The sequence below is a fragment of the Caballeronia sp. LZ028 genome, from assembly GCF_031451415.1.
Lineage (GTDB): Bacteria > Pseudomonadota > Gammaproteobacteria > Burkholderiales > Burkholderiaceae > Caballeronia > Caballeronia zhejiangensis.
The window spans coordinates 2,786,089-2,834,305 of record NZ_JARUXN010000001.1; the positions used below are offsets into that span (position 1 = coordinate 2,786,089).

35 protein-coding genes and 4 pseudogenes are annotated in these 48,217 nt (G+C 57.0%); 22 read left to right on the forward strand and 17 right to left on the reverse strand.

The window, feature by feature from the left end; genetic code table 11:
• Positions 1-45: 45 nt before the first annotated feature.
• From QCE58_RS13210 to QCE58_RS13225, 4 genes are all read left to right on the forward strand, one after another.
• Positions 46-345, forward strand: a complete 300-nt coding sequence (locus QCE58_RS13210) for an EAL domain-containing protein (RefSeq protein ID WP_309779634.1) — start codon at positions 46-48, stop codon at positions 343-345.
• Between the two features lie 1,225 nt (positions 346-1,570).
• Complete coding sequence (locus QCE58_RS13215) at positions 1,571-1,774, forward strand: cold-shock protein (RefSeq protein ID WP_008345092.1); 204 nt, start codon at positions 1,571-1,573, stop codon at positions 1,772-1,774.
• A 738-nt stretch (positions 1,775-2,512) separates the two neighbouring features.
• Positions 2,513-2,668 carry a hypothetical protein gene (locus tag QCE58_RS13220; protein WP_160297420.1) on the forward strand — a complete coding sequence of 52 codons (156 nt, stop codon included), beginning with the start codon at positions 2,513-2,515 and terminating at the stop codon, positions 2,666-2,668.
• A gap of 197 nt (positions 2,669-2,865) precedes the next feature.
• The gene (locus QCE58_RS13225; RefSeq protein ID WP_033537232.1) at positions 2,866-3,063 is read left to right on the forward strand and encodes a hypothetical protein; all 198 of its coding nucleotides are present in this window, start codon (positions 2,866-2,868) and stop codon (positions 3,061-3,063) included.
• A 623-nt stretch (positions 3,064-3,686) separates the two neighbouring features.
• On the opposite strand, the gene QCE58_RS13230 is transcribed toward QCE58_RS13225, so the two are convergent.
• Both QCE58_RS13230 and QCE58_RS13235 read right to left on the reverse strand, forming a co-directional pair.
• Entirely contained in the window at positions 3,687-4,691 is a 1,005-nt protein-coding gene (locus QCE58_RS13230; RefSeq protein ID WP_008345086.1) for a trypsin-like peptidase domain-containing protein, read from the reverse strand.
• A 182-nt stretch (positions 4,692-4,873) separates the two neighbouring features.
• Positions 4,874-5,044: a hypothetical protein gene (locus QCE58_RS13235; RefSeq protein ID WP_008345084.1), complete on the reverse strand. Its 171-nt coding sequence runs from the start codon at positions 5,042-5,044 to the stop codon at positions 4,874-4,876.
• A gap of 323 nt (positions 5,045-5,367) precedes the next feature.
• Here QCE58_RS13235 and QCE58_RS13240 point away from each other — a divergent pair, with 323 nt between their 5' ends.
• From QCE58_RS13240 to QCE58_RS13265, 6 genes are all read left to right on the forward strand, one after another.
• Positions 5,368-5,778: a hypothetical protein gene (locus QCE58_RS13240; RefSeq protein WP_250456976.1), complete on the forward strand. Its 411-nt coding sequence runs from the start codon at positions 5,368-5,370 to the stop codon at positions 5,776-5,778.
• Positions 5,747-5,962 carry a hypothetical protein gene (locus tag QCE58_RS13245; protein WP_035970473.1) on the forward strand — a complete coding sequence of 72 codons (216 nt, stop codon included), beginning with the start codon at positions 5,747-5,749 and terminating at the stop codon, positions 5,960-5,962. The genes QCE58_RS13240 and QCE58_RS13245 overlap by 32 nt, the downstream gene beginning before the upstream one ends.
• A gap of 282 nt (positions 5,963-6,244) precedes the next feature.
• Complete coding sequence (locus QCE58_RS13250; protein WP_250456975.1) at positions 6,245-6,484, forward strand: hypothetical protein; 240 nt, start codon at positions 6,245-6,247, stop codon at positions 6,482-6,484.
• A gap of 309 nt (positions 6,485-6,793) precedes the next feature.
• Positions 6,794-7,597 (forward strand): transglutaminase family protein, encoded by an 804-nt coding sequence (locus QCE58_RS13255; protein ID WP_008345076.1) that lies wholly within the window; start codon positions 6,794-6,796, stop codon positions 7,595-7,597.
• A 301-nt stretch (positions 7,598-7,898) separates the two neighbouring features.
• Positions 7,899-8,525 (forward strand): tyrosine-type recombinase/integrase, encoded by a 627-nt coding sequence (locus tag QCE58_RS13260; protein ID WP_250456973.1) that lies wholly within the window; start codon positions 7,899-7,901, stop codon positions 8,523-8,525.
• A gap of 666 nt (positions 8,526-9,191) precedes the next feature.
• Positions 9,192-9,488 carry a hypothetical protein gene (locus QCE58_RS13265; protein ID WP_008345065.1) on the forward strand — a complete coding sequence of 99 codons (297 nt, stop codon included), beginning with the start codon at positions 9,192-9,194 and terminating at the stop codon, positions 9,486-9,488.
• 309 nt (positions 9,489-9,797) lie between these two features.
• Here the strand turns inward: QCE58_RS13265 and QCE58_RS13270 are convergent, their stop codons facing one another.
• The 4 genes from QCE58_RS13270 to QCE58_RS13285 form a co-directional block, all read right to left on the reverse strand.
• Positions 9,798-10,163 carry a response regulator transcription factor gene (locus tag QCE58_RS13270; RefSeq protein WP_250522558.1) on the reverse strand — a complete coding sequence of 122 codons (366 nt, stop codon included), beginning with the start codon at positions 10,161-10,163 and terminating at the stop codon, positions 9,798-9,800.
• Between the two features lie 50 nt (positions 10,164-10,213).
• Positions 10,214-10,882, reverse strand: coding sequence for a response regulator transcription factor (locus tag QCE58_RS13275; RefSeq protein WP_250522559.1), 669 nt, complete (start codon positions 10,880-10,882; stop codon positions 10,214-10,216).
• Positions 10,883-11,029: 147 nt separating this feature from the next.
• The gene (locus tag QCE58_RS13280; protein WP_250522560.1) at positions 11,030-11,794 is read right to left on the reverse strand and encodes a hypothetical protein; all 765 of its coding nucleotides are present in this window, start codon (positions 11,792-11,794) and stop codon (positions 11,030-11,032) included.
• A 35-nt stretch (positions 11,795-11,829) separates the two neighbouring features.
• Positions 11,830-13,035 carry a hypothetical protein gene (locus QCE58_RS13285; RefSeq protein WP_250522561.1) on the reverse strand — a complete coding sequence of 402 codons (1,206 nt, stop codon included), beginning with the start codon at positions 13,033-13,035 and terminating at the stop codon, positions 11,830-11,832.
• A 220-nt stretch (positions 13,036-13,255) separates the two neighbouring features.
• Here QCE58_RS13285 and QCE58_RS13290 point away from each other — a divergent pair, with 220 nt between their 5' ends.
• Positions 13,256-15,223, forward strand: a complete 1,968-nt coding sequence (locus QCE58_RS13290; protein WP_250522562.1) for an alkyl/aryl-sulfatase — start codon at positions 13,256-13,258, stop codon at positions 15,221-15,223.
• 30 nt (positions 15,224-15,253) lie between these two features.
• Here QCE58_RS13290 and QCE58_RS13295 read toward each other — a convergent pair whose 3' ends face one another.
• The 4 genes from QCE58_RS13295 to QCE58_RS13310 form a co-directional block, all read right to left on the reverse strand.
• Positions 15,254-17,194 carry an ATP-binding protein gene (locus tag QCE58_RS13295; protein ID WP_250522563.1) on the reverse strand — a complete coding sequence of 647 codons (1,941 nt, stop codon included), beginning with the start codon at positions 17,192-17,194 and terminating at the stop codon, positions 15,254-15,256.
• A gap of 718 nt (positions 17,195-17,912) precedes the next feature.
• Positions 17,913-20,216: an NADP-dependent malic enzyme gene (locus tag QCE58_RS13300; protein ID WP_250522564.1), complete on the reverse strand. Its 2,304-nt coding sequence runs from the start codon at positions 20,214-20,216 to the stop codon at positions 17,913-17,915.
• 77 nt (positions 20,217-20,293) lie between these two features.
• Positions 20,294-21,652, reverse strand: a complete 1,359-nt coding sequence (gene dctA / locus QCE58_RS13305; protein WP_250522565.1) for a C4-dicarboxylate transporter DctA — start codon at positions 21,650-21,652, stop codon at positions 20,294-20,296.
• A gap of 148 nt (positions 21,653-21,800) precedes the next feature.
• The gene (locus QCE58_RS13310) at positions 21,801-22,967 is read right to left on the reverse strand and encodes a mandelate racemase/muconate lactonizing enzyme family protein (protein ID WP_250522566.1); all 1,167 of its coding nucleotides are present in this window, start codon (positions 22,965-22,967) and stop codon (positions 21,801-21,803) included.
• Positions 22,968-23,086: 119 nt separating this feature from the next.
• On the opposite strand from QCE58_RS13310, the gene QCE58_RS13315 reads away from it, so the two are divergent.
• The 3 genes and pseudogenes from QCE58_RS13315 (at position 23,087) to QCE58_RS13325 (ending at position 26,441) form a co-directional block, all read left to right on the forward strand.
• Positions 23,087-24,046, forward strand: coding sequence for a LysR family transcriptional regulator (locus QCE58_RS13315; protein WP_250522578.1), 960 nt, complete (start codon positions 23,087-23,089; stop codon positions 24,044-24,046).
• Between the two features lie 696 nt (positions 24,047-24,742).
• Positions 24,743-25,394 (forward strand): annotated as a pseudogene (locus QCE58_RS13320) (hypothetical protein).
• Positions 25,395-25,961: 567 nt separating this feature from the next.
• Complete coding sequence (locus QCE58_RS13325; protein WP_250522579.1) at positions 25,962-26,441, forward strand: lipase family protein; 480 nt, start codon at positions 25,962-25,964, stop codon at positions 26,439-26,441.
• Positions 26,442-26,826: 385 nt separating this feature from the next.
• Here QCE58_RS13325 and QCE58_RS13330 read toward each other — a convergent pair whose 3' ends face one another.
• A complete protein-coding gene (locus QCE58_RS13330; RefSeq protein ID WP_250522567.1) occupies positions 26,827-27,642 on the reverse strand; it encodes an H-NS family nucleoid-associated regulatory protein in 816 nt (271 codons plus the stop codon).
• A gap of 218 nt (positions 27,643-27,860) precedes the next feature.
• Positions 27,861-28,868, reverse strand: a pseudogene (locus tag QCE58_RS13335) (tyrosine-type recombinase/integrase); the annotation flags it as partial.
• A gap of 388 nt (positions 28,869-29,256) precedes the next feature.
• Here QCE58_RS13335 and QCE58_RS13340 point away from each other — a divergent pair.
• The 6 genes from QCE58_RS13340 (at position 29,257) to QCE58_RS13365 (ending at position 37,032) form a co-directional block, all read left to right on the forward strand.
• The gene (locus QCE58_RS13340; protein WP_250522568.1) at positions 29,257-30,072 is read left to right on the forward strand and encodes a class I SAM-dependent methyltransferase; all 816 of its coding nucleotides are present in this window, start codon (positions 29,257-29,259) and stop codon (positions 30,070-30,072) included.
• 6 nt (positions 30,073-30,078) lie between these two features.
• Entirely contained in the window at positions 30,079-31,170 is a 1,092-nt protein-coding gene (locus QCE58_RS13345; RefSeq protein WP_250522569.1) for an AAA family ATPase, read from the forward strand.
• A 224-nt stretch (positions 31,171-31,394) separates the two neighbouring features.
• Entirely contained in the window at positions 31,395-33,422 is a 2,028-nt protein-coding gene (locus tag QCE58_RS13350; RefSeq protein ID WP_250522570.1) for an alpha-ketoglutarate-dependent dioxygenase AlkB, read from the forward strand.
• Between the two features lie 100 nt (positions 33,423-33,522).
• Positions 33,523-35,274, forward strand: coding sequence for a Shedu anti-phage system protein SduA domain-containing protein (locus tag QCE58_RS13355; RefSeq protein WP_250522571.1), 1,752 nt, complete (start codon positions 33,523-33,525; stop codon positions 35,272-35,274).
• Between the two features lie 241 nt (positions 35,275-35,515).
• Positions 35,516-35,938 (forward strand): DUF3010 family protein, encoded by a 423-nt coding sequence (locus tag QCE58_RS13360; protein ID WP_250522572.1) that lies wholly within the window; start codon positions 35,516-35,518, stop codon positions 35,936-35,938.
• Positions 35,939-35,943: 5 nt separating this feature from the next.
• A complete protein-coding gene (locus QCE58_RS13365) occupies positions 35,944-37,032 on the forward strand; it encodes a protein kinase domain-containing protein (RefSeq protein ID WP_250522573.1) in 1,089 nt (362 codons plus the stop codon).
• Positions 37,033-38,103: 1,071 nt separating this feature from the next.
• Here QCE58_RS13365 and QCE58_RS13370 read toward each other — a convergent pair.
• The 3 genes from QCE58_RS13370 to QCE58_RS13380 all read right to left on the reverse strand — a co-directional run bounded on the left by QCE58_RS13370 (position 38,104) and on the right by QCE58_RS13380 (position 42,963).
• Positions 38,104-40,143, reverse strand: a complete 2,040-nt coding sequence (locus QCE58_RS13370) for a GH25 family lysozyme (protein ID WP_250522574.1) — start codon at positions 40,141-40,143, stop codon at positions 38,104-38,106.
• Positions 40,140-41,174, reverse strand: a complete 1,035-nt coding sequence (locus QCE58_RS13375; RefSeq protein ID WP_250522575.1) for a GH25 family lysozyme — start codon at positions 41,172-41,174, stop codon at positions 40,140-40,142. The genes QCE58_RS13370 and QCE58_RS13375 overlap by 4 nt, the downstream gene beginning before the upstream one ends.
• Before the next feature lie 151 nt (positions 41,175-41,325).
• Positions 41,326-42,963, reverse strand: a complete 1,638-nt coding sequence (locus tag QCE58_RS13380; protein ID WP_250522576.1) for a hypothetical protein — start codon at positions 42,961-42,963, stop codon at positions 41,326-41,328.
• A 1,177-nt stretch (positions 42,964-44,140) separates the two neighbouring features.
• Here QCE58_RS13380 and QCE58_RS13385 point away from each other — a divergent pair.
• Positions 44,141-44,404 carry a hypothetical protein gene (locus QCE58_RS13385; protein ID WP_250522577.1) on the forward strand — a complete coding sequence of 88 codons (264 nt, stop codon included), beginning with the start codon at positions 44,141-44,143 and terminating at the stop codon, positions 44,402-44,404.
• Between the two features lie 691 nt (positions 44,405-45,095).
• Complete coding sequence (locus QCE58_RS13390) at positions 45,096-46,181, forward strand: DUF3616 domain-containing protein (RefSeq protein WP_250522580.1); 1,086 nt, start codon at positions 45,096-45,098, stop codon at positions 46,179-46,181.
• Between the two features lie 459 nt (positions 46,182-46,640).
• Here QCE58_RS13390 and QCE58_RS13395 read toward each other — a convergent pair.
• Positions 46,641-46,804: pseudogene (locus QCE58_RS13395) on the reverse strand (transposase); the annotation flags it as partial.
• Between the two features lie 144 nt (positions 46,805-46,948).
• A pseudogene (locus tag QCE58_RS13400) lies at positions 46,949-48,081 on the reverse strand (IS3 family transposase).
• Positions 48,082-48,217: the final 136 nt, after the last annotated feature.

The following is a 48,217-nucleotide window of genomic DNA, read 5'->3' on the forward strand; positions in this document are numbered from 1 at the left end:
TGAATTCGCCCGGCAATACAGCCTCCGGCCCACGGCCGAAGGCTCATGAAAGACCGAACACTAACGCTCGGCACTGTCCAAGAAATCCAAGCGGTTCAGGAGACCCGTCGCCAAGCATGCGCAATGGTCGAAGCGATGGTGGCGCTTGCGCGCGCGTTAGGGATGAGAACGGTCGCGGAAGGCATCGAGAACGAAGCGCAATTCGTCCTCGGCAAAGAAATCGGTTGTGACGCCGTCCATGGATGTTTCATTGGCAAGCCGGGCTCGGCAGCGCGCATCGATCCTTTCGCCGAGACCCGGTTTGGCCCGACTGGAGCTTTCTTACACGACTCGGGATATCAATGACGACGCCACGCGGTGGCTCGCCAAGGCGACGAAGCGCGTGGCGCCTTCTGACCCGCCGTGACAGGCGTCGTCTCGGACATTGCCGCAATAATCCCGCGCCCCTCGTACCGGGGGCGCATAATGAGCTATGTGTATGCTCAAGGATGTTTGATGAACGCGAATGAAAAAGGTCCCGTGCACCGTGGGCTTCGAGGCTTTACGCACTTGATCGAAGAAATGGGCGCTAATCGCTCGAAGGAAAAATCGCGCGAAACGGTGCGGACGCTTCGAACCGTCGCCGGTGTCAAAGGGTTCGTGAGGGGAGCAATAAAATAAGTACGCTACCGCCGAGCGCCTAGGCGATGACCAGCCTAGCGGACTGTGACGTTTCGCACTACCGCGGCATCGAGCGTGTTCTGTTCAAGGAGCGGCGGCGAGAAGCATTAGGCGCCATCTAAATGTTCGTGTGGGACACGACCGACGTGGACTTGCGTGCCGCAGTCGCCGTCCTAGCGGTCCTATTGTCTAAATGCGAGCCATCTGCCTGGCTTTGTGGAATGGCACCGAAACAAGCGAGACTAAAGCTGCGGACGGGCATTGGTAGGTGCCTCGCGTCATGTTTTGACTTGGCGTTGCTGAGAGGCCTGCTGGTGGCATGGCTCTCAGCGTGTGGGAGTGCGACGCCGGCGCGGCAACTACTGAAAGGTGCATCGATGATAGTGATGACGGTTATTGTGTTGGTCCTTGGTGGATGGCTCGTCTTGTATCTCGCTAACGAGAACAGCAACGACAGCATTCGGCGGGAAACATGGGAACGCGAACTTAGAGATTTGCATGAAGACCGCTAGAAGACGCCTAAACGGCCCAAAGTGTTGAGCGGTCAACTCGTCAACCGTCCGAGTTTGAAACCATCATGCGTTCGGGAGGACGATTGCCGCGCCGGCACGTGCGTGCGCGTTTCGGCTTGGGGCTGCAACGGCTCACGGCCGGTTTCCGCATGTCAAGGGCCGATCGGTAATCGCTTCGTCATTAGGGCGCAATTACCCCGCCGCAGTTCAACTGGGAGCCGGCCCGAAAAGCTTTGACAAAGCCACGCCAGCACTATATTGTGAACAACGAAATATTCAAGAAGCTCGATTGCTGATCACCATTACTCGCGTCGTCGGCGCGGTACTCGCTGTCCTCTCTTCTTCCTTGAAGTTTTTGTCGCTCCGCTCGCGAGCTCTTATTTTTTCAAGGAATTCTCATGGATACCGGTACAGTTAAGTGGTTCAACGATAGCAAGGGCTTTGGTTTCATCACCCCTGATGCTGGTGGGGACGATCTCTTTGCGCACTTCTCGGAAGTTCAAGGCGACGGCTTCAAGACGCTCGCAGAAAATCAGAAAGTAAGCTACGAGACAAAGCGCGGCCCGAAAGGCATGCAAGCCGCGAATATCTCGCCGCTGTAACGCAGTTCAAGGGCCGGTTTACCGGCCCTTTTGCTGTCGGTACAGTCGACACCCGCGCTGCGCGACGGGCCGCGATCACATCGGCGCGATCTAACGGCACATCTATGTCCCATGCGTCAGACAATATAGTCAGCTCGTCCTGCCAGTCATTTTTTCCCGAAAACACGGGGTCGACTACCGGTGAATCGAGTGTCCGATCATAGCTGTTAGACGGCAAGGTGACGCGCTGTGCTACGGCGGTCTGCTCTAAGTCGATATAGGCAACCGTTTCAGCGGCTGAACAGAGCCGGCGAGAACCCACATGTCATCGCCAGCGGTCAAGGAAGCGTGGCGATGAGCGGGTCCGCGGCAGTCTGCGACCTCATCAACGATTGCCTTTCGGCCTTCGCAACGGAGTAAAGCAGAGCGACTCCTGCAAAGCGGGCAATATCGTCGCGTTGAAAAAGTCTGAACTCCTGGCGACTGCATGATCGGTATATCCGCCGTTGCAACGCGCTGGATGATCCCCACCCTATCGCAGGCACACGCCCTGGAGGGCAAATGTATCCTCTACTGGAGTTTCTTTCGACACTTCCGCAGTTCCACGCAGATCGTGCTCGGAGCGAAGTGGTCCACATTGGCACCGGGTGCACTTTGTCGCGTAGGGACAGCTGCGGGCCCGAGGTCGATTCAGTACTTCTCGCTCGGTGGCCGGGGCAACCGCTAGGCGATGCCAGCATCATTGACGGACTCGATGCCGTGAACTTCTATATGCGTGAAGCGCGTAGCATGGGCGCCGAGATCGGCCTGCTCAACCGAGCGATCGGTGTACTCGATCGATCGATGGGCGGTGAGACGCTTTTTTCGAAGTCAATCTACGTTTCGCCGGCGCGTGCGACCCAGGACGGCAGTTGACGGCCGGCGAAATCGACGTCATGTGCGTCGCTCGGGCTCGCGCCCCGTGGCAGTCGTCGCAACCGGACTGCATCCGTGATAGGCCGTGCAGCAGATCCTGTAACGAAGGCGTGCGAGAAGTGCGCGCGGACAGTCCAGTATATTTCAAGCAACTCGCGGCTATGCTTGTCGAGTGGGGACCCACCCTGGGGATTGACATGGCGACAGAAGAAAACGTACTTGCTACCTTTGAGCAGTTCAACGTTGAGGGAAGAGACTACGTCACGTTGAATGACGCGTGCAACGGACTGGCGCAGTGGCTGGCGTCGGCCTGGGATCGTCTAGAGGAAGGCGACGCCCAAATTTTGGTGGCCGTCGGTGCCACGTTGTGGCGAGAGGGCTATTCCCAGAGATAGTTTCCGTCGTCGTTTGACAGTTGCCGACGTCGGCTGGCGGCACCGCTTAAGAAAGGAAGGAGGCTCGGGCTGCGGCATGCCATCTCGACGGGGCGCACGTCCGTTTCACCCTCCGTTTGCGTTCAGACAGGGTGAGTTCCGTCAACGAATGGAGACCGTAGAACAACATTCACTATGCCGGAAGCTCATAAGAAAATCGATCGAGGTTGGCGGATAGCCGGGCGGTTCGGGATCTTTCAGACGAACGTGGTCGTCGATTAACGACAGCATTTTGCCAAGCGGAATCGCCTAGATCGTATCCTTGTCGATCGCAACCGATTCGGTGATGTGCCCAATTGATAAGCAGGCAATTTGCCGAGTACGTCGGGCGCCTGGCATGGTTTGATCCGGTGACAGCTGAAGGACCACCGCGAATGTAAGCCCTGGCGCGCGGATGCCGACATGGTGAACCCGTGCCCATTCCGCAAGCCTCTGACGGCGCTATCTCGGCCCCCCTGCAGCTTTTCGAAGCGGCGCCGCCTCGGAAGGGCGGTGAGTTTTTTGCGTCCGTCGTGATGGCGAGCCGAACCGCTCGAGCAGCTTATGTTGGAAGGTAGCTATCGGCGCCGGAAGAAACGATTGCCTCAATGTTCCGTGAGCGTCATCAGAATGTCCGCGTACCATGCGCTGTTGAGGCCGAGCGTCTCGTCGACCTGGAGGTCTCGATCGCCCATGTCAATGGTGGATGAGTGAACGCCAAGAAGCGTCCATGGCAATCTCTCACCCGTCGCCGACTGTTCCCTCAACTGCTTGCTCATCACCACAGGTGCGCCGCTTGTCCCTCGATGCGTTCGCGCATCCGTAATGAAGCATCCCTTACCCTGAAAGCGGAGACCGAAAGCCGATGCAACGACGCCTTGTCTCACGACGGGCAGATGGTGGAGCGAGTCGTGAAAGCCGAGCGGGAATCCTACAATGAGAACCGAGGCGCCTATCGGCATGACATCCCCTGACTTCGGCAGATGTTCAGGCGTGAAAGCTTCGAAGACGGCACTTGATGGCAGCCTTGCTTTGTGCATTTCCAGCACCGCGACATCGATCGTGCCGCCGTCGTCCGAGCCTTCACGCCACATTGCGAGGCCTTCCGAAAACAATGGCATCGAAAACCACGTCGACGCGCCTAGGTTGTTTAGATCGACGTGAAGCTCGATTTCGAGGCGATCGGGAAAGTGCTTGCTAGGTTCGTCGTTGACTACATGACGGCTTGTGACGAGAAAGAGGCGCTGGTCACGGGCAAAGAAGAAGCCGCTTGCATTGGTGAGATGCTGTGCGCTGGCGAAGGTTCTCACACGGGCCGCCGTGAGAAGCAAGTTATCCGCAGTCGGTCGATGCAGTGCGGGAACTACCGGTACAGTTGAGCCGGCGCTTACGAGCGGCAAGACAAGTCGGCTGATCAGTCGAAGCAGCGCATCTTGCTGCGGCGTTGCGTCGTCGGCGGAAAGAAAGGCCGAGAGGGACAAATCTGATGAGCGCCCCCCTGAAGCGGTGCTGGGAACGTGCCGAACGACGAGATGATCGTCGGCTGCGGCAACCAACAGCCACCTATCGCCATTCGGGCTTACGTACAGTTCGACAAGGTTAGCGTTCATTGAGAGGTCTATGCAACGTATGAAGATCCGAGGGCGAAATCGTCGCGATAATTGGATGCATGACCAAGAGGATCGAGGGGCGACGGTAATGCCCATGCAAAGCCGGCTTGTCAAGCCTCGTGCTGCGCATCGAGAAACGTATCGACTGCCGCCTGCCCGGCGCTCTCTGCATTGAAATAAGCTCAGCGATGAGTAAAGGGACCGTTATGAATCTGAATGCTGCGGCCGGCGCGACCAAGCACGCCAAGATTGGAGCCGCCTTTGAGCTGAAACGTGACGTCATACGGATCTTCGGCTGACATCGCCAGGCTGACGTGGATCTCGAAGCCGCGGAATGGAATGATGCGGTACATAGGCGCTCCATTGGTAGAGACAGGCGTCTCTTCGGACTTACGGAGAATGCTTAAGTATAGCCCGTCAATTGCTAGCAGAGCGCGCTTCCTTCTGACATCAGCCCAGGTTGCGCCTTTCAAAGTTAGCTGTACAAAGTCTCCGAAGCGGGTAGCATGGGACGTGCCGACTGGACAGCGATGCCACTTTGGCTTCCAGCAGTGCTTCGACTATCTTACCGAAGTCCGTCATTCGGGACCGTGCAACGCGGTCGATCTGTCAGTACTACCGAAACTACTTCTCACACAGTCATATTTTGGCGCCTGAACGGCGCGAGGGCTCACTCATGGCAGTCAATTTTCGCTTATATCGGGGGCTGGAAATCTATCCGCTCGTTTTTCCACGCCAACCGACCTTGTGCGGTCACGGTCACAACTATGAGGACGGTTTCGATGCCGCCGTGCGCATCAAAGAGCCGGAAGCGGAAACCGGTCAGTCGCGCAGTTGCGTGTTCAGGCTGCCCGCACAAAGCGGGTATCAGAGCTCGGGCGATGCACGGCGCGCCTGCACGGCGTATGCAGAGGAAGTGATCGACACTTGCCCAAGAAGCCGCGCATTCTTCGGCAAGCAGACGAACCATCGCGTGCGGGAAGCAGCGACCCAGCAGAATGCAACGGCCCAAGCGCGGCCGCCTTTCGAACCGGTCCATAGAACAGTTGAAGATCATGCAAACGAGTCCGACGAGCTTTCGCATTGACCCGACGCCCCGAAGGGCAGACGGCGAGTACATGGCGCACGCACGCATCAGCGGTCACGCCGCGGATGGCAGCCCGACCGACGTGTTTATTAGCGGTGACCTCGGGGGCTTCGACCTTCGCGCAGATGCCGTCGAATTTGCGACCAAGTGGGCGCAAGAGTGGCTTGCAACACGCTTCAGATGATGCGAGCGGCCCGCGCCCCGCTTACGGCACACTGCGCCATGCCGTCGGTCTGCACTGGTTGCCGGCCGTTCCTCGACGGCTTCGAGGTCCTTCAACAAATGCGCTAACGCACCGGTATAGGACTAGAAGCATTCACGAAATCGGTCGTTGCGGTCCTGAAGGTTCCGGTACGTACATATTTGATTACCCGTGGTGGCGCATGCATGAGAACCTATCCCAAAGGTTGCGTAGACCGTCCGATGCTGACTCATGTTAGTCTCCGAAGACGAAAGGGAGGCTTTCATGCACCGAACGATCGCATACCGCGGCTTCGAGATTCAGATCGAACTGACTTCGGCTGCCGACGAGAACACCTTTGATGTGACCTTTCAGATAAGGGGCGCCACGAACCTCGAAGTGCTCGGTGCGCGGGGAGGCCGCATCCCGTTGCGCAACGGACCTTTTACTGAGCGTTGGGCCTATCTGGTGGCCGAAATTTCCGGCCAAGCAGCAATCGACGTGTTACTCGGTCCCGCCGATTGACTGCATGTCTGTTTCCCGACCCACTACACTCAGTAAGTGTTTATGGACGGCCCCTAGCCGGTTTCGGGGGTAAGGTCAGGTTGACGATCACCCGCGTACGGAAATGAACATCGGTCGGCCCCGATTTTGAACCGGCAAGAAAGCGCCCTTTCAAGATTCCGTTCAGCAACGACAGTAGGCAACTATCTTTTGCCGAGAGCATGAGCCCGGTAGTGGGAAGCATCCCTTGTTGCCTTGTGCCGCATTGCATCTCTGAATACCAGGCCCAACGGCACCTGCAATCAGCGAACTACGGAGGATCCGGGATCCATGAGACTTCGCGTCGGATACGAACTGTGGTACGAGTGCCTGCAGCCCACGCCGATGATGCTGATGCTGAACACGCATTTTTCGCACGCCAAAGATGTCGTTGTGGCGGATGTCCTCGTCACCGATCCGCCGCTGCCGATAAGGCAATATCGCGATTTGTTCGGCAACCTATGCAGTCGGATCGTGGCACCTGTCGGACGTGTGGCATTGAGCACCACAGCGCTGCTGAATGTGTCAGATTCCATGGAGACGCGGCCCATCGAGGGGTGGGCGCATCCGGTCGAGCAGTTGCCCGACGATACGCTGACTTTTCTATTGGGCAGCCGCTATTGCGAGACCGATCTACTGGTCGAGATCGCGTGGCAAATTTTCGGTCAGTGCACGCCGGGTCGCGACACTGTTCTGGCAATCTGCGACTACGTGCACCAACACATCGAATTTGATTATGGGCATGCGCGACCGACTAAAACTGCGTGGGACGTGTACCGCGAACGCAAGGGCGTCTGCCGTGATTTCGCCCACCTGGGCGTCACCCTATGCCGGGCGATGAATATTCCGGCGCGCTATTGTACGGGCTATATCAGCGATGTCGGCTTGCCGCCCGTTACCGCGCCGATGGATTTTGCGGGATGGTTTGAAGCTTACGTGGGCGGTAGCTGGCAGACGTTCGATCCGCGAAACAACGCGCCGCGTATTGGACGTGTTTTGATGGCATACGGGCGCGATGCCGCCGATGTCGCAATCAGCAATGCATTCGGGGCCGCCGTGCTAACGCACTTCAAGGTGCACTGCGACCAGGAATGACCGGGCCACGCCCCTCCGACACTAAGCCGGCGCGGTAATATACGGATAAGATGCGTCGCGCTGCAATGTGCAGTTTGAAGCGAACGGTCTGTTGCGTGGTGCTGAGCGTTGTGGCGCGACGCGTGAGACTGTCCAAAGCATTGAGGTCTTTCCAGCGGCCGCTTTGGAGAAGGCTGAGTGCCCGTTGCGGGTCGGAAATCCAACTCACTGACTGCAATCTGCTGACCGGCCGATCTGGGACGCACCTTGACTATTTCCGAAAGCGCAGAATCGATCTCCCTTCATTGAAGAGGAGGTTATCATGGAAACGCTTAATTCCTCCAACGCACACTGGGTGCCTTGGAACAAGGGAAGGCTGACCGGTCAGAAGCCGCCATTGAAGCTCCGTGAGATCTGGGCGATTCGGACGAGGCTCCAGATGTCGTCCAACACTCGCGAGTTGGCGCTGTTCAACTTGGCAATCGACAGCAAGCTTCGAGCGTGCGATCTGACGCGACTGCAAGTGCAGGACGTCTTCGTCGGAGGTCATGTCCTAGCTCGCGCGACTTTCATGCAGCAAAAGACGCATAGACCAGTGCAGTTTGAGATCACGGAGCAGACTCGTCAAAGCGTCTCTGCCTGGATATCAACGCGGGGATTGAAGCCTGCCGATTATTTGTTTCCGAGTCGGCTGCATGCTTCGGCACATGTATCGACGCGCCAGTATGCGCGCATCGTTCATCGTTGGATCGCGTCGATCGGACTCGATGACAGTGCTTATGGTACGCACACCATGCGTCGTACGAAAGCGTCGTTGATCTATCGACGCACCAAGAATCTGCGCGCTGTCCAATTGCTTTTGGGCCACACAAAAATTGAGAGCACCGTGCGATACCTCGGGATCGAAGTGGACGATGCGCTCGAGATGGCTGAACAGACGGAGGTTTGATAGCCGGCCGGCGAGCGTGCGCTTGTCGGGCCAGGAGGCGACGCTCGCCAGGAGATATCAGCGGACGAGCGCCAGTCTGAATAACCTCTTCGAAGTTCGCCAATTCTCGGTCGCTGAGAATCGAAATGTCTCCTTGTCACGGTTTCTCCCCACCGCTTCGCTGTCCGAATGTCTAATTATCGGCATAGTCGGGCCGGAAAGCCGCCATGCACGTGCTCGCGAGTCGTTTTCGCTCACATGTGCCTATTTACCAGTCATTCGACGTCGACAGAGCAGCGGGCTTCTTAAACTGTCTTTTCGTGGCCCAGAAAGTGCGCACAATGATTACCTCGTTGTGTTTCGCTACCGATGGAATTCGCCATGTCGCGCTTGATTAAGGTTGGAAATCATGAGTACCACGTCGTGGTACACCCGCTGGTTGCTGGCGGCTTCGCCTTCACCGTTGTCGACATAGACCTGACAGGACCCAAAATCACCGAGGCTCGCCACGACAGCGCAGTTATGTTCCCTACCGAAGAAGACGCGTACAGCCGCGGTTCAGCCTACGCACGTCGGCGCGCTCGGCTCTATAGACGTTGACTTGTCGCAGCAGCGGTGCGGCGCATACCAGTGAACCTCGCGGGTAAGTGCTTCAGTAGTTCGCATGGCTATAAAGGACGTTCCTTCATGACTGCACCACCTCAACTACCTGTGCTGCGCTTGGATGGAGATATCTTCTTCAAGCAGCGAATTGTCAACAAGACGTTTCGAATTCAAGTCACACACGAGTGCTTGATCGACATTTTTGGTTCGGATGGCTCAGTAGAAGGGGACAACAAAGCGTTGCACGTCAATCACCAAAGGATCGTTTCGATCGCAACCCGGAAGGTGATGACAGGCACAATTTCGCCGGTTAAAGTCCTCCGTGACGACTTCAGGACGTTCTCTACGGTCGGCGGCGATAGAGGCCATCGACCGAGGTAGGCGTTGCCCTTTTGAAGAGCTTCGCGTTCTGTCTAGCGACAGCGTCGCGGTTCGGTGCGAGTGGCATTGTCGCGGGCGACCGTTCAAGCCTCGGAAGCAGCCGTTCAAATGGCTACGGTCCAGCGGCTGCAACGGGTCGGCTAGAGCCGACCGCATCGGGCGGCACGCGGCCCATCAGCGGCCTTTCGGGCACGTGTGTATGTTCCTTTTTGAAGGGCCCCTGAGCGTTCGCAATCAGTTGTTCGACCGTGGGGCCCGACCGCATAGGATTCAATGCAACGGACGGCTGCAGGACAACGCTTGTTTCGCTTATTGCGCTCCCAATATCGCTATTAGTTTGAGCAAGTCTGTTCCCGCGAAGGGCTTGATCAGAAAGTGCACACCGCCCGCGTTCGCTACCGCCAAGCGCGTCGTCTCATTGTCGTGCGATGTGATGAAGACGGCTGGAGGACGCGGTTCGCCGAGTTGTGCGTAGAGAGTCGGCCCTGACGCGCCGGGAAGCTGGACGTCCAGCACAAGGCACAAAGCGCGCTCTATACCGCTTGCGGCGTTGAGTGCCTCGGCGCTCTCGTATGCAAGCGTGTTGTATCCCGCCAGTGTTAGCAGGCGTTGTAACGCACGCCGCATGCCATCGTCGTCCTCGACAATGACGATCGTCTGTTTGAAATCGCTCATGGCCGGCCACGGGGAGATACCTCAAGTGTGGTACCGGGCGAGTTGCTTGACTATCGGGATGAAGGGCAACGACCTTGCCCTTGGGGGCAAGCGAGGTTCCCCCGCGCATCCGCCGCGCGGGTAATCGATCCGGCGCGTCGAATGAGGTCTGCAAGTGAGTGTGCGTCAAACTTGCGCATGAGTTCGGCTCGACACGATTTGATTGTTCGTTCGCTTAGATCGAGTTCCGCGGCAATCTGTTTATTCAACTTTCCGGCGATGATGCCGCGTAACACGACTTGCTCGCGCTCGCTCAGCGCAGCATCACGAGACAACGGAAACGCATGCTCCACCGCGGTGCCCTCGGCTGCGGCGAGCGCACTCTCGATAGCCGCGAGCAGCGCTTGCGAGTCGATGGGTTTCAGTAGAAAGTCGCTGGCACCGGCTTTTATGGCAAGAACCGTTTTCGGAATGTCTTGATAGGCGCTGATGAAAACGATCGGAATCGCGTGCTCCCTGCGTTGCAGCGCGTGCTGCAGTTCGAGGCCGCTGGGACCAGGAAGTTCCAAGTCCAAGAGTAGGCAGCCCGAAGGTGAATTGGGTTCTGCGACGAGGAAATCGCCGGCGCTCGCATAGGCTTGCACCGAATAGCCCGCGTTCGTCAAGAGCCGTGACAGGGCGGTACGCATGGATTCGTCGTCGTCCACGATGTGGACGACCGCTTCAGCATGATCGATCAACTCTCGTGTCCTCGCTTTGGCTCCGTTTTCGTAGCATGTCAGATCACAATCGGAATCACCGATTCGGCACACGGCGTGTAGTTGCGTCATCTCACACTCACACAGATATCACAAGTGCGGGTGAAGCTGTGCGCACCGTGGATATCGCTACGGGCTGGGAATTGAAGCCGCCGTCGCTATCAAGTTTTGCGGTTTCACCCGGATGAGGCCGTTCCGCGGACTATCAATGTCCGCGATGAGTGTGAACGAAATCGAAACGATCAACGGCATGATCATGAGGAAGCGTCTCCCCGGCCTTGAACTTCGCGTGCCGTATCCGATCAGGACATTGCAGAAGAACCCGATGATGACCATGAGCGCCCATGCCGAGGCCGGGATATGGTTCCACCAGGCGGCTTGTGTATAACCCTGCGTATTGATGACATCATTCATTCCGGCGATCGCGAGTGCGGTGAGCGGACTTGGTTGCGCGGTCGCGCCGGAGCGCGCGGCCGTCCAAAGGTTCGATTGCAACTGAGCCGTCCTGGTGTTGATTTGGTGCAGTTCATCGCCATCAACGGTCTGATAAAACTTGATTCGCTGAACGAGGTACTGTCCCAGAAGCGTACGGATCTCGGAACCCTGGGCTGCCGGGAGGAGTTCTGCACGCAGCAACTCCGTCCCGATCGCATTCGCTTCCTCTTCTTCGAGGTTTTTGCGCTGATCGTAGCGTCCCACCGCCATCGAAAGGCTGAAACCAATGACCAGAGCGAGAAGGGTCAGAGCCGCCGACTGCACAACTCCGAAGTCCTCACGCATGTCGTCTGCCATCGGTCGCGCTCGGCGTAATAGCGAGCCGAGGTAGGCGGCTACGGACATCAGGAACAAAGCCAGCACTAGGAAGGTAATTGGATGGCTAACCAGCTTTGGCACGTTTGCCTCCTTCCGGGGTCTGTGGCAGTTAGCGCTCAGAGAAGCGCCTTCACAATCTTTCCCATCACGGCGGGAAGGGGTAGCCGCATGGCGGCTATGAAGAGCATAGGTGCCGAGGCAGGCACTATCATCGCCAGCACCCCGAGCTTGGTAAATGGAAAGGGCTTGATGCGACGGACTGCCTGATAGATGCTTTGCACGTCGGCGACGGGGCCGAGCTCCGGCGCGTCGAGGATCTCTGGCGACCCAATATCCTCGCCGGTGATCCAGCGCCGGTGTACAAGCCGACCATGCCGTCCGACCAAGGACCCGTACTCGAGCATCGCCCGACGTTTCAGCCGCGTGAGCGTGAGCACAAGCGGCGCGAACGGAAGCAAAAGGGCGAGCGAGACCAGGACGGCGGCGCCAAACAACAAGCCCTTCATGGTCATCGGATCGATGCCATGGTAGACAACGTCGTGGGCGAACGCCGCGGCGACGACCGCAGAGACTGCGAAGGCGACAGGACTAAACACGAAGGCAAGTCGTTCAACGAAGCCCAGTCCTCCGGCCCGATCGGGATGGATCGGGACGAGCGAGAGTGGAAGTCTCGCCAGATTCAGCATCAAGATGAAGACGATGCTGGCCCGCCAGATCCACGCCAACACAAGAGCGGTGAAGATCGGGCGGACAACCAGGATGAACCACCAACCCGGGAACGGTATTCGGTCTGACGTACTGATCCAGCCAACGTCCTCGTCGGGCGAGAGGAGAACGCCGACACTCGCCCACGCCACCGCACAACCCAGAATCAGAATCCACGGTAGTACCCGGCGCTTAAGGCGAACGACGCGAGCAATAGCCGCGTCGAATCTTGGCACGTCGGCGGATGAGATGAGGCCCGTCTCGAGGAAATATCGTAGGAACGGCTCAAACGAACGTTGAGCCATGTGTTCGGCGATGATGAGCAGCGGGATTGCAACAAGGCAGCGGACATGAATGCCGAAATGTGAACCGAACGAGTCCTCGCCCTGAACTAGCGACGCTCGACCGGTCGCAACCGCCCATAGAGCGATGGGAAGCCAGCAAATCGCCGCCAGGAAAAGCGCGCGCCGAGCGACGCCTAAACCTTCAGAGGGTATCAGACGGATTCGTCGCTGTAAGCGAAATGCTGCATCGTCGCGCACGATCGAGAATTCCAACGCAGATTGCTCGAAGCCGGCGTTCGGGGCGCCATCTGGCTTTTCGTCTGATGCCCGCATCTTTGACTCTCGATGAACGGTTTGTCGTGGAAAGATGGCATCGGACGGCCAATCGCGCTATTGGGAGAACGGGCAAAGCGATTGCCCGCAGGGGCAATTCAATTTTCGGCGGGAAAGCCATTGCCCCAAGGGGCAACGCCAGTTGCCCCATATCCCTATGGCGCGCACCGGCGTTGGCGTGAATGATTCTTAACGTCGTTCATTCCAACAGGAGTAGAACATGTCCAGGAAACTCAGCTGGCTGGCCGCGATTGCCATCATGGCTTTCGACGCTGCCGTCAGCGTGACGAGCGCCGCGCCGAATCCGGCGACCGACGCTACACGCAAGGCCAACCAGGCGGTCGCAGACTATCTGCCATTCTCGAACACGCAGGATTTCGAGGATGTGCGTCGCGGCTTTATCGCCAATCTGCCGAGTGCAGTGATCAAAGGCACCGCTGGCAACACCGTCATCGATCTCTCCCAGTATGATTTCCTGCATCAGAACGGTCCTGCTCCGGCCACAGTGAATCCGAGCCTATGGCGGCAATCGGAACTGCTAAGCACGCGAGGACTCTTCAAAGTGGTCGATGGAATCTATCAGGTGCGTAACATCGACCTCGCGAACATGACCTTCATTCGCGGAAAGACGGGCTGGGTCGTCATCGATCCGCTGACGTCCACTGAGACCGCAAAGGCTGCGCTCGATTTGGTGAACGACAAAGTCGAGCGCTTACCCGTGACCGGTGTGATCTTCACGCACTCGCACGTCGATCACTTTGCAGGCATTCGAGCGGTAGTGGACGAAGCGGACGTTCGCTCGGGCAAAATCCCGGTTGTCGCGCCCGAAGGTTTCATGGAGGAAGCCGTCAGCGAGAACGTCTTCGCCGGCAATGTAATGAGTCGGCGCGCGTCGTACATGTATGGCAATCTGCTGCCGAAGAATCCGGAAGGCACAGTCGGCGGCGGTCTCGGCCTCACGACCGCGGCGGGCACCATCACGCTGTTCCCGCCGAACAAGATCATCGACAAGACCGGCGAAAAAATGACCATCGACGGTATCGACATCGTCTTCCAGATGGCACCGGGCACTGAAGCGCCCGCCGAGATGCTCTTCTACTTCCCGCAGTTCAAGGCAATCGACCTGGCAGAGGACGCCAATCACACGCTGCACAACCTCCTCACGCTGCGCGGTGCGAAAGTGCGCAGCGCGCAGAAATGGACGAGCACGCTCGACGAAACCATCGACATGTGGGGCAGCGACGCCGTAGTGTCATTCGGCAGTCACCATTGGCCGCAGTGGGGAAATCAGCGCGTCGTCGAACATTTGGAGAAGCAGCGCGACCTGTACAAGTACATCAACGATCAGGTGTTGCGCATGGCCAACCAGGGTTTGACGATGAACGAGATCGCCGAGCAGTTCAGGCTTCCCGACAGCCTCGCCAAGGAGTTCTATAACCGTGGCTATTACGGAGACCTGAAGCACAACGTTCGTGCGACATACCAACTTTATCTCGGCTTCTGGGACGGCAACCCGGCGAATTTCAACCCGTATCCGCCGGCGGAAGAAGCTAAGAAGTACGTCGCGATGGTTGGCGCGGCCAAGATGATCGATACCGCAAAGGCTGCGTACAAACAAGGAGATTATCGCTGGGCTGCCACCGTTGCGAACAAGGTTGTCTTTGCTGATCCGCAGAATCGTGAGGCGCGCAGTGTCGAAGCGGACGCGCTGGAGCAACTGGGCTATCAGGCCGAATCGGGCCCGGCGCGCAACTTCTATTTGTCGGGCGCGCAGGAGTTGCGCGGCGGTGTACAGAAGGCGGCGACACCCAACACGAGTTCGCCCGACATCATTCGCGGCATGACAACGGATATGTTCCTCGACTTCCTGGCTATCCACTTAAACGGACCGAGAGCGGGAGACAAGTCGTATGTCTACAACCTGAGTTTCCCGGATACGAAAGAGCAGTACGTGTTGACGGTGAAGAACGGGGTGATGAACTATCGGAAGAACAAGCAGCTCGACAAGGCGGATGGCACCGTCACGTTGAATCGCGCGACGCTTGACGACATCGCTCTCGGGAAGATCAAGCTCGGCAATCTCGCTGAAAGCGGTCAGGTCAAGATTGATGGCGACTCGGCGAAATTCAAGGACATGCTCGGAAACTTCGACAAGTTCGATTTCTGGTTCACAATCGCCGAACCTTGATATTAGTTGCCGACCCACGATATCGTTCGGTCACGTTTCACGCGCCGCGTTGCGAATGTGCAGATGCCGCGCGTGGAGACGACTTCGCCCTGCAGACGGCAGCCATACGACAAATGCGCTTCCGCCGCCTTCCCTGGATCGGGACGTGATAATGCCACCATGGCACTCTACGATCGTCCGGACAATCGAGAGCCCAAGACCCATACCGTGGACTTTAGTGGTGAAAAAAGATTCAAAAAGCTTCGATCGCATTGCTTCTGGGATGCCGTGACCGCGATCGGCAACGGTCAGCTCGACGCCGTGCTCGCTGGGCCGCGTCGTTATCGTGAGAAGGCGCTCTGAAGGCTCCGTCTCATGCATTGCGTCCATCGCGTTGACTGAAAGGTTGAGAAGTACCTGCTGAAGCTGAATCCGATCTCCGACGACGTCGGGACAAGTCGCACGGAGGTCCGACTCGATAGCGATACGGCGACGTCGAGCTTCGGGCGCCACCAACGTCAGTGTTTCGTCGATAGTGGTATTTAAGTTCAGTTCGACGAACTCGACGGGGTGCTTTCGCAGCAAATCGCGCAGGCGTTGAACCACCTGACTTGCGCGGACGGCATCACGGCGCACATCGGCAAGAATCTGCTGAAGTTCTGCCACTTCGGGCTCGCGATGCTCCAAGATCATCCCCGCAGCGTCGGCGTTGCTCAGAATGGCCCCTAGCGGTTGCCCAACTTCGTGGGCGATTGAAGCGCTCAACTCACCGGCAGACGAGATGCGTGTAGCTCGGGCGAGCTCGTCGGCACGTATTGTTGCGGCTTCCTCGGCAAGTCTTCGCTTGCGGTGCTGCCAGAGCAAGGCGGCAATTGTTAAAGCTTGCAGCGCTACCACAGCAGCCCCGAAGAGAACAGTGCCTCGATATTGATTCCAAAGGGATAGAGGCACATTGAGTTGTTCACAGTCGTCCGGAATCAGAGCGGAGCGAACCGCCAATTTATCGGCCTGGCCTCTGTCGACGATGCATCGAGATCGCTCCGTCGGCAAAGTCGCACCGTGGGGCGATACCTTGCCAAGCAAGATGGATGCGGCGAGCTCGCCGGCGCGGCGTCCGTTGTCCTCGTAGCTGATGACAGCACCGCCTATCAGACCTTGATTCAGGTAAGTCGGATACCACCCGTAAATGGGAGCACGCGACGCATGCGCGATCGGAGCGACAACTTCAAACGGGAAGTAGGTCCGATTTTCATGGTCACGGTACATCGTCGTATAGATAACTGCAGCTGCGGACGGGTCAAGTGCGCTGAGCCGGGTTTTTAGTTCCTCGAGCGTTAGTCCGCTCCATATGCTCACCTCCCATTTGCGGGATTGTCGGGAGCGAGCCGCCTGTTCAGCCAACCGCGAGGTGAAGTCGTCGAAATTGCTGTTGCCTGCCACGATCACTAGTTGCGTCGCTTGCGGCTGGAGCGCTTCTGCAAGCGCAATCGTCTTGTCCGCGTCGAAATGCCAGGAGATATACGCGAAATCTGGAGGTATGCGTGCGACACGGCTTTCGTCGATGCTTGTGATCAGGATGGGTGTCTTGGGCCAGATGTCACTGTGATATCGCGTGGTGAAATCAAGTGCGAAGTCGGCGATGCCAATCACCAGATCGATTCGTTTGTTCTCGTACTTCTTTCTAAGAAGCGCGAGAAACTGTGGAGTCAAGTCGTTACGCTCGAATCGCAATTCGTCGAGAGAGTCTGTGTAAAACTCGACGCCGTCTGGCGCAGCCGCGGTTAGGGCGCTACGCAGTGCTCGAATTTGGATCGCTACCGCTGGCTGCGTAGGATCGGCGCCCGGAAGAATGACTACTCGCCACCGCTCGCCGGCATGGACGGCCGTGGAGAACATGCCAAGAAGCAATACCAGACAATATACGCTCCAAAGTCGCTGCAATTGTGCGGGGTAAGGCGATGCGACGCGCGTTGCCGCAGTTCCCTCAGGCATATCAACTCCGAAAGTTGGCGAGCCGATTTGGTCGTACGCACAATCGGAGCGGCCTGCGGTTGTTCACCTCCGATAATCGTGCGACGCCCAATATAGCAAATAGCTTACATTGACCTTGGCTCCTTTCGTTGCTTCGTGATCGTGTCGACACTCGGCGCTGCGCGCGTGTGTCTTGCCTTCAGAGGGCCGCTTTATGTTTCCTACCGGCCATCTGCTGTTGGTGTGCTGGATGACCGAGAAGGGTCGCCTTCTGCCTGACGCCGCCGTTTTAAGGCTGAGCGGGCTTGCCGGTTTCCGTCGGACTGAGGACGGCCATAGGCAGGCGTCTAGCCTCGACAAAGTGCGGTCATTCCAGCAACTGCTTCGAAGCCGACGGATGGGATTGCCAATCGTACAAGCGAACGACACAGCGCAGGAATCAAAGAGGCGTGGCCGTCGTTAGACGCCGCGCCTGGGCCATGGTGGCGAAGGAGTTTGGAGCGGAGGTTCCGAAGCCGGTCGCTTCTGGCCAGCGAGGCTTAATTGATTTGACAGCGCGGTATCGGGGCCGGTACCGCGCGACCTACAGGCGCTACGGCGTTTTTGGCAATAGACGGCATATGCACTCGGATCATCGCCGACAGCAGTGCCTGCACTATTCAGAGGCCTGTATGTGCAGGTGTTTTTGATGGGTCGAGGCCCAGCCTCGACCCTCAGTATGGCTGGAATTCAGCGCAAGTTAAGCCACGTCGGACGCCGCAGTGTCCGCCACGAGAAGCGCCGTCATGTTGACGATGCGCCGCACGGTCGCCGACGCTGTTAGCACGTGCACCGGCTTCGCCGCGCCGAGCAGGATCGGCCCGATCGCGATGCCGCTTCCCGCCGCCGTCTTCAGCAGGTTGTAAGAGATGTTCGCCGCGTCGATGTTCGGCAGGATCAGCAGATTCGCGTCGCCTTCGAGCGTCGATTCGGGCAGCACTTCCTTGCGCAGACGCGCATCGAGCGCCACGTCGCCGTGCATTTCGCCGTCGAGGTCGAGATCGGGCGCGCGTTCCTTGAGGATCGCGAGCACGTCGCGCATCTTCTGCGCGGTCGGAGCGTTGCTCGTGCCAAAGTTCGAATGCGACAAGAGCGCAATCTTCGGCACGATGCCGAAGCGCTTCACTTCTTCTGCCGCGAGCATTGTGATTTCGGCGAGTTGCTCGGGCGTCGGATCGACGTTCACGTGCGTATCAACGATGAAAATCTGACGCCCCGGCAGCACGAGCGCGTTCATTGCCGCGTACACGTTCGCGCCTTCCTTCTTGCCGATCACCTGATCGATGAAGTGCAGATGACGATGCGTCGTGCTCACCGTGCCGCAGATCATGCCGTCAGCTTCGCCCTTCTGCACGAGCATCGCGCCGATCAGCGTTGTGCGGCGACGCATTTCGAGCTTCGCCATCTGCTGACTGATGCCTTTCCTTGCCATCATCTGGTAATAGCTTTGCCAGAAGTCGCGGTAGCGTTCGTCTTGGTCGGTGTTGACGACGGTGAAATCGGTGCCCGGCGTCAGACGCAGCCCGAACTTCTGAATGCGCTGCTCAATCACTGCCGGACGGCCGATGAGGATCGGCCGGGCGAGCTTTTCATCGACCGCGATCTGCACCGCGCGCAACACGCGCTCTTCCTCTCCCTCCGCGAACACGATGCGCTTTTTCTCCGGCTCGACGCTGCGCGCGAGCTGAAACACGGGCTTCATCGTCGTGCCGCTGTGATAGACGAACTGCTGCAGATGCTGCTCGTACGCTTCCATGTCCTCGATTGGACGCGTCGCCACGCCGCTGTCCATCGCCGCCTTCGCGACGGCAGGCGCAATCTTCACGATCAGACGCGGATCGAAAGGCTTGGGAATGAGATAGTCCGGTCCGAACGAAAGATCTTGAATTCCATAGGCCGTTGCGACAATATCGCTTTGCTCCTGCCGAGCAAGTTCGGCTATTGCGTTCACTGCTGCAGTTTCCATCTCCTTAGTGATGGTCGTCGCCCCCGCGTCGAGAGCACCACGAAAGATGAACGGAAAACAGAGGACGTTATTCACTTGGTTCGGATAGTCTGCACGGCCCGTTGCGAGCACGGCGTCCGGGCGCACTTCGAGCGCCAATTCCGGCAGGATCTCCGGCGTCGGGTTCGCGAGCGCGAGAATCAGCGGCTTCGCGGCCATTCCCTTAATCATTTCTTGCTTGAGGACGCCACCAGCCGAGAGCCCAAGGAATACGTCCGCACCTTCGATCACGTCAGCAAGCGTGCGCGCGCTGGTTTCGCGGGCGAAGAGTTCCTTGTCCGGGTCCATCAGTTCCGCACGGCCTTTGTAGACGACGCCTGCCAGATCCGTCACGAAAATATTCTCGCGCTTCATGCCGAGATCGACGAGCAGGTTCAGACATGCCAGGGCCGCCGCACCCGCGCCCGACGCGACAAGCTTCACTTGGTTGACGTTCTTACCAACGACCTTCAGCCCATTGATGATCGCCGCCGCGACGACGATCGCGGTGCCATGCTGATCATCGTGGAAGACGGGAATCCTCATGCGCTTGCGGCATTCGCGCTCGACGATGAAACAGTCCGGCGCCTTGATGTCTTCCAGATTGATGCCGCCGAAGGTCGGCTCGAGCGCGGCGATCACGTCGACGAGCTTGTGCGGATCGCTTTCGTTCAGCTCGATATCGAACACATCGATTCCGGCAAACTTCTTGAAGAGCACCGCCTTGCCTTCCATGACCGGCTTGGACGCGAGCGGCCCAATATTGCCGAGGCCGAGCACCGCTGTGCCGTTCGACACGACGCCCACCAGATTGCTGCGCGCAGTGAAGCGTGCGGCGTTTAGCGGATTTTCGACAATCGCCTCACACGCAAACGCAACGCCCGGCGAGTATGCGAGCGCGAGGTCGCGCTGATTGATCATTTGCTTGGTCGGCACGACAGCGAGCTTTCCCGGCGTCGGGAACTCATGATAGTTGAGCGCGGCTTCGCGAAAACCTTCTTTGTCCGTTTGCGTGGTCATATCGACAATGCTCTAAAAATGAAGTTGGCAGTCGCCGAAGGGCCACTGCCAATTTGCAAAAGTGATGTTGTGGAGGCTCAATGAGCGCTCGATCGGACGGATCCATCGCCCGTAGATGCGGATGCGATGGCCGGATGGTCGATAGGCTGCAGCTCTTCGAATTCGTCCACGTTCGTACGATTCAGCACCGCACGCGCAGTGTTCATGTCGAGCTGTCCTTCCCAGCGCGCGACGACGACCGTTGCGACACCATTGCCAATCAGGTTTGTCACGGCCCGAGCTTCATTAAGGAAACGATCGACACCGAGAAGCAAGACCAAACCTTCGACCGGAATTTTGTGCATGGACGCGAGCGTCGCGGCCAGCGCAACGAATCCGGCACCCGCGACTCCCGCCGAGCCTTTCGAAGTAAGCAGAAGCACGCCCAACACAAGCAACTGATCCCAAATCGTCAGATGCACATTCATCGCCTGCGCGATGAACAACGCAGCCATCGTGAGATATATCGCCGTTCCGTCAGCATTGAAGGTGTATCCGGTAGGCAACACCATGCCAACGACGGGTCGCGAGCAGCCCATCCGTTCCATCTTGATCAGCATCTGCGGAAGTACCGCTTCCGTGGATGCCGTGCCGAGCGTGATCAGGATCTCGTCCTTAATGTACCGAAGGTACTTGAAGAGCGACAGTCCGCACATCCTCATTACAAGACCAAGGACCACAACCACGAAAAAGATAGACGTCAGGTAGAGGCACAACATCAACTGGCCGAAGGAAGCCAATGTGCCGATTCCGTACTTCGCGATGGTGAAGGCCATCCCACCGAACGCACCAATAGGCGCGACGTACATGACGATCCGCACCACACCAAACATGCCCTGAAGGAACATATCGAGCATGTCTACAAACGGTGCGGTCCGAGGTCCCAGCTTGGCGAGAGAAATTGCGAGCAGCAGCGAGAAGAAAATGATGGGGAGCATCTCGCCGTTGGCAAACGCGCCAACGATGCTGTTCGGGACAATGCTCATGAAAAAGTCGAGCATGCCGTGTTGCTTCGCTGCAGTCGTATAGGTTGAGATCGCAGATCCGTCAATGTGCGACGGATCGACGTTCATGCCGACGCCGGGCTTGAAGACATTCACAACGACCATCCCTACGAGGAGTGCGATCGTCGATGCGACTTCAAAGTACAGCACCGCCTTAACGCCAACGCGGCCCGCTTCGTGAAGATCGTTCATGCGGGCAATGCCGACTACCACCGACGCGAAGATGATCGGTGCAAGCAGCATTCGGATCAACTTGATAAACAGGTCACCAAGTGGCTTAAGTTGAGAACCAATGTCCGGGTAAAAGTGGCCAAGCAGGATACCGGCGATGATTCCGAGAAGAACCTGCACATATAGCTTCGAGAGCGTCTTCCTAACTTTCGATACCAGCATGTCTGTCTCCTATGACTGGTGTCTTTTTTGTAGAGTACGGGCGAGCATCCACAGCGGGGTCGTCCGCTGTGGTGAGCGTCGCCTGGATTGATCTTTTTATAGGCGCGGCATCGACGAGAACCGTCGATGCCTTGATACCGCTGAGTGTTTATGCAGACAGCTTGCGCATCTCGGCGATGAGGTCCGATTTACCCTCGAAGCCGATACCCGGGAGGTCCGGCATCGTGATGTAGCCGTTCTCGACCTTGATCCCATCGGGGAAGCCGCCGTACGGTTGGAACAGGTCGGGATATGACTCGTTTCCGCCCAAGCCAAGGCCAGCGGCGATGTTCAGCGACATCTGGTGACCGCCGTGGGGAATGCAGCGGCTCGGCGACCAGCCGTGCTGACGCAGCATGTCCAACGTGCGCAGATACTCCACCAGGCCGTAGCTCAGCGCGCAGTCGAACTGCAACCAGTCGCGGTCGGGACGCATGCCGCCATAGCGGATCAAGTTGCGCGCGTCCTGCATCGAGAACAGGTCTTCGCCCGTCGCCATCGGCTTGTCGTAGTAGTTGCGCAGCGTGGCTTGCAGCTCGAAGTCGAGCGGATCGCCCGGTTCCTCGTACCAGAACAGGTCGTATTGCGAAAGCGCCTTCGCGTACTGTATTGCTGTGTCCAGATCGAAGCGACCGTTCGCATCGACAGCAAGCTTCTGGCCGTCTTGCAGCACGCTGAGAATCGAGTCGATGCGGCGAAGATCTTCATCGAGGGATGCACCGCCGATCTTCTTTTTCACCACGGTGTAGCCGCGGTCGATATAGCTGCGCATCTCGTCTTTCAGCTTCTCGTGGTCCTGGCCAGGATAGTAATAACCGCCTGCCGCGTACACGAAAACCTTGCGATCCGGTTGGCCGTTGCCGTAGCGGTCCGCCAGCAACTGGAACAACGGTTTCCCTTCGATCTTCGCGACTGCGTCCCAGATTGCCATATCGATGGTGCCAATTGCGACCGAGCGTTCGCCGTGGCCGCCGGGCTTCTCGTTGGTGAACATCGTCGCCCAGATCTTGTGGGGGTCGAGGTTGTCACCGGCATCGTTGACTAGGGAGGCAGGGTCGGCTTCGAGGATGCGAGGAATGAACCGCTCACGCATCAGCTTGCCCTGGCCGTACCGGCCGTTGGAGTTGAAGCCGTAGCCGACCACCGGCTTGCCGTCCCGAATCACGTCGGTGATGACTGCAACCAGGCTCAGCGTCATCTTGCTGAAGTCAATATAGGCATTACGGATCGGGGAACTGATCGGAACGGTCTTTTCGCGGATTTCAACGATTCTCACGGCTTCGTCTCCAGAGTTTTACGAGGTTGTTGCAACTCATTGGTTGCAACATGGGACGTAGCGTAACCGCGAAAAACGCTGCTAAACTGCACTTCTGTTCACATCACTTTTCAATTTCAGTGAATACCGAGACACAGACGGCGACTGATTTCGAGTTTTTTATTCTTCTGGCGAAACTTAGAAGCATGTCAGGTGCCGCCCGTGCACTAGATCTGTCCCCGCCAGCTGCGACCAAGAGACTTGGCGTCATTGAACAGCGACTCGGCGTACGACTAGTCAATCGAACGACGCGGAGCGTGAGTCTCACGCCTGAAGGCGAAACTTATCTTCGCTATGCAACGCAGATAGTTGGGCAGGTCCGGGAGATGGAGGAGGCAATCTCAGGAACGAAAGGCGACCCTCAAGGGCTTTTGCGCGTCAATGCGACGCTAGGCTTTGGCCGGACAACAATCGCGCCGTTGGTTTCGGAATTCGCAAAACGCTTTCCCAGCGTCGAAATTCAGTTTGAGGTCACGGACCGTCCAATCGATCTTGTTGAGGGCGCGTTCGATATGGCGATACGGTTCGGCGAACTTCCAGACACTCGCTTGAGCGCGCGAAGGATTATGAGCAATCGCCGCTTTCTTTGTGCCTCGCCAAAATACCTTGAGAAGTACGGCACACCCGAGCGCGTCGAAGACCTAGCCCAACATCGTTGCATCATCCACCGCCAGAATGACGACGCGTATGGCGTCTGGCGCTATATCGTGAATGACCACACCGAGGCCATCAAGGTTAAAGGGGCCTTGTCGAGTAACGACGGCGACATCGTACTTCGATGGGCGCTCGAAGGACACGGGATATTAATACGATCTGAATGGGACCTAGCCAAGTATGTGCAGAGCGGGCGTCTCCAGCTTGTGCTGCCTAACACGGTTCTACCGTCGGCCGACTTATTCGTCTATTACCCGAGGCAGAAGAATCAAACGGCCCGCGCGCGCGCCTTCATTGATTTCCTCGTGAGTCGATTTCAGGCGCCGTTCACTCCGGTGGACACCGGCGCGGAGCCGCGGGAGCGAAAGAAGCGGAGCCGCGCTTGATGAGTTGGAAGCAAGGGAGCCTGGAACGCTCGCGAGCGTCTTACTCGAAACGTTGCTTTCGGTCAGCGCTGACACCAGCGACGAGTCGACGCCCGAATGACTTAAGTTCGCCGCTACCAGACGCCGGCGATGGAGAGTAACGAGTGGCGGAGCTGGGTCGAATTCGCTCATGGATCGAGATAGGCCTCAGCCTCATCGAACGGGCGAGGTGAGAGCAGGTTGATTCAGACTTTCCAGGAAGGTGAGGGAGCGGGAAGCCGTTTGGCAAGTAGCGCATCAGTGCAACTAACCGTCAATGCCGGATTTCTCCTCAATAGGGTTCATCGCGCTGTTTGGGCGAATCTGGCGGCAGCCGACTTCCGAGCCGCCTGCCGTAAGGTTTTACGAATGCCCTTGTTGCTACAAGTTGAGTTCTCTTTGGACGCGGCGGAGCATCGTGACCGTCACCCTTGCTGACAACTTTTGCGCCCGATCCGGTTGGCGACAAGATTTGCAAGCGAGCGAGCTCCACACACTGTGACTGTCGTTTGCTTCCCGCCCCGCGGCGTCGGCCCAAGGTCAACAGGTTAGCGGCGACGATGAACGCGAGCTTGAGAGCGTGAGATCATATGCGCGATCGTCGTCGCTCGACTAGACCGCTTTGTAGTGACGGGCACTTGCGCGTTCGAGCCGATCCAAACTTGGCACTGAGAGAACATGGATAAAGGAAAGTCGAAACTGACCCGTCAGGACGCTGAGCGCCTCTTCGAGGGGTTGCCATCGGCAAAGGCGAGCGTGTCGAGCCGCCCCGAGAATCCGTTCGCGCCAGATGTGTCCAATGTCGTCAAGCGCGTTGAGGACGAATCCGTTTTCTGGATTCTGGAAAGACAACCTGGTCACGCTGCCGGTGTCGATCGAACTGCCGCCGGGGTACCTGTCGGTGCCTCGCATGCGCGAAGCGATGACGCGGGCTTTGCGCGTGAAGTGGGTGAGAGAAGGCAAAGACGAGGTTGTCGCGGCGTTTCCTGAAGGGTGGACAGCGGTTCGCTCGGAAAGCGGCCCCACCGAATTGCGAGACGCCGCTGGCGTAGTTCGCGGGTTATACGGGTGGGCCAAGGATGCTGAACTCAGGCTCCTGCCACGTTACCTTATCGAATCACAGGCAAACACTTCGAGCGGTCTCGGCAGCGTGCTTGTTCGCGATCGCGGGACGGGTCGAATTCTCGAGCGATCGTCGAACTGGTCGGCACGAACCGGAACCCACCATCCAGATTGGACGAAGCTCGCAGCGTGGCTTGATTCACGTTATCCAGACCATCGCGACCCACTGCGGTACTGGGACGATTGTGAGGAAAATCGTCGAACTTGAACGAATCTGGGCGGTGCTGTTTTCGCAGGTAACTGACGCACTCAGCATCGAGCCCGTCTCTTGATTTGACTTCCGGGTTCGGGCACCAAGCGTCACTCCGTTATGCTCTACGGATCCAATGTGTGCGCGGGTAACTTCCTTGCGAGCGAAGCGCCCGCGTCCTGATGTTTACGTCGATCGTGGAGGTCATGATGCCGAGCATCCCTTATGACCCGAGCCGCGTCGCGCTCGACTCGCCGCAACTGCGGGACACTGTATTCGTGCCTGGCGCGGAGTACGACGAAGTGGCGTTGTCCGTCGAACTCGCGCGACTCGCCTATGTGCACTACGAAGATCACGACGCCGGACTCGCACGCCTGAAAGAAGCGCTCGGCCGCGTACGCTTCGGTGACGTCACCATCTTCGAGGACCCCGCCACGGGCACGCAAGGCTTCGGCGCATCGCGATCGTCGGACGGCCTGTGCGTGCTCGCATTTCGCGGCACGGAACCGACTCAGCTCACCGATCTCGGCGCTGATTCTCGCCCTCACACTGACCGACTGGACCGAAAAGGCGGGCCGCGTGCATATGGGATTCGCGAGCGCGGCGCGCAGTGTTTTGCCCGAGGTCGAGCGGTGGCTGGAGCAGACGCAAGCCGCCCGCAAGCGCCTGATCGTGACCGGCCATAGCCTCGGCGCGGCCATCGCGACGCTGTATGCCAGTCTGATCGAACCGGAGAGGCTCATCACGATCGGTTCGCCGCGCGTGGGCGATGCCGCGTTCGGCGCGACGCTTGCCGGTATCGACATGATGCGGCTGGTCGATTGCTGCGATGTCGTAACCGAATTGCCGCCGGAAGTCGGCGGTTATGTTCACGCCGGCGAGGCCGCTTACCTAACGCGCGAAGGCGTGCTGGCTTCCTCTAACGATGAAGCCTTCGTGCGCGACGATCGCACCGCCGCGCGCGTGGATTACCTGCTGCATGACGCGTGGAAAACCGGCAATGTGGTGGTGCGCGGTCTCGCCGATCACGCGCCCATCAATTACGTGCGCTGCTTCATGCCATGACACGCTGGCTCGATCGAACAGAACGGATGCCGTACGCCCACGCGAATCAAAGCCTGATGATCGTTGCCCGACGGCGAGCTCGGGATATTGATCGACACCACCGCGCCTCGATTGGGGATTGGGGCCTTCGTTCGATCCGTGAAAAAAATGGCGGTGAGATCAGAAAAAGGCTCAAATAGCATGGACTGGCGTTTTCACAGATTGCGCGAGATTCCATCGCCGGCGGAGCGATGCGCAGGCGGCTCGATGCCTTGCAACCGCCAGATTTCGCGCGAATATTACGCTTTACCCCAACTAGGCCCTGCGCGATCCTTCATCGCTGAGTAAAAAGCGGGGCTCATTTGAGCCCCGCTTTTCGTCGAGAACGACGATTTGCAGTCGCCTCTTACGCCGCGGTCACCGCGCTTGTTACATTCGGTTCAACCGCAGGAGTGGGTGCTTCGACCACGGCCGACTTCTTCGCCGCAACGCGTTTCGTCGGCGTTTTTCTGACGGTGGCCTTTTTAGCAGCTGTCTTCTTGGTCGCCGGGGCGGTCTTCTTGGCAGCCGAGGATGCTTTGCTCACTGCCTTCTCTGCTGACTTGGCGGTTGACGCTTTCTTCACTGCCGCCGTCTTGGTTGCCGTCTTCTTCGCCGCCTTCTTCACGGCAACCTTCTTCGTCGCATTTTTGGCAGGTGCCGAATCCGATTTTGCTGACGCAACCTCTGGCTTTTCGATCAGAAATTGCGTTCGATCCTTCGCCGTGGCTAACCAGGCCGGCGCACGTCCCCGACCGCTCCACGTCTCGCCGCTTATCGGATCTCGATACTTCGGCGCTTGCGGACCGCGCACGTAGTTGCCCGCTTTCGGCTTCTTCTCAGCAACTGCCGCCGGCCGACTGTTTGCACTGGCGAGAAACTTGTCGCGATTTTTCGCATTGGCGATCCATGCCGGCGCGCGACCATGCCCGGTCCATGTCGCGCCGGTTTTCGGATCGACGTATTTAGCCACTCCTGGCGTTGCGGATTTCGTTGCGGCTGCAGATTGGCGACCCGCGGCAGGCTTACGGAAATGCGCGGCGATATCGTCCGGCGTCAGGCCGTGCTTCTCCATCAAGTCACGGATTTTTCCGATGACGGCCGACGACTCTTTCTTCGCGATTGCTTCGGCTTGCGCCTGAAGCTTGGCGATCTTGTCTTGTAGTCCTTTTAGCGTAGCCATCGATTTCCCCTTATTGGTCATCGTCGCACTATGCCACATCAAGCTTATAAAGGACATGTTGCGACGCCTAGACAGACGTCGGTGCCGAATGAGTTTCTCATTAAGATCGCGAATATTCTTTTATAGAACGATGCACAGCGAATACTGAGTTTGCGGAAGCAAAGCGATTTCGCTATCAGTCGGGGAAGGTCTACTTTCGCGTGGCCTTGCGCTGTCGATTACTTCTCGCTCGACGACTTCGCGCCGAACACGTCCGTCAACTGGCGCGCCCGTTTCACGTCGTCCGAGTGCAAGTAAATCGACGTCGTCGCCACGGACGCATGCCGAAGATTGTCCCGAACCGACGTGAGTTCGGCGCCCTTGGAGAGCGCCAGCGAAGCATGGGAATGTCGCATCCAGTGAGGGGTTGCCGCGCGCAATTTATCGGCAAGCGGCGGGTGATCCGCCTCCAGCACCTGCGCGACTTGCTTAAAAAACCGTTTCAATACCGCCCAGAGCCGCACCCCACTAATCGCCTGAGCCGACTCCGAGTCGAGATGGCCGATCTACGGAGTGTTGAGCGCCCAACGTACTTGCGAAACGGGCAGTTGTCTGGCGAGCAAATAGGTTGTCAGCGCGTTCCAGGCGAGTGGCGGCAGGGCGACTTTGCCCACCTTTGCTCCTTTGCCGGTGACCCGCAACCAGTGCAGTCCGCTGGGATCGGTCTCGATCTGCCGCAGCGTCGTGCCGATCAGTTCACCCGCCCGCAAACCCGTCGCCACGCCGAAGTCGAACAGAAACCGCAGCCGTTGCGCTGCGGGTACCGACCAGCCGTAGGAGTATTCGAGGCCGTCGGCGATTACTCGGACGAGCTGCCACTCGCTTTCCGTGAAAGCCCGCGCGGCGTCGATCGCCGTCGCGCGCGACGCACCGCGCACTTTTATCCCTGAAAACGGATTCGCCAGCACGTAGCGTTGCTCGATCAACCAGCGAAACAGCGCATTCAGAATGGAGAGCGCGTGGGCGGTGGAGCGCGCCGACAGGCCGCCGGCGAATGGGCGCCAGTCGGGCGAGTGGCGCGGGCGCAGCGGCCCCACCCACCGCGCGTGCGGGGTCGGCCGACGCAGGAACGCGCGGTACGCCACCGCATCTTCGGTCGTCAGCGACGACAACGCGCGACTGCGTTCAACGATCGCCCAGAGGATCAGGCGCTCGGCTTCTTTCCGGTACGTGCGCTGGGTACCCAGGAAGATCGGGCCGAGCGGCACGATCGCGAGCATCTGGCGAGACGACGTGCGACGCACGGGAGGGCACACGCGTTTTCATGCCTTCCAGTTTAGGCACGAAATCAGGCGATTACGATAAGAAAACTTATCGCAATATGCCGGCATAGACATCGACTTGTTATACCTCGGACGCTGGTTGAGGGGCGACGGCACCAACGCCCGCGCATGATGCGAAGACACAGGCGAAATCTAACTAAAGAAAAACTACGATCGGCCGTTAACTTAGCCGAACTGTGAAGCCTTCCGCCGTGCCAGGACGAGACGCAAAGCATCTTCGTAGCTGGTGTTGGAAGCTCTCGAGGGCTTATCAGTCAGTCGACCTGTACACGCTGCTTGCCCGAGACCTCTCATGACCATTGCACCATGGCTCACGGACCTTCTCGCTGAGGAGATCGACAGAACCATCGATGATGACGCGCGGACCACTCCCGGAACGTTCTTGGGGTGGCCGAAGAATCGAATTTTTCGCGACGTAATCGGCGGCGGACAGGCGGATTTCGACGCTGCCGTCGGTCACCTGTCGGGTGACGATAGGGCGCTTCTGTACGCACGCTACAATCAGCGTCGTCACCTCGATGAATTGACCCATGCCTTCAGCCTCCTTTTGGAGTCTGAGCAAGCCATAGCTCGGCCAACTGTAATCGACATCGGATGTGGTCCGTTTACCGCCGGCCTTGCGTTCGCATCGGTTTTCGGCGAGAACGCGTTTCGGTATTTCGGCGTCGATCGTGCCGGTTCGATGCTTCGACTTGCGCGTCGCCTAGAGGAGGCAGCAGAAGCCCGCTCTGCGCTCCATCCGCGTTCGTCCGTTTGGTTCGGTAACGATCTCGCTGCAGCCGATTTCGGCCCTGTGCGAGGTGAGTGGACAATCGTCGTCGCTTCTTATCTGCTGGCGAGTCCGACGCTCGATGTTGAAGAACTCGTGGCCGACATACTCGTCACGCTTGATCGTGTTGGTCCAGGACCGGTCGCGGTGCTTTACACCAACAGCGCACTTCCGTTCAACCGCGCCAAGTTTCCCGCTTTCCTCGACGGCCTGCGCACGGGGGGGTTTGACCTGTTCATCGAAGGCACGGAAACCTTCGATGACACAGACAAGAGGCCGACCGAGCTCCACTACGCCTTGATTTACCGGCAAGCTCGGACGATTCTCAATATTATTTGAATAGCAATGCGACTGCCCAAATTGAGCGACCTGGTAGGCGAACAGATGGTCGTCTACGAGCACGACCCCGATCAGCATTTGTTCGTTGCCGGTCCGCCCGGTTCAGGGAAAACCTCCCTTGCGGTCTATCGCGCGAGGTTTCTGCGGGAGCTGGGGCAGGTCGTCGTCCTCGTCACGCGAAACAAAATGCTAGCCGCGCTGGCCGAACAACTCGATGACGGCGCTGTTGTCGCGAGGACGATGCACACGTTTGTTTCCAACGCTTATCGAGCCACGTTGGGTGGATATGCGCCAACGGTCGCGCCATACATCTATGACTTCGACACCATAATTCGACAATACGAAATGGCGGGCGTCGTGCCTGCGCTGGACCATCTGATTGTCGATGAAGGCCAAAACCTTCCGGAAGGGTTCTTCAGGTGGGCAGTTCGTTTTGCCGCCAGGACGGTTACCGTCTTCGCAGATGAAGACCAGACGACCGACCCGTTGCGGGCCACGCTGCGCGACATTTGTGCAGCCGGAATGCCTGCGCCGCATTGTCTGCGGATGAATCATCGAAACACGAGCGAAATCGCTGACGTGGCAGAACACTTCCATCGGTCCGCGGTTCTTCCGCCTGGCCTCGTTCAGCGCAACGGGCGCGGGGGAGAGATGCCAACGCTAACGCAGGTCACCGATTGGGACCAATTTGCGGGCTTGGTGGCCACTCGCTTCGAGAACCGATCGGGATCGATTGGCGTGATCCTGCATCTTCGCGATGATGTTCTGGCCTTGCGCGAAACAATCGCCGCGCTTCTGCCGGAAGGGACTCGAGTTGACGCCTACGTCAGCCGCGGCGCGGGGTCGGCAAGCGGAATCAGATTGCTTGATCCTGGAGTGACGGTGCTTTCAAGCGAGTCGGTAATTGGCCTCGAGTTCGATGCGGTATATTTACAAGATTTGAGTCGTTCGCTGCCATGCGCTACGAATGAGCAAGCCCGTCGAATGTACATGCTCTGTGCGCGAGCGCGCGACTCCCTGAATCTTGTCGACGGTCCCATCGCCTTGTCCGCCGCTCAAATTTCCGGGCTACCGCCCGCCGCCTTGCTCGCCAGATGACAAAAGACACGTCACGACAGATGGACCTACTCTCCCAGGAGGAGAAAGCGTGTTCAGTGCCCGTTCAGCGGGTCGAAAACGCAGCGGTCCGCCTCGCTCTCGAACTCGACAGTCGAGAGTGGTTGGGCTTTCTCGTGGACAAGTGGTGGCCAGTGGCGCCGGGGGCAAGTGACTTACGGATGGGGGTCAACGCGTGTCTCGATTTCGACGTCTCCGACTCACGCATGAGAGTGGTCGTCTGGATTGACCCGCAGCGATTGCCAGACCTTCGAGTGCCGATATACCGGGATTGCAACTGGGTTGAAGATTCGGTCCGCACCGTTCGATTGACCGACAGAGAAGTCATCTGGCCCGGCGTTTTACCGTTGTCTGCGGTGCGTAGTTTTGCGAGTAACTCGGACAGCGAACGTGCTCGCCTCGCCGCCACGGCGAGAAGCTTCGACAACGTAGCGTTGGGTGATCTCAGAATTGACGTCGAACAAGTGAGGAGGATGGAGCCCGCAAGTGCACGTCCGTCATCCGGTCGTCGTTTGCGACCGCCGGTCAATTGGAATGCGCTCAGAGGTGCTGCTGCGATGGCTGCTTGGGCCGTCCCAACGATTGACCCTTGGCTTGATGTCTTCCTTGATTCCTTGTCGGAAAGAGCAGGGCGTGAGCATTCGGCAGCCGCGCTCGGAGCAGCTTGGCTTGATTACCCGATCTGGAATAGCAAAAGTCGAGAGGGTGGCCCTCCACTGTGGTCGGCCATCATCGACGTTCTTGGTTCAATTGAGTTTCGTGAGGCTTGGCGGCCAATCGAATTAGTCGATTCAATCATCGAAAATGCGGTCACGCGCGGGGCCGACTCCGCCTCGATGAGCAAGCTTCGTGACGAATCCAAGGAGGTGTTGCGCGACAAAGCCGTAATTGACCCACGACGAACGGGTGAAGATCCCTTGGGGCTTGCGTTGCAGCTTGTTTTGTTACGCCCTAAGCCTGAGAACTTCCTGGGTTGGATTGAGAGGTTCCCAACGATGTCCCCCGCGGTTTGGTGGACAGGCGCCATGCTCTGTGGACTGGTTACGGGCTTTCGCGACCTTAGCGCGACGTTCCGTGGCCTTCCGCACTCTCACGACCTTCTGGCAGTTCGCACATGGAACTGGGCTGCGCCGGAGTCGGATGACACGATGCCTTGGCCCAACGCATTTGCCCATGCTCTCAGCTGGCAACTCACAGAGGCCAAAGTCCAACTGACCGAGGCTGATCATGTTTGGGCGGAACGAAGGAGAGTTGCAAGAGGGGACTGGTTCAGAGCCGATTATTCTCGTCCGGACGTTCGCCAGCAAGCATTCGAATTGGCCAAGCAGTTCGCCCCTTCTGCGCTCAAGCGTTGCTTGCGGCTGAAGGACATGAGTCTCCACTGCACGGGCGATGGCGAGGTATTCGTCAATAGCGCTGGCAAGGAGCTGATGGTCAAGGGCCAAGTTGACTTCTTCCTCCCCGATGGCGTGGAAATAAGTGAAGAAGTTGATGTGGACAGTTTCCGAGACTGGCTTGCAATCGGGATTGCTCCGGAAAGACTTCCTGCTGCGCCGAAGGCTCTCGCGGCGCGCAGTCCTTCCGAAAATGAGCATTTGCTACCTGGTCTCAGTGACCGGGCGCATCGTTCATTAACGCCGCAAACTTTCGATAGTCCTCCGGGCCTGTTGCTATTCCCAGAATTCGTATCTGAGGCAGAGGAGAGGGAATTGATTACTGCGGTCGATGAAGGTCCATGGCTTCCTGATCTCAAGCGTCGCGTGCAGCACTACGGTTGGAAGTACGATTACCGGGCCCGCAGAGTTGAGGGATCTTTGTATCTTGGCCCACTACCGCCATGGGCTGCGCGGATTGCTACTCGTCTCGTAGACGAAGGTGTCGTGCCACAAATGCCTGATCAGGTCATCGTCAACGAGTATGTCGGAAATCAAGGGATATCCAAGCACGTCGACTGTCTCGAATGCTTCGACGGTCCTGTGGTGACTATCAGCCTGAACGAGTCTTGGGGAATGGTGTTCCGGCATCCAAAAGATGACCGCAAGGTGGAACATCTCCTTCACCAGCGCAGCGCTGCTGTGATGTCCGGCGACGCGCGAGAGGTGTGGACGCACGAGATTCCGAATCGCAAGAAGGAAGGTTCGGTAGCGCGTCAGCGAAGGATCTCGCTCACATTCCGAAAGATCAGAGTTTCTTCCGCCACTGGGAGTGCCGGCGCCAAGGCTCGAGCACGCTGAGTCGTTCGGTCTGGCTAGTCGCTGAAAGCATGCAACGCAAGGTCCTCGCGTCGCGCGTAGACTACTCTGAAAGACGATCGATCGTTTTCGAATATTTGCGATGAGTACAAGAATATCGCGGTTCCAGGTCAACTCTCGCCTTGCGCAGTTGCTGAGTCAGGAGTATCCGTCGAGCGAGAAGGCGCTCAAGGAACTCGTGGACAACGCCTGGGACGCCGACGCAGAGAACGTCGCCATTTCGTTGCCGCAACCCATGGGAGATGACCCGATTGTCATCGAAGATGATGGGAGCGGGATGACAGAGAAGGAGCTCAACGAGCACTATCTGTCGATTGCCTCAGACCGAAGGAAGCGTAGTGGCGAGTTGACGGTCACCAAACGACGTCGTGTGAAGGGACGCAAAGGCATAGGAAAATTCGCCGGCTTGATGGCAGCCTCCGTAATGTTCCTTGAGACGTGCGCTCGAGGTACGCGGACAAGTTTTACGCTCAGGTTGGAAGACCTGCTCGACGTCAATGATATTGAGCACCTTCCAATCGAATTGTCCACGGAGCCTTGTGATCCAATTCGACATGGCACCAGAATTGTCCTTTCGCACCTCGACAGAAAGCTGAAGTTCCCAAGTGCTGAGAAGTTTCGTCAGCTCTTGCTCCAAGACTATGGCAGAGCGCACGATTTCGCGCTCGTGGTGGACCGTAAGCCGCTTGATGTTGACGACATAGTTGGCTCGTTTCGCAGCGAAGAACTCGCCACCGGAGAAGTCGGCTCAGTGCGGCTTCGGTTCTCGATAGCCGACAAGAAATCGGTAGCACGACAAGCAGGAATCGTCGTGAAAGTCGACGGCAAAGTAGTTGGGAAGCCGTCCTTTTTCGGCCTCGATGAACTAGATGATTTTCCGCCGAAGCTTTTGCGCCGGCTCTACGGCGAGGTCGAGGCGGACGGTCTTCGCGAGCATGTAACTGCTGGTTGGGACTCGCTGATTGAGAACAGTACGTTGCTTGCGTCTGTAACGGAGGCGATCCGCCCCGTCATTCTTGCTGCCTTCAAGGAAAAGCACGGAAAGGAAATTAAACTCGCTCACGCGCGGTTGAGACGCGACATCCAAGAGCGTGTCGCAGCGCTCCCAGAAAACCGCAGAGAGTTCGCTGAGAAGGCCATCCGGAAAGTCCTCGATCGATACTACGGAGAGCCGTCGGAGAAGATTGAACCACTCGTCTTCGTTTTGCTGGAGGCACTTGAGCGGTCTGATTACGCCGTCGTCGTCCGGCACCTAGCAGAGGCGAGGAAACGAGATGTGGCGTCGCTGGCCGAGGCGCTCGACGACTTCGGACTTGCCGACATCGCACACCTGGTCGACCAAGCGAATGCAAGGCGAGATTTTCTCGACTCTCTGGAAGAGCTCAGTCGACTTGACAAGACATCCGAAGCGCAGATGCATAAAGCCATCGAGAGAAACCTCTGGATTCTGGGGCCCCAGTATTCTCTTTTCAGTTCAAACCAGACGTTGCAACGCCAGATCGAGGAGTTCACAGGCAAGAAGTTCAATGGAAAACGTGGGAGCAAACGTCCTGACTTGCTGCTCAACGAAAACGTGGTGGGTGAGTGCCTTCTGATTGAATTCAAGCGCCCATCTCATTCGCTAAACCGCGACGACTACAGCCAGGCTATCGATTACCGCCATGACTTGAGTAAGGCCGTCGGTAAGGCAATCAAAGTGCTCGTGATGGGCGGGAAGCGCTCTCCTGATTTCCCGACGCACAACATCGAACCAGATGTAAAAGCTGCAACCTTTTCGGATCTCATTGCTACAGCGAGACGGCAGATTGACTGGTTACTAACGCAGGAAATATGATCTAAGCCTTGCGGAGCAGTTGGTTAGGTTGAGCAGGACTAACTGGCCGGAAAGTTAGATAAGGTGTGGCGCCGTTGTTTAGTTAAGTAGTGGCCCTCCTAGCGACCAATTACATTCCTGCGCCACGGTGGGTAGTAGTGATCCTTCAAATTCGATCGGCAAGAAGGGAAGATCTTAGAGTCCGGTCGTGGTGCTTGCTCGACGTTCGGCAAGGTGAACTATATTTCATTCAAGGAACGATATGATTGTCTGTGGAATCGAAATAAAAGGGCGTGAAGCAATTCTCGCCGTAGTTGAAGTCGATGACATCGAAGCTGCGCCTGACCACCGCGTAAATGACACGAGGAAAATAACGCTCGAACAAGACGACGAATCGGCGCACGTGAAATCCTTTTTTTCGTTGGCGGAAGGCTTCGTTCGAGATAATCACATTACGCATATTGCGATAAAGAAGCGCGGAAAAAAAGGAGATTACGCTGGCGGCCCGATTACCTTCAAAATCGAGGGGCTCTTCCAGTTGCTAGATAATTGCAATGTGGCACTTCTTTCAGCTCCTACTATTGCTGCGTCGAAGAAGAAACATGCTTTCGAAATCCCTGCGTCGTTGAAGAAGTATCAGCACGAAGCCTTTCTCACCGCCTGCGCTTTTATCTCAAAACGATGAGCAAATTGTCAATAGCCAGTACGAGTGCGCCTGTCGAAATACGAGGTGCGTTAACCTCTCTATCTAACAGCATCGATTTCACTCGGGAGGATAAGAAAGCAGCCAACGGCTACGTTTTCTTTGGTAGAAATCGGATCACCGATGTAACGGTCGCGGTGAAATTCTATTATTGGGGAGGAAGGCATGAATATCACGCGGAACCCAAGCAGCTAGCCGCCATTGCATCAGAACACGTCCTGCCGATTCACGATGCCGGCGTGATAGACGACAAGTATGCATACTTCATTACGCCGGACTGCTCGAAAGGCGATCTGGATGATGTTCTTGAGCAAACCTCGATCGGGAATTTGGCAGGGCTTGAGAAGACATATCAGGTACTGTCTGGTCTTAGTCATTTACATGAGCGGCGCTTTCTGCATCGCGACCTGAAACCCTCTAATATTTACCTGACCGAACAGGGCGTCGCCGTGATCGGCGACTTCGGTTCGGTTAAGCGACTTCCTGAAAACGTAGGGTCGATCCCAGCTTCCAGTCATTCTTTGCTGTATCGTCCTCCGGAATCGATTGTCCGCAACGCTTATGGCATTGCTGGTGATATCTATCAAACCGGCGTCGTCTTTTACCAGCTGTTAGGAGGATTTTTGCCATATGACGGCCTTGCATATCTTTCCCGTGGAGAGTTACATCACTACGAGGCGATGTCCTCGCCGAGAGATAGAGGCGAATATATCGACCAGTGCATTAAAGGGAAGATTACAGCAGGTAAATTATTGCGCCTCAATTCCCTGCCTGCATGGGTGCCTGATAGCTTCAAAAGGATCATAAAGAAAGCTTGTCACGTTGACGAATCCAAACGATTCTCCTCTGCGTCCTCGTTTATGGCAAAGCTGCACGAACTCAGACCCACAATTCTAGACTGGCAGGTGATCGACGGTCTACCGTGCTTATTTCACAGTCCGACAAGCTACCGGCTGACGGATCTTGGTCACGGTCTTGGCGTTCAAAAGAGGCGAGGAGGCGAATGGCGAAACGATCATAGTTTCGACGGAACTACGATCAACGAACTGGTCCTTGGAATCTTGGCCGTCGTTTGACGTTGCGATCCATTTTCTCGCTTGAACATAAGACAGAAGCAGCAGCGGGACGCTAGCAGAGTAGGTTGCAAGAAGCGCATGTTGTTCGGTAACAAGTCGACCGACCCTATCCGGATTCGCGCCAGCAAACACTGCGCGCATCGAATTTGGCGGGAGTCGACCAATTCCTTAGACGGAGTCTTTCTGTTTCTTCTAAATACGAACGTGGTCCTCGCGCGCGGCGGTCGTAGGCAGGGCCCAATTGGGAGCACTTCATGGACATCCTGATAAAAGTACGGTCGCATACGACGGCGCGTCAGCCGTGCATGCTGCGGCCGCCGAGGCGTTCGATCTGATCTTTCCTGGATCTCTGGCTGCCAGACACCGACGGCCAGAGCGTTTGCATTGGAATTCGCAAAGGCCGCTCAGGATCGGCACGCATCGTCGCGCTCACCGGCAGCGACGAACTCTTCCGTAGCGGCTGTCAGGATTTTGACGAATGGATTCTGAAGCCGCTTCTGATGGACGACGGTGAAAGGCTACTTAGTTAACGGGTAGTACTCGCGAGGAGAGCCGCCCGTTTTCGTAAGTTTCAACAAGGGAAAGCCGACATGCCCAGCACGAGCTGGTTGTCGCAGCATTTCCCTTACCGTCGTGTTTCATTCCGCGCCGAAAATCACATACTGCGAGCTATTCGGCTCGAAACAGCGCGGGCTTAGCTTGCTGCCCCATTATCTAGGCCGATGTCTGTCTGGGCTGAGCTTGTCCGCCCTCGGGCCGGTGCTGCCCGCGCGAGATATGCTTCATGGCTACTCGACTTTGCTGTGCTGCCTGCCGCCCCACCCTGCCGAACTGACCTTTGTCGGTGACACTGTGCTTTCGCTCCATCAAACCTTTGCCCCGCAAGGAAGAGCGGGCACGGGCGTGGGCTCCCGAGGCTAGTTGCCAGATTTATTGGCGCAAAAGTGACAGATTAATACGTTCTACGGCAGCGGAAAGGCTCGCGGGCGATTTCGCAGTTGACAAAAGCAGGAGGCACCGCGTTGCCTCACGCAAAGGAAGCGGGCGGACACAGCCTGCATTGACCACGGGTTACTTTGCGTTCTCGACTGCTTTGAGAGCGACGTTTGTCTTGCCTGCCTTGAATAACTTGTACTGGTCCTCGGTCCCAAAGAAAACTTCAGCAGTAGTATTCGGTCCGACTCCTTTCACCTCCAGGGTTCCCGAAAACTGCCATAGCGTCCAGGGATTTCGACCGCGAAGTTGAATTCCCGATGCGCCGTAGCTGCCCAACCAGATCATAAATTTGTCCGAGCGTCGATCGATCAAAGTCGAAAGGTTGTTGCGATTTCCGTAAAGCAGCGGCAGCTTCCCATAACGTTCGTGCACCGCGTCTGCGAAACGGAGGATTGACACTTTCGCTTTGCTCAAACCCACTGCGTTGAGGCAAGCCAGTTGCCGGTAATCCTCTCCTTTAGGATGAACAATCTCGACCGCCATTGGCAGCGCTTGCTCATCGACTGGCACGACCTTAGAAAGCCGCGCCATTTGCTCATCTACGGAGCGGCAGAAGTCGTACTTAACGTACGCTCCGTAATCAATTTTAAGGGATTTTGCATGTGACCAGCGCTCGTTAAACGTCGGGTCCAACCCTTTCCATCCGGCGGCACGTGCGTAAATGAAACGGGGCCTTGGCGTCGTTGCAAAGACGTTCCAGTCTATCGTTCCCTCACGAGATGAGAAGTCGTATCCCTGAATAGGATAAACGTCCGGGGCTTTGAAGATCTTAATATCGGGGCGGCCTATAATGCTGCTAAGTGGTCCCGCCGGTATCGCAAGAGGTTCACCAGCGACATTGGGAGCTGGCGTGTTGTTGGCGGATAGCTCATTATATTCGATATATGAGCTGTCTCTGCTTGTGTCACGGTCAAGTTCCGAAAGATTCGATGCTGACGCGGCATTCGGTTTTTCGACGCCGAACGACGTCCCATTGGATGTCTTGCTTGAACCTTGCCCCTCCTTGTTGTACGCAGCGGCGGCGGACATAACGGGCTGACCGGTATAATCGGAAAGGAAGAAGAACCCCCCCAGCGCGATGCCCGCTTGTGCTGTGCCGAGCCACGGATCACTTAGTTCGAAGCTGGCATTTGACCGTCGCCGGTCATTGACAATGCGAAGATAAGAGCTGGTTAAGTACCCGACTAGCTCAAGTGAACGCGTTAATCCTCCTTGCTGTATCTTTGTTCCGTCGCCCGACACTGCGCCGAAGGCATCTCGAAAACGTGTGTCGGCGGTGCCGTTGCTGACTCCACTGATCAGCAAGTCGAAGAAGAGGCTCCCACGTGCTGGATTTAACGATGGCACCAAATCGTCTTTGGAACCGGCAGTGATAGCCAACGATCCGGGCTTATTGAAAGAATCGGGGTTTCCTCCGGGAACGCCGCGAAGGAAAAAGCCAGCGCCGTAACATGCATTTATCAACGTGAGCACATGGAAATACCGCTCCGCGAGGTTTTCGATCCGCAAGGCAAGGTCTTGCATGTTGTACATGTTCTCAGGTCCATTCACGTCCTTGGCCGCACTCAGGACAAAGGCGGCGCTTGTATCTGCCATCCCGTCGGAGCTGCCATAGCGTCCGTGTCCTGAATACGCAACGAGCAGGCGCGCTTTTTTATTAAATTCCTTGGCCCGATTCACTAGGTAGTCTTGAAGGAAATATTCGATATTCGCAACAGTGGCATCTCCATTACGAAGCACGATGACTTCGTCAAATTGTTGCTTATTGACGAGAAAATCCACAAGTCGATCTCCATCTACCCGCGCTGCAGGAATATCAGCGCCGGCCAGGTTCGGATAGCTATCTATCGCGATAACCAGACCTATTGAACGGGTCTCTTCGGCATTTTTCACACCCACTGCGTCGGCGATTCGTGTGTCGAGGGCCTTGCCGCCCTGGTTGTTGAAATGTACAAATAGTTGGCAGTATCGAGCTTCGCGCGCTGGCGCACCGTTGGGACAAACTCCCGAGAACTCGGAGCCGTACGTCGATAAAGATGTGGCCATCAACGCTAGGCAAAACGCTGCGCATCGCTGCAGCTGACAGCGCGGTGCATTTACGATTCGAGTGATCATTTGAACTCCACCACGCCCAAAGTGGAATAAAAGTCTTGTGTTTTCCCCTTGAAAACGTTGGCATCGAAGTCGCCGTCAAAGCCCATCGCCATTTTCGCGGCGTCAGTATATTGCCATAGCGCCCAATGCGTTCCATTTATCGTGTTTGGAATCTCAGTTGCTCGCGATTTCCGGGAGTAGTCGGCCAACCAAAGTGGGTAATTCGATAGCGCAGCAAATTGACTCTCTGATCCCACGCGCTCGTGCCACCAGGAGCGCGCTGTGTAAATCATTGGCGTTCGCTTTAGTTCAGTCTCCACCTTGACCATGAATGCTTTGACCATGGTAATGATCTCCGGCGGCGTCCGGTATTGCCAACGATCCGGCGCATCTTTAGCAGCCTTATCCCACTCAAGATCTACCACGGGTGGCATGTCCGTCGGACGTAAGCCACCGTTAGCGTTAACGACCTTTATGAATGTTTCAGCCTGCGCCGTTCCCCAATCGCCAGCGGACACGCGAGGATCCCCGCTCGAGAGGAAATGATACGCTCCACGATGGACCTCGCTACCCTTTGGCAGCCTCCCGACTCGCGACCAAAAACTAGCAAATTTTGGGTCTAGGAATTTTGTTCCTTGAGTTGCTTTCATATAAACGAAGTGAGCCTTCTTTGTGCGCAGCTTTTCAATAGGAAAAGAAGACGCCGTGTGATGACTTATGTCGACGCCAAAGAGCGAATCTGCCCTTGGCCTGTGAAGCACAGAATCAAAGTCAACGTCGTTAGGAAATCGGAACGGACCGTACAGATTGAAATATCTAACCCCTGCCGCGTGTTCGTCGGGATTCGCCATCGCGTCTGCGTTCTTGATAATCGAAAACAGGTCCTTTCGTGACAGGTCATCGACTAGGTAGGTTAGCCCAAGAGCAGTATCGGAGGTATCTGTCGGTTCAGTTGTCGCTGGTGCACCGCTCGGCACGGGGTTCTGTGCAAGAACGGTGAACGGAGCGTTGCCAAGAAGACAAACAATGATGGTTAGGTTCACAAAGGGCATGTGCATGGCCGTATACCTCAAGGCGGCGAAAGTGAAAGGGGCGAACCACAACTTAGTTGAGCCGTATTTTGCCCCCGCATACAGGAACCGAGGATCACGATATTCAATCTACCGCGTCTGAAGTAGAGTCGGAAGTCGCTCGGCAGGATATTCAGGGACGTGTTGCTTTAGCGCCCAAGTCAATCGACGTGATCTGACCGTCTTTGTTCAAATCCGACCATCGAATCGTGACCGGATAGCTTCCACCGGCTGTCGAAAGGGTCGCCTTTACTACGGAGGAAGACAGTCCCGTATGCTTGTAGCTGTGTAATCGCGTTCCGCCCCCGGCCTTTAGGGAACTGGCGAGCGAACTTCCGTCTACCGCCACTGGCATATCTACCGCAATGCCACTCAAAACATTTTGGTGTTGAACTAACGCGACCTTTTCCGCGAAGAATGGCGTAACATCGACATCCGGTTGAGCAAAGGCGGCAGAAAGTTGCTCGGTTCTGAGATTTGAGATTGCGACATTCTCTTTGCGCTGGGACGGATCTGAATCGCCTTTGATAACCTGAAAAGGAAATGGCTTCAGATGCAGATCCGCCATACTGTCAAGGACCACCGTGGTACATAAGTTCGGGTTCTTCGAATCGGCGGCGGGCGATGACATCAAAACCAGCCAAGTTGCGTACACGGCGTCTGTATCTGAGGCGAGACGGTAGCTGGCGAAATCTTGGGCACCACTATTGCAAACCTGCCTGAAGGCTTCCTCACTGCCGTTTTCAAGCATGCGTGAGAGATCTGGATGGTTCTTATTGAACAGGTCTCTCGTACTTCCTCCCAATTCCGGAATAAAGCGCCCATATTCCGCAATTCCTGGGAAATGCAGTTGTCCTTGTACGTCCCGCGTCGCGTACAACGAAGGCACGAATCGCGGAGTCAGCGTGGCGTAGGCGACAACTTGTTTTTGAGGCGACGAGAGAACATCGTCATATAAGATCGCGACGATGCTATCGATTTGCGTGTACTCGCTCGTCGTCATTCCATAGGCGACTTGTGGCGGGTCGAGCGAATAGCTGAGCAGGCCACTTACATAGCCATCTAGCTTTTCACGATCATTGTGCGTTATTTCAGGCGCCAGGCTTGCGATGGCGCCACCGACCGGATACACCTTGAGTACCTGCTTCGAAATCTGAATCGCGGTGCTAGCTATATGATCATTTGCTTCGCTCGAGAACTTGTAGCCCAGAGCCACGATCCATTGTTGCGTAGGGGGTGCCAACGAGTACGGCATCACTTGCATCTGTTGAGGCAACGCCGTCGAGGCGGGGGATGAGGTCTTCGGAGCCGAGCTACCGTCACTTGCCCTGGTTATGACGAATATTGGAACTTCAGGTGGATTGGGGATGTTGCTACTGCTGATTTTCAGCGTCATGACGGCAGAGGTTACATTCTGATGCAACATCCCGCCGAGCCGGCCCCAAAAACCGACGTCGTCCACGGAATTTACCTTGCTGCCTCCTTGATTGATCGAGATGGCGAGAGAAAAGTATGGAACATCTTGAAATCCCGTCGCAAGTGACGTTTTAACATATTTACACACTACCCATGTTTGCAAGACTTGCACGACTTCAAGCACCTGCCCGGATTTCGCCGGTGGGCAATAGGCGTCCTTATTCGCTCCGTTAGGCAAGCCAACAGGGACGGCTTTTTCGTCGGCGGGTCTATCCGACGCGGTTAGCGAGTTACATCCGCCAACCCAAATAGTGGCCGAGATCAGCAAAGCGCGGCAGGGGGAGAATTTTTTCACTTGTGTGCTCCGACCACTGATTTGCTACGGGACACGATCAATCCGGACTGCAAAACATCTAGCCGCTGCTTTGCGCATGAATATACGGTGAATTGACGAATGCCAAAATTCACCGAGTGCATTCCACGTAACCAAGCGGAGTTCGTCCTACACAAGCGCTTTGGATGTCGCGACCCGTCGTCGTGTCATGACCTCTCGTGTGGTGCAGAGTTTCGCGCGAAATGCATGGGTCGACGAGGTCGCTATGGCAGTGTCTCAGTCTCCGTACGATAGTTGTATTTCTGATCCTAGATTACGGGATTCTAACTTTCAAGATACATTTCCACGAACTCGTGCGATGCAGGCATCGAGGTGCAATTCCAAGGTGCCCGTACAGACTTCAGTACAATTTGCCGAGACGACTATCGCCGACCATGGCCGGGAATGGGGACTAAAACGCGCGCCAGTTTGTCAGAAGAATGGCACCTCTGAGCTTCATTTGCTAACGACTAGGATGAGTCTGGTAGCATGCGCCACTCTTGAACTGACAATGCATGGGGTCAGTTGTGTGAGATCGCAACGGACCGAGCCAGTTTTGGTCATTGGGCACTTTGAACGGTTCGCGATGTTGCGTCAAAGTGCAAAATCCGCTGCTTCCTTGTTCGTTAGGCACTAGAGCGGTGAATCTACGTGGTCACAGCTAGCGGTGCAGTGAGTGTCCGATAAACAAAATCGTTTCGTTCGAGGCCCGTATTCGGCCTGTCATGACGCACTCAGATGATGGTAGCTAGCGCTTGCTACTCGCTCGCACGGAGCTACTTCCGACTTTCGGCGGCGACGAGCGACTTAGCCGTTTTCGACAAGAGCAGTTCCTCCATCGTCCGACGATTGGTGAACAGGCTCTGCGCTCGCTTCAGTGAGCGAGTTCGCCTGAGCGGCTGTGGCGTGCAGGGCCGCTGCTATCGCGCAGACGAGTGTGGCGGCGCAATTCAAAGTTGAAGTCGACTTTTAGTATTCTATAGTGGGAGCGTCGTTCAAAACAAAAAAAGCGCGTTTAACTAAAGCGTCGTTTTTCTTTGATCGACCGGGCTCTGCATTGGGGCCCGCTACGGAGTTCGAAGGGTGTGCGAAGGACTCTTGGGCAGAGGGCCTCTGTCCGCTTCATGAGGGGTTCGAGCAGAAGAGAGGTGTGCTTGCCATGAAGATCCTACTTGCAGGTCTATTTCTTGTCGCCGCATCCCTAGCGAGCATGGCGGCGCAAACTGGTCAATGGAACTCGCTAGACAAGTCTATGTACCAACTTATCAACGATGGCTTTCGGCTTGTCTCAACAAGTCTTGCGCCGGACGACAAGGGGATTATTTATTTTTTGCAGAGAGGCCAACATCTGGTCCGGTGTGCCGAGCTCCACAACGGCTCTCAACTGATGGCCCGTTGCGAGAAGCTGGTGTCGCCGTATTGACTCTGTAGGAGCGTGCAACTAGCTCGAATAGAGGAGCATCCGGCGATGGATAGCTACGGTCGGCGCGACACGCCTCTAATCATAAACCAGATCGGTCGTCATCCGCGCGTCCATGTTCGCTTCACCGTGCAACCGCATCGTGGCTCAGTCGGGTCAAACGTGTTCGACGCTAAGAATTTTGGTTGAGGCCGGATTCTGTTGAGCGGCATGGAGCTATGCACATGGTTGCCAGGAGACAATTGAAAGACCGTGGCATCAAAATGTATTTGCGCCCAACAGTTTCACTTACTGGCAGTAATGCAATTCTACTTGTGCGGCTATTCCTTCGTCATCGCATCCGAGTATCGGCACGACGGGCTTCTTAGTCTTTGTCGCGATGACTACGGAGAATACGCATGAAAGTGCAACGGGTCCCATGACGGGGGAATCGCTGCCGCGCCTATCGAGACTCGTGGTTTTTGTTCCAAAACTTTAGTGCGTCGGAAGCGGACATCGCGTTTCCATCGGCGTGAGCTGCTTGTTCGACAATTTTTAGCTCCATCGAAGCAGGAGTAGTGCGATGAACACGGACTCGGGTCAAGCCTACGAAAATGAGTTGACGTTTTGCGTTCTTGACATACGCTTGGCTTAGAATCGCTCGGGGTCCGGCGTGGGTCGCCGGATAAGAATCAACGAAAATTTGGTGAGCGACATGAATGTCACCGGGACATCATCCGCGTGTGAGGGTCACCGCTTTGAGCTGCGCGAGTGGCGCCCTGTGCTGGTGTGGCTTGTGGCTCTCTGCGCTGCATGGGCGATCGATGCGTTCGCTTCGCAGGCACGCGCGGCGGAGCCTGTCACGACCTATCGGGGACTCTGCAACGCATCGGCGGGAATCGATCTCGGGAAGGGCTACTTCGTCGTGGGCGATGACGATATCGACTCGCTCGTCGTTTATAAGTACGGAAGGTCCGACGCGGTCCACGAAGTCAAAGTTGGGGACTACCTCAACGGCGCGGCCAGCGCGGACGACGAAGCGGACCTCGAAGGCGCCGCGAGGATCGGCGACCGGATCTACTGGATAGCGTCGCACTCGGGCAAGAAGAACGAGTCGCGCCCAACGCGGCAACACTTGTTCGCGACGCGTATCGTCACGAAGGGCGCCGTGCCTACCGTGGTGCCGCTCGATACGAAACCCTACGACAAGCTTCTGAGCGCGCTTGCGTCGGACAATCGCTTTGAAGAGCTGAACCAGGCGATGAGCAATGGTGCCGAAGAAGACCACGGCTTCAACATCGAAGGACTGGCTGCCACGCGCAACGGTGGCTTGCTGATCGGCTTCAGAAACCCGCTCGTGGCGAAGGCTGACAGCCAGAACGCGGGCAAGGCGCTCGTGCTCGAACTTAAGAATCCGGCCGACGTCGTGGACCACGGCGCGAATCCCGCATTTGGCGACCTCATCCGTCTAGATCTCGGCAAGCGGGGGGTGCGTAGCATCGAGCTTATCGACGGCGAGTATTTCATAGTCGCGGGGCCGTTCGACGGAGGCACGGTCGGAGACCCCGCATCGCGATTCGCGATCTTCAAATGGAGCGGTGCGTCGGACGCGAAGCCTAGACACTGGAGGGACATCGAGCCGTCCACTTTTCACGCGGAGGGACTGTTCGAGATCGCCGGCATGCGGAAGATTTATTTGTTGAGCGACGACGGCGACGAGCAGCGCATCTGCAAAAAAGGCCGCGACAAGAAGAAAATGACTAGCGATAAGACTTTCCGGGGAATGGAAATCGTTCGATGAGCAATTCCATGTTCCATCGGAGTCGTCGACATTGAATCTGATCAGGCGGCCGTTGTCGACGCGCAACGAAACCTTCGCGCGTCCGCATACTGTCCCTCGGGCCCGTCGTCGCGCGGTAGATCGTGCCGAGATGGCGGCGGTCCGTGCCATAACGTCGATAAGGACGATGTCGCGCTGGTCTGAACCGCACCGGGAATCGTGGAGGTCGCCTGGGTTAAGTACTGACGCAGTCGCGACTAGCCGAGTATTCTGAAGCAGAGCGTGAATACTTAAGGAACCTCTGCACAACCCCTTTAAAATACTGCGTCCCGATGGACGATGGCAGGATGCGACCAGCATGTCCGGGCTGAACTTTCGTCGCGACACGTCGGTCTGGCAATGTCGGTGACCGACTCGCTAGGGCCCACAGTTTGTGAAATGGAGCGAGAGCCGGCACGGAGTTAATCGTGCGCGGCATCTTTACGCTTTGTGCAACGCCTTGCGCATCATCCATAAATTGCCCAGCGCAAGTAACGTATGATCTGAGCGGTATTCTTCGCCAGCCCCCGGTATCGGGTCTTCAGGTAGCCAAACTGTCGCTTGAGGATTCGGAAAGGATGCTCGACCTTCGCACGAATGCCGGCCTACAGTCGTTCGATTTTGTCGTAGATTGCATCGACACGGTTCTTCAAGTTCAGTTGTCTTCGCTTGCTGGGTCGCATCGCAACAAGAGGTGGCCTCGGTAGTTCGGACAGCTTTCTGATTTTTAAGTGGAGCGTCCGAGGCAATCATGCTGCCGATTTGATCGCTGGCAGCGTCGCGAAGTATGCCTCATCCGGCGTCTGATCCGCCAGGCTCGAATGGGGCCGTTTCCGGTTGTATAGCTCAGTAATCGCCGATGGAGCGCCGGGCGTCGCTGACCGACTCGTAGGCCCTCAAGTAGACCTCCTCGTACTTGATGCTGCGCCATACGCGCTCGACGAACACGTTATCGCGCCAGGCGCCTTTGCCGTCCATCGACAGCCGCACGCCGCGCTCACGTACGGCAGCGGTGAACGTGGCCGCCGTGAACTGGCTACCCTGATCGGTGTTCACGATGTCTGGCAGCCCGTAGCGGGCGAATGCTTCTTCCAGCGCCTCCACGGCATGTATTGCTTTTAACGTGATGGCCACCCGGTGTGCGAGAACCTTGCGACTCGCCCAATCCACTACCGCCGTCAGATAGACAAAGCCGCGCGCCATGGGAATGTACGTTGTGTCGAGTGCGAAGACCTGATTGGCGCGCTCGATCTTCATGCCGCGCAACAGGTATGGCCAAACCTTGTGCTGCGGGTTACGTCGGCTCGTGTTGGGCTTGCAGTAAAGCGCTTTCACACCCCATACGCTTCATGAGCGTGCGCACGCGACGGCGACCCACCCCATAGCCGTCCCGGCGCAACAGACGGACCAGCATTCGCGCTCCGGCGAACGGAAACTCCAGGTGCAGTTCGTCGATCCGGCGCATCAAGTTCTGGTCAGCCTCGCTGACCTGCCGCGGCCGATAGTACGCACTCGATCTGGCAATGCCGACAAGCTTTGCTTGCTGCGACACCGGTAACTCATGGCCACGGTCAATCATCGCTTTGCGCTCAGCAATCCCGCCTTGTTGAGCGCGCCGCTTAAAAAATCATTTTCGAGAGAAAGCTGGCCGATCTTGGCGTGTAGGGTCTTCACGTCTACCGGCGGCTCGTTCGATACCACGCCCGCCGTTCCAACACGTCGGCCGCACGCCCCTGCAGCTGCCGTTTCCATTCCGTGATCTGGTTCGGGTGTACATCAAACTGCTGCGCTAGCTCGGCCAGCGTACGCTCGCCTTTGACTGCCGCCAGCGCCACTTTCGCTTTGAACGCCCTGAGTGCGTGCGTCGGGTTCTCTTCGTCATGTCCTCGGTTCCTTTGCCTACATTATCGCCGGCTCAGGCTGATCTGCTCTAGAAATCCTGGACACAAATGAGTGTTAGTGTTTCGGAGGCAATTTTCCCAATAGGAACGGGAGGTTGGCGATGAAGCGCAAGCAAT

What these genes read in the sequence shown, in the direction of transcription:
- QCE58_RS13210 (WP_309779634.1), top strand. Translation starts at nt 46, where the DNA reads ATGAAAGACCGAACACTAACGCTCGGCACTGTCCAAGAAATCCAAGCG.
- QCE58_RS13215 (WP_008345092.1), top strand. Translation starts at nt 1,571, where the DNA reads ATGGATACCGGTACAGTTAAGTGGTTCAACGATAGCAAGGGCTTTGGT.
- QCE58_RS13225 (WP_033537232.1), top strand. Translation starts at nt 2,866, where the DNA reads ATGGCGACAGAAGAAAACGTACTTGCTACCTTTGAGCAGTTCAACGTT.
- QCE58_RS13230 (WP_008345086.1), bottom strand. Translation starts at nt 4,691, where the DNA reads ATGAACGCTAACCTTGTCGAACTGTACGTAAGCCCGAATGGCGATAGG.
- QCE58_RS13235 (WP_008345084.1), bottom strand. Translation starts at nt 5,044, where the DNA reads ATGTACCGCATCATTCCATTCCGCGGCTTCGAGATCCACGTCAGCCTG.
- QCE58_RS13240 (WP_250456976.1), top strand. Translation starts at nt 5,368, where the DNA reads ATGGCAGTCAATTTTCGCTTATATCGGGGGCTGGAAATCTATCCGCTC.
- QCE58_RS13245 (WP_035970473.1), top strand. Translation starts at nt 5,747, where the DNA reads ATGCAAACGAGTCCGACGAGCTTTCGCATTGACCCGACGCCCCGAAGG.
- QCE58_RS13250 (WP_250456975.1), top strand. Translation starts at nt 6,245, where the DNA reads ATGCACCGAACGATCGCATACCGCGGCTTCGAGATTCAGATCGAACTG.
- QCE58_RS13255 (WP_008345076.1), top strand. Translation starts at nt 6,794, where the DNA reads ATGAGACTTCGCGTCGGATACGAACTGTGGTACGAGTGCCTGCAGCCC.
- QCE58_RS13260 (WP_250456973.1), top strand. Translation starts at nt 7,899, where the DNA reads ATGGAAACGCTTAATTCCTCCAACGCACACTGGGTGCCTTGGAACAAG.
- QCE58_RS13265 (WP_008345065.1), top strand. Translation starts at nt 9,192, where the DNA reads ATGACTGCACCACCTCAACTACCTGTGCTGCGCTTGGATGGAGATATC.
- QCE58_RS13270 (WP_250522558.1), bottom strand. Translation starts at nt 10,163, where the DNA reads ATGAGCGATTTCAAACAGACGATCGTCATTGTCGAGGACGACGATGGC.
- QCE58_RS13285 (WP_250522561.1), bottom strand. Translation starts at nt 13,035, where the DNA reads ATGCGGGCATCAGACGAAAAGCCAGATGGCGCCCCGAACGCCGGCTTC.
- QCE58_RS13290 (WP_250522562.1), top strand. Translation starts at nt 13,256, where the DNA reads ATGTCCAGGAAACTCAGCTGGCTGGCCGCGATTGCCATCATGGCTTTC.
- QCE58_RS13295 (WP_250522563.1), bottom strand. Translation starts at nt 17,194, where the DNA reads ATGCCTGAGGGAACTGCGGCAACGCGCGTCGCATCGCCTTACCCCGCA.
- QCE58_RS13300 (WP_250522564.1), bottom strand. Translation starts at nt 20,216, where the DNA reads ATGACCACGCAAACGGACAAAGAAGGTTTTCGCGAAGCCGCGCTCAAC.
- dctA (WP_250522565.1), bottom strand. Translation starts at nt 21,652, where the DNA reads ATGCTGGTATCGAAAGTTAGGAAGACGCTCTCGAAGCTATATGTGCAG.
- QCE58_RS13325 (WP_250522579.1), top strand. Translation starts at nt 25,962, where the DNA reads ATGGGATTCGCGAGCGCGGCGCGCAGTGTTTTGCCCGAGGTCGAGCGG.
- QCE58_RS13330 (WP_250522567.1), bottom strand. Translation starts at nt 27,642, where the DNA reads ATGGCTACGCTAAAAGGACTACAAGACAAGATCGCCAAGCTTCAGGCG.
- QCE58_RS13340 (WP_250522568.1), top strand. Translation starts at nt 29,257, where the DNA reads ATGACCATTGCACCATGGCTCACGGACCTTCTCGCTGAGGAGATCGAC.
- QCE58_RS13345 (WP_250522569.1), top strand. Translation starts at nt 30,079, where the DNA reads ATGCGACTGCCCAAATTGAGCGACCTGGTAGGCGAACAGATGGTCGTC.
- QCE58_RS13350 (WP_250522570.1), top strand. Translation starts at nt 31,395, where the DNA reads ATGAGAGTGGTCGTCTGGATTGACCCGCAGCGATTGCCAGACCTTCGA.
- QCE58_RS13355 (WP_250522571.1), top strand. Translation starts at nt 33,523, where the DNA reads ATGAGTACAAGAATATCGCGGTTCCAGGTCAACTCTCGCCTTGCGCAG.
- QCE58_RS13360 (WP_250522572.1), top strand. Translation starts at nt 35,516, where the DNA reads ATGATTGTCTGTGGAATCGAAATAAAAGGGCGTGAAGCAATTCTCGCC.
- QCE58_RS13370 (WP_250522574.1), bottom strand. Translation starts at nt 40,143, where the DNA reads ATGATCACTCGAATCGTAAATGCACCGCGCTGTCAGCTGCAGCGATGC.
- QCE58_RS13375 (WP_250522575.1), bottom strand. Translation starts at nt 41,174, where the DNA reads ATGCCCTTTGTGAACCTAACCATCATTGTTTGTCTTCTTGGCAACGCT.
- QCE58_RS13385 (WP_250522577.1), top strand. Translation starts at nt 44,141, where the DNA reads ATGAAGATCCTACTTGCAGGTCTATTTCTTGTCGCCGCATCCCTAGCG.
- QCE58_RS13390 (WP_250522580.1), top strand. Translation starts at nt 45,096, where the DNA reads ATGAATGTCACCGGGACATCATCCGCGTGTGAGGGTCACCGCTTTGAG.